Origin of the sequence: Actinomadura kijaniata NBRC 14229, assembly GCF_001552175.1 — a bacterium.
Classification (GTDB): Bacteria; Actinomycetota; Actinomycetes; order Streptosporangiales; family Streptosporangiaceae; genus Spirillospora; species Spirillospora kijaniata.
This window is the reverse complement of record NZ_BCQR01000052.1, coordinates 1-49,405: the sequence shown is the minus strand read 5'-3', so window position 1 is coordinate 49,405 and position 49,405 is coordinate 1. Positions and strand designations below refer to the sequence as shown.

Genomic DNA, 49,405 nt, shown 5'->3' with positions numbered 1-49,405 from the left:
TCCGAGTACGGCGGATACCCGTAAATCGCCTGGATGCCGACGATGTCATCGGCAGTGAGGCTTCGGCGCATTCCGCCGTAGTACGCGTACATGACCGAGGACACGTCGTCGGAGTGGTCGAGCCCCAGACCGTGACCGATTTCGTGGAGCGCCACCGAGAGAAGATCGATTCCCGTGGGCGGAGTGTTCACCGTCCAGGTCTCGTCCTCATCGAAATGCAGGTCTCCGGCAAGGAGGCTGTCCGGTGGTGGAGGGAAGAAGCAGTGCGCGAGAACGTTCGAGGCGCCATCGAACGCCCAGCCGTCTCCGTGGTTGCCGGAATACCAGCCGATCTGCATGTCGCTCGCGCCAGGCGCCTCACCGAAGTGCAGGGGCGAGACCGCCGCCCAACGGTCGAACGCCTGCTGCACCGCCGCACGCGCATCGTTGACAGGCAGATCGGCCCCCGTGTTGTCGAAGTGGTAGGAGAGATTGTTCTTGCTCCAGCGGCGCCCGGACATGACGAAGCTGCGCGGTCCTTCTTCCGTCACGCCGTCGGGCCGGTCGGGAACCCCACAACGGGGCGTGTTCAGCAGAGCCAACGTCTTCGGGCCGACGAACCCATCCGACTTCAGGCCGTTCTGCTGTTGGAACGCGAGGACGGCCCTCTCCATGGTCTCGTCGAACCGCTCCACGTCATCCGGTTCGGCGTCCACCACCGGACGCCATCCCTCGAACTCGTAGAGTCTCTCGTTGGGGAAGTACCCGAAGTGCTTCAGGTAGTTGAAGAGTTTCCGCACCTCCGTGCCCGTGCTTCCGAGCCTCATGGTCCGTGACGGCACTCGATCCGACGTTGACATTTCTCCTCCTGTGATCCTGGTTCGGTTGCCATGCGAGGAACATGGCGGGCCGTTGAAGTCCGCAACGGCACGGAGAGCGGTAACGTGACCCCAAGACACTCGCTGTCGGGACACGGCGTCGAGTGGCGGGGACGGTTCCCTGAGGGACCGGGCCGGGCGGCTGGCACCGCAGGTGCGGTGGGCGCTGTCGCCGGGGCCGGGGGGCGGACGGTCGCCGCGTCGGGGGCGGGCGGCCGGTCACCGGTATGTATTTTCGGGTGACACGCTTTGCGCGTTTTGGTGCTTATCTCAGGTATAAGCCCAGGTCACTTGGGATACCAGAGCGCCAATTTCACATAGCGACAAATGATCTACCCTCCGTAGCAGGGTTCTCGGTGATGCCGTGGCACCCCGGGCCCGCCGTTCCTCGTGGCAGGGCCTGCACCGACCGCCACCGGTGACCCCGGCGGCACGCCACTGCTCACGCGGGTTCCGTGCTCTGGCTCTGTCCGTAAATCGGGGCCACGACACCGTCCGCAAGGCTGACAACAGCCTGGAGACCGCCCGCCGCGAACGTGAGGTACCCGTCCGCGCCATCACCGCCAGAGGCAGGATCCCAACCGGCGTCGTGCACCGAACCCCGCCCCAGACCTACGCGGAAGCCCAATGGCAGAGCCATGGCCGCGGCGGTCGCCGAGGGCGCCCTGTTGGGACCGGCCAGGAACGACCGCTCGGCGATGGCCCTGTCGTGCTTCGCGGTGATGTCGGGGACGGAGCCGGATCGGGCGCGATAGGACGCCGTCAAGGGCCCCTTCCGCATCGACCGGCCCAGCCTCTCGGTGGAGGTGGTGCGGGCGCCGCTCGACATCGACACCGACCCCGGCCGACCGGCAGCCTCGGGCGGACGCTGCCGCTGATGACGGTCGGCGCGCCGGAGTTCTCGCGGTGCACCACGCGCAAGGACCTGCTCGGGGGTCACAGGCATGTCCGCCCTGCACGTCTTGGCGGGCGGCTGCGAGGAGACGCTGCGACTGACGCTCGGTCGCGTCGGTGATCCCGGTCCGTCCGAGTTCAGGATCGTCAGCGATGCGCCGCTCGGCATTGCCCTGGAGCAGGAACGCGACGAGATCGCCGAAGTGCTCGCACGGGCCGGGTCGACCTGACCCGGCCCGTGCGAGCACTTCGGCCGAACGGGCGCCCTTCACCGGCCTTGAGGCGGTGAAGGGCGCCCCGTCATCATGTCCCGTGACCCGCGACGGCCTTGCTCGGGTCGTGAGGGAGTCTGCGGGCTCCGTGGTGATCGACCGTCCACCGGTTCTTCCGCGACGGTCGATCACCACTTCGAGCCGGCGGTGGCGGTGCGGCGGCAGCGTCCGCGCCACCGCCCACCGCACAGGACGAACGGGGTCAGCCCCGAGGTCCGTGCAGAGCCCTCACGCTCCGGCGTTTGCTGACTTGACCTCAACGAGGACCACGTTCACTTCCCCCGCCAGCAACTCCCAGGCGTGGTCGAAGGCGTCCTCCTGCCAGACGACCGCGCCGGGGTTCAGGTCCACGATCTGCGTCGTCCCGTCCGCCCAGGTCACCTTCTGTCGCCCGGAGCCGAGGTTGACCACGAGCATCGGCGGGTGCGAGTGCATCGCGCTCTCCCAACCGTGAGAGGCGCGCGCGTGGACCACCCGAACGTGCTCGTTCTCGAACAAGATCTGGTGCGCGTCGGGATCCACGACCGTTGCGTGCTGGGGCTTCTGAGTCGAGTTCTGGGTCTGTCTCGAAAGCGAACTACTCACCGCGGGCTCCTGTCCGCCGGGCTGCTGCGCGGCCTAACCTCGCTGGTCCACCCGGCTGCGTCGCTAAACCATAACCATGGTCAGTTGTTAAAAACAACCTCTATGAGCGGCAAGTTAGGATCAGGCTGGATACAGGAGGGAAGTGGTCATGCCGACCAGCCGTAGTTACCGGGATTCGTGTGGGATGGCTCGGGCCCTCGACGTCGTCGGGGAGCGGTGGGCGCTGCTGGTCGTCCGCGAGCTGCTCCTGGTGCCCCAACGCTTCTCCGAGCTGCGGCACGCCCTGCCCAACGCCAGCTCGAACCTGCTTGCCGACCGACTTCGGGAGCTCGAACATCACGGTGTGATCCGTCGCCGCAAACTGGCGTCGGCGGGCTCGCACGTCTACGAGCTGACCGAGTGGGGCCGGAAGCTGGAACCGATCGTCCTGGCTCTGAGCGAGTGGGGAATCGACGCCCCGAGCCCCCCGGAGCCCACCTCGCTCAGCGCCACCTCGGTGCTGATCTTCCTGCGGATCGGCCTTCGTCCCGACCCGGCGGCACCGCCGATCGTCTGCCGCCTCGATCTCGACGGCTCGGTCTGGACGGTCCGCGTCTCCTCCGGAGAGGTTCAGGTGCAGGGCGGCGAACCGGCCACGGCCGACATCTCGCTTCGCACGGACCCCAAGACGCTCGGCAGCCTGCTGGACAACCCGGCCTCGCTCGACTCCGCGCTCGCCGAAGGGAGCGTGGCGCTTGTGGGCGACCTGCTGACCCTCAAACAGCTGCTGTACGGAGCCCCCGACCCGCAACGGTCGTGATCGCCGCCCTCTACAGCGAGTGTGAGGTCATGGCGGTGAAAAGCGGTGGCTTGACGGGTGTCACGCATACGGCCCCCTCCCTGTTCGGGGCGGGGGCCGTTCGCGTGTTCGGGCGGTTGGCGCGGTGGGTGCCACCGCGCCGGTCATCACCGTGCCAGACGGTCACGAGACTTCACCGGTCGGGCACTTCTCACACGTCGTCCCAGGCCGCGGCGCACATCTTCCAGCCGGTCGCGGTCCGGATGAACTGGGTGGTCTGACGGCCCGCCCCCTCGAACCACTCGCCGTTGAGGTAGCCGGACTTGCCGTACTCGCTGAACCGGTGCGCGATCGACCCGAAGATCTCGGTGCGTTCGGAGACCTCCCACTCGGAGAACTCGGTGAGCGTCCCGTCGGTGAGCATCTTCTCCCGGGGCGCGATGAACGTGTCGAGGTCGTAGATCTCGGTCTTCCCCCCGACGTTCTTGATGATCAGTCCCTCCGGGATGAACACCTCACGGATGACGTCGAGGTTCGGCCGGCTGCCGCCGGTGTTGCCGAACGCACCGAACAGGGTGCGCATCATCTGGTCGAGCTCGGCCTTGACGTCGGCGGACATGGAACCTCCGATTCACATAACAAGTGTTTTGTGAACATATCCTGTCCGCATGCCACGCCACAAGGGAGACCATGACGCCCGACGCCGCGACGTGTCCGGGGCGGTGTGGCGGGTGCTGGCCGCGCACGGGTTCGGCGGCCTGACGCTGCGGGCGGTCGCCACCGAGATGGGCGCGACGACCGGCCTGCTCACGCACTACTTTCCGAACAAGAAGGCGCTGGTCGCGCATGCGCTGACGCTGCTGGACGAACGCCGGGCCGCGCGGCCCGGACACGCCGAGCCCGACGGGCTCGGCGCCCTGCGCGCGATAGTGCTGGACATCCTGCCGTGCACACCGCAGGCGGCCGCGGACAACCGGATCTGGGTCAGCTCGTGGGACGCGGCGCTGGCCGACCCGGATCTCGCCGCCGGGCACGCGGCCCGCTACGCGCGTTCGCGCGAGCGGATCCGGCACCAGGTGCGAACGGCGCAACGCCTGGGAGAGCTGCCGCCCGCGGATCCGGACGACATCGCGGCGACGATCCAGGCCTTCACGCTCGGCCTCATCGTGCAGGTTCTGTTCAGCCCGGAGGAGTTCCCACCCGAGCGGCAGACCCGCCTCCTGGACGACTTCTTGGCCGCCCTCGCAGTCGAAGGCCGGTAGCCCGGCGGATCAGGGGGCCGGTGGAGTCAGCTGCCGGAGCGGCTGGTTGCCCGTCGGGCGTCTTCCCGCGTTCGGGGTCCTTCGTCACACGGGCATCAGGGTCTCGGCCGGCGCGGGTCCGTGCGGCTCGGATCGCCGGATCGGTGCTCGCGACGCCGCCGGTCGTCGAGCGACACCTCGGCGCCTGGCCGAACGACCCGAGCCGGTCAAGGGCCTGCCGCGGGTCGCATTCGCTTTGGCGGCGGAAGTCAGGGCATCACTCCCGCCATGTAGGCCCCGACGACCACCAGGAGGCCGAGGAATCCGAGTGGGCCCGCCGTCCAGGAGGCCGCGAGCGCCTGCCCTGCCGTGGCACCGGCGTCCTCCAGGTCCTCACGTGTCCGCCTGACCGGCAGCATGCTCATGGCCACGGGCGTGTACAGCACCGCGGCGAGCACGGTGACGCAGGAGCCGACCCAGTCCAGGTCCATCTCGTAGCCGAGTTCCGCCCCCGTCTTGCAGAGTGCGAGGAAGGCCGCCGCGCAGAGCAGCTGCGCGCCTACGGCGCGCGCCAGGGCGCCCGGAACACCGCCCGCCCGGCGGGCGATCCAGCCGTGCAGCAGGTCGTCCACCACCACGGAGGAGACGGTCACCCCCCAGAAGAACAGCGCCACCAGTCCGAGCCAGCCCAGCGTTTCGAACATCGACCGATCCCACCCCGTCCCCGTCGTACGGACGAGCCGCACCGTGTGCGGTCCCCGCCACGGTGCCGACCCCGCTGACAACGAGACGTACCGGCGGACGGATCGGTGCCGCCGTTCTCGGCGGCCGGCATTCCGGCAGCGGCTTTCGCGGCGTTGGCGATCGTCACTGTCCGCGACGGTTTCCGCGCTCACAGTGGCCGGATTTTGATCTTGAAGGTAGGATGGGCGGTTCAGGCGGTGACCGTATGGCCGGGAGGCTGGGGAACGGTCACCGCCTGAGCCGTCCTCGCCCGGTCGGTCCAGGGCGCGGCCGTCAGAGGGACGGCGCCCGGTGGGTGAGGCGGGCGTTCACCACGGTGAGGAGGACGGGCAGCTCGGCGAGGTCCTCGTCCGGGACGGTGAGCGGGTTGTCGGCGAAGACCGTCAGGTCGGCCCGGTGGCCCGGGGCGAGCCGTCCCGCGCGGTCCTCTTCGGCGGCGACCCAGGCCGGGCTGAGGGTGTAGCCCTGGAGTGCCTGGAGCGGGGTCAGTGCCTGCTCCGGCCCGTGCGGCGGCCGCGTCAGGTCGCGGCTCGGGCGGCGGTGCCGGGCCCCCGCCATGACGGCGAGGGGCTGGTAGGGGGCGATGGGCCAGTCCGAGCCGAGGACGACCGTCGCGCCGGCGTCCCACAGGTCGCGGCAGCGGAACGCGCGGGCGGCGCGTTCCTCGCCGAGGCGGCGCGACCAGTTGTCGGTGTGGTCGGCGCGGGTGAACTCGCAGCAGTGGGTCGGCTGCATGGACGCCGCGACGCCGAGGCGGGCGAAGCGGCGCACGGTGTCGTCCGGGACGGTCTCGATGTGCTCGATGCGGTGCCGGGGGGAGCCCGCCTTCTCCCCCGTCCCGGCCTGCGCCTTCTCGATGGAGTCGAGCGCGTGCCGGACGGCGGCGTCGCCGATGGCGTGGGTGGCGGTGGGCACGCCCTCGCGGTGGAGTTCCGCGACGGCCCGGGTGTAGGCGTCCGGGTCGGGCCAGAAGGCGTGCGTGGACTCGCCGTGGCAGTCGGGCCGTTCGAGCCAGGCGGTGCCGTTGTCGATGGTTCCGTCCATGAACAGCTTCACGCCGGCGACCCGCCACAGGTCGCCGCCCGCCCCCTGGGTCCGGACGAGTCCGGCGATCGCGTCGGCGTCCGCGCCGGGCTGGCACCAGGGGGCGACGCGGACGCGCAGCGCGAGGTCGCCCGCCTCTTCCAGCGCGGCGTAGAGGGAGAGGCTGTCGCCGTTGGCGTCCATGGCGTGGCCCCCGGTCAGGCCCGCGGCGGCCATGCCGCGCAGGACGGCGGCGGCCCGCGCCCGGATCTCGGCGGCGGTGGGACGCGGCATGACGGCCTCGACGAGTTCGCACGCCGCGTCCTCCAGCAGCAGGCCGGTGGGCCGCCCCTCGTCGTCGCACACGATCTGGGACGACTGCGCGAAGTCGCGCGGGCCGTCGATGCCGGCGAGTTCCAGGGCGCGGGGGCTCGCCAGCATGGAGTGCGCGTCGAACAGGTCGATCGCGGCGGGGACGTCGGCGAGGACGGGGCCGAGCGCGGCGGCGGTGACGGGCCGGTCGCCGAAGACGTTCGGGTCGAGGCCCCAGCCGCGCAGCCACGCGCCGGGGGCGAGGGCGCGGGCCTCGCGGGCCAGGGCCTCGCGGACGGCGGCGAGGTCGGCGCAGCCGGACAGGTCGACGCCCATCGTCCGCTCGGCGCCGGACAGCGGGTGCGTGTGCCCGTCCACGAGGCCCGGGGTGACGACCGCCCCCCGCACGTCGATGACCGTCGTCGCCGACCCGGCGAGCGCGCGGATCTCCCGGTCGTCGCCGAGGGCGGTGATCCGGCCGCCGCCCGCGGCGAGCGCGGTGTGCGGGAGCGGGCCGCCGGTCAGCGGGTCGAGCAGCCGGGCGGACAGCAGGACGAGATCGGGGTGCAAGGGGACGGCTCCAAAGGGTGTCGGTGCGGGGTCAGTGCGGTGCGGCCGGACGCCCGGCCAGGCGGCCGTCCGCGAGTCCGAGGTCGCGTTCGGCGATGGTGACGGCCATGTTCGTGATGACCTCGGGGTGGTCGTCGCGGCCGGTGTTGGCGTGGGAGGCGAGCCCGTCCAGGACGACGAGGATCCGCATGGCGGTCAGCTCGGGGTCGGCGGCCCGGAACTCGCCCCCGGCGGCGCCGTCCCGGATCAGGCCCGCCAGGCGGTCGCGCCACAGCGCCTCCTGGTGGTGGACGCGTTCGCGCAGGGTGGCGCGGTAGCGGCTGAGGTGCCGGGCGTTCAGCCAGAGCCGGCTCATCTCGTCGTACCGCTCCCCCGAGGTCAGCGCGAAGAAGCGCGCGAGGTGCCCGGTGGCGTCGCCGTCCGGCCGGACGGCCGGGATCAGCTCCTCCAGTTCCGAGGACGCGGCGGCGCCGAACGCCTCGGCGACCAGATCCTCGGCGGCCGGGAAGTAGTGGCTGATCAGCCCGGGCCGGACGGCCAGCTCGTCGGCGACCCGCCGCAGCGTCACGCATTCCAGGCCTTCGGCCAGGGCGATCGCCGAGGCGGCCGCGACGATCTCGGCGCGGCGCGTCTCCGGCGTCTTGCGAACGCGTTTCGGCTGTGCTCTTGACAACACGCCTCCCAAGTTATTGGTTATGCGACCAATAGAGCAAGTCCGGAGGACCTGCATGGCATCCACGATTCCAGACCCCCTGGACGGCCCCGCCCCCGTCAGCCCGCTCCCCGCCGGGACCGACCGCGCCGCGACCGACCGCGCGGGCCGCGTCGAGGCGCGCGGCATCGACTTCATCCCGGACGGCGAGCGGCACGGCCGGGCGCGGGAGCTGTTCGCCGTGTGGGCCGCGCCGAACGTCAGCTACCTGTCGCTCGTCGTCGGCGGCGCGCTGGTCCTGATGGGCCTGAACCTCTGGCAGTCGCTCACCCTGATCGTCGTGGGCAACCTGTTCTGGCTGCTGGTCGGCCTGATCGCCACGAGCGGCCCGGCCGCGGGCGCCCCCAGCGAAGTGATCATGCGGGCGATGTACGGGATCCGGGGCAACCGGGTGGTCATCGCGATCACCGGCTGGTTCGTCTCCGTCAACTACCTCGCGCTGAACTGGGCGGCGGCCTCGCTGGCCGCGTTCGGGCTGCTGGGCGGCCTCGGCGTGCCCGTCGGCACACCGGTCAAGATCGTGACCATCGTGGCGATCGCGGCCGCGACCCTCGCCATCAGCGTGTACGGGCACGCCACCATCGTGAAGCTGTACCCGCTGCTGACATGGGCGCTCACCGCCGCGTTCGCCGTCCTCGCGGTGTACGTCCTGAGGCACGCGCACTGGGACCACCAGCCCGCCGAGCCCCTGCGCGGCGCGGCGCTGTGGGCCGCGCTCACCGCCGCCCTCGCCCTCGTCGCCTCGGCGCCGCTGTCGTACAACAACAGCGCCGACTTCTCCCGGTACCTGCCGCGCGCCACCTCGCCGAAGGCCGTCGCGGGCTGGACGGCGCTGGGCGCGTTCCTCCCGTCCGTGCTGTTCACGGCGCTCGGAACGCTCGCCGGGACCGCCGTCGACATGACGGACCCGCAGACCGCGCTCGCCACGATCCTGCCGGACTGGTTCGAACCGGTGTTCCTGCTGTCGGTCATCGTCGGCACCATCGCCAACAACGCCATGACCGCCTACAGCTCGGGCCTCGCGCTCCAGGCGGTCGGCCTGCGCCTCCGCAGGTCGCGCAGCGTGGCGCTGGACGGCGCCCTCGGCCTCGCGCTGACCCTGTACGCGCTGCTCGTCTCCGACTTCCTCGACACCGTCAGCAACCTGCTCCAGGTCATGGTCGTGCTGCTCGGCCCCAGCATGGCGGTCTACGCGACCGACGTCCTGTGGCGCCGCAACCGGTACGACGGCCGCGCGCTGGGCGACGAGACGCGCGGCGGCCCGTTCTGGTACACCGGCGGCGTCAACCCGGCCGGGGTGATCGCCCTGCTCACCGGCGCCGCCGTGGCCTCCCAGTGCGTGAACACGCCGATGTACACCGGCGCGATCGCGAAGGCGGCCGGCGGGGTGGATCTCTCCCTTCCCGCGGGCATGGTGATCTCCGCGGGCCTGTACGTCCTGCTGATGCGGTCGCGCCGCGCCGCCATCCGTTGACCTCGTCCTTTTCCGAACACCAGGAGATGACCATGACCCCGCCAGAGCGTTACGGCCCGCAGTTCGGCCCCGACATCACCTTCCTCGGGGTGCCGCGCTGCACGTGGTCGGACCCGTCCACCTACGCCGACGCGGACGTGGTGATCCTGGGCGCGCCGTTCGACGGCGGCACGTCCCACCGGCCCGGCACCCGGTTCGGCCCCCAGTACATCCGGCAGACCTGCTACCTGCCGCACGACGGGTCGCGTCCGTCCCTGGCGCTGCGCGTGGACGGGTTGCAGGGCGACCTGACCGTGTACGACGCCGGAGATGTCGAGATGTACTCGGGCGACGCCGAGCGCTCCGTCCGGGACCTGCAGGAGGCCGTCTACACCGTCACCGCGAACGGGGCGATCCCGCTGGTCCTGGGCGGCGACCACACCATCGCCTGGCCGGACGCCGCGGGCGTGGCGCAGCACCTGGGCCAGGGCCGCGTCTCGATGATCCATTTCGACGCGCACGCCGACACCGGGGACATCGAGTTCGGCTCGCTGATCGGGCACGGCCAGCCGATGCGGCGGCTGATCGAGTCCGGCGCCCTGCGCGGCGACCGGTTCCTGCAGATGGGCCTGCGCGGCTACTGGCCCGGCCCCGAGACGCTCGCGTGGATGGCCGAGCAGGGCATGCGCTCGTACGAGATGACGGAGATCGTCGCCCGCGGGCTGGACGAGTGCCTCACCGAGGCGTTCGCGATCGCCACCGACGAGTGCGACGGCGTGTTCCTGTCGGTCGACATCGACGTGTGCGACCCCGGGCACGCCCCCGGCACCGGCACGCCGGAACCCGGCGGCCTCACCGCCCGCCAGCTCCTGGATGCGGTCCGCCGCATCGCCTACGAGCTGCCCGTCGCCGGGATCGACGTCGTCGAGGTGTCGCCGCCCTACGACCACGCCGACATCACGTCCGCGCTGGCCAACCGCGTCGTCCTGGAGGCGCTGTCGGGCATCGCGCGCCGCCGCCGCGACACCCGCGACGGCACCGCGTGGGACCCGAGGCAGCCCCTCCTCGACGACCGCTGACCCGGCCCCAGGCCCGGCCGCCGTCGACGTCCGACGACGGCCGGACGGGCGCGGCCAGATCAGCACGGCCGTGAGAGGACCGCTTCCGGGTCCCCGACCAGGCGGACGCACCGCACCGACCTCAGCAGCAAGGGCGCCAGCCCCGCCGACACGATGACGCACGCGCACACCAGCAGGGTCCCCGCCGCCCCCGCCGCCGCCAGCAAGGGCCCGGTCAGCAGGTAGACCCCTGGAGCGGCGGCGACCTGCACCGTGTCGGTGTAGTTGGTCACCCGGCCTTGCAGGTCGGCCGGAACATGCTGCTGGACGGCGCTGCGCCAGGCGACCATCGCCATGGCCAGCCCGCCGGCCCCCGCCGCGGCCGCCGCCATCGCGCCGCTCAGCGGCGCCTGCACCGCGAACGCCACCGGCGGCAACGCCAGCAGGCTGCTCCCAACGCACGCGACCCACATCGCCCGCCGAGGCTCCGCCAGCAGACTCACCGCCGCACCCGCGGCCATCCCGGCGGCGAACGCCGCGGTGATCCAGCCCCATGCGGCCGCGCCCCCGTGATGAGCGGCGGCGTGCGCCGGGCCCAGGATGAAGAACGCCAGGTGCCAGAACGGCACCAGCACGGCCCCGGCGAGGGTGTAGGACCACAGCCAGGTCCTGGTGGTGATCGCCTGCCAGCCCTGCCGCATCTCGGCGGCGAACCCCGCGCGCGCCCGTCGCACGGGCGGGACCCGGACTCCCCGCAGCACCAGCACGGAGATCCCGGTGAGCACCGCGTTCACGCCCAACCCCGCCGCCGGGCCCGCTCCGGCGACCACCGCACCGCCGACCGGCGGCCCCACCATCCTGATCGCGTACATCGTCAGCTTCGTCAGCGCGTTGGCGGCGGGCAGCTGCCGGACGGGGACCAGATCGCGGGAGACGCCCGCGCCCGCACCGCCCGACAGCGCTCCGGCCCCGGCGGCCACCGCCGCGGTGACCGCCAGGTTCCACACGGCCGCGCGACCGGACGCGGCCAGCACCGCCTCGACGGCCAGCGTGACGGTCACGACGCCACCGGCGCAGGCCATGGCCGTGACCCTCGGCAGGCGGTCGGCGACCGTCCCCAGGACCGGGGTCAGCACGATCGTGGCGACCATCTGGGCCAGCATCACCGTGGCGATTCCCGGCGCGCCCGCTCCGCCGGCCAGCACCGTGAACGCCACCGCACCGGTCGCCATCGTCGAGCCGAACGTGTTGATGCGGCCCGCGACGAAGAACCGGAGATAGTGCGGGTTGCCGCGCAGCGGCGCCACCGCCCGGCGCAGCCGGGCCCGCATCACCACGCCTGCCGCGCGTGACCGGCCCTGGTCCCCGGCGGGACCGGCGAACTCGGCGGCGCAGCGGGATGCCGGGTCATGCGTCCCTCCCGAACGGCTGAGACCGGCGACCAGGACGGCGGGTGCTCACAGTGTGGCCGTCGCCTCGCCCTCGGAGCGAGGCCGGACACGCCCCGGCGCGGTGAGGTCTTGGTGGCGTCGAGGTGCGTTCGGTGGTCCGGCGGGACGGACCCGACGGGGAAGGCGCGGGAGGCCGGGTGGGCCCCGGGGTGGGGTCTGCCCGGCCTCCCGGTTCGGTCCGTGGTGGCTACCGGACCGAGAAACTTCCCTGCACGCGCACGTCGACCTCGCGGCTGGGGCCGGCGATGAGCTGCACGTTCTGGGTGTATCCGGTGGTGTTGTGCCAGATCTCGCCGCCCTGGCCCGGCGACAGGGGCTTCGTGCAGCCGTAGTCCCTGCCGCCGCCCGCGGGCTCGACGCAGAACGCGATCTGCTTCCCTCCCGAGGCGGCGAGATGGGCGTGCACCCTCTTGCCGTGCTCGACCAGGAAGGGGCGGCTGCACACGGCGAAGGCGAGCGCGAAGCCGGGGACGACGCAGTCCACGGCCGTGGCCACCTTCGCCGCCGGGGCGCCAGGGGTCTGTTCCGCGTTCGCCGTGCCCGCTCCGGTCCCCGCCATCACGGTCGCGGCCGCGAGAGCGAACGCCGCCCGGACGGTGTTTCGTCGTGCCATGTCATGCTTCCCTCCGTTGCCGTGCGAAGGGCGGTCGCCGTGGCGGCGGACCGCCCTTCCTTGTGGCAACAGAATGGCCCTGATTGACCACGGAAAGTAACCTTCGGTGGGATGAGCTGCTGTTCCTTCCGTCGGCGTAGTTTCGTTCCGCCCTGCGGAGGAGCCCGCGCCGACGGGCCGGGCGGTCAGCGGCGGTCCTGCTTCAGGACCTCGGGGTTGGCGCAGTGGGCCAGGGGCTCGCCGCGCAGGTGGCGGGCGACGTCCCCGGCGAGGATGCGGGCGGCGTTCATGGCCGTCTGCTTGCTCGCCCCGGCCAGGTGCGGGGTGACGGTGAGGTTGGGGGTGGTCAGCAGCCTCGACCCGGCGGGGATCGGCTCCTCGGGGAAGACGTCGCAGGCGGCCGCGTAGAGGTGGCCGCTGTCCAGGGCGTCGCAGAGGGCGTCGTAGTCCAGCAGCGCCCCGCGGGCGCAGTTGACGACGACCGCCCCGGCGGGGAGCGCGGCGAGCTCGGCCTTGCCGATCATGCCGGTGGTCTCGGGTGTGACGCGGGCGTGCAGGGAGAGGATCTGCGCGCGGGACAGCAGGTCGGCGAACGGCACCTGCTCGGCGACGCCGTCGAGGTCGGCGGCGTACGGGTCGTGGACGAGCACGCGGGCGCCGAGCGCGTTCAGCATGCGGGCGACCCGGCGGCCGACCGCGCCGTAGCCGACCAGGCCGACGGTGCTGCCCTCGATCTCGGGGCCGACCTGCTCGTAGCGGTAGTAGTCGCCGCGCCACACGCCCGTGTGCAGGTCGGAATGGGTCTGCGGGATGCGCCGCACCGCCGCCATGATCATGCCGAGGGTGTGCTCGGCGGTGGCGGCGGCGTTGCGGCCGGGGGCGAAGGCGACCGCGACGCCGTGCTCGGTGGCGGCCTCCAGGTTGGCGTTGACCGGGCCGCCCCGGCTGACGCCGAAGAAGGCCAGGTCGGGGCAGGCCTCCAGAACGCGGCGGGTCAGCGGGGCCATCTGGGTCAGGCAGACCCGGACGCCGCGCAGCGCCTCGATCATCTGCTCCTCGGTGCCCGACGCCTCGTCGACCTCGCCGACCCGGCCGAACGGCTCCACGGGCCAGGGCAGGGTGAGCTCGGTGAACTCCAGGTCGGCGGAGGTCTCGGCGCGGACGGCCTCGACGAGGAGCCGGTTGAGGACGAAGTGGTCGCCGGCGGCGAGGACACGGGTGGGCATGGGGACTCCTGGTTCGTGGCGGTCTAGTGCGCGTGGGTGGTCCGGGAGCGGTGGCCGCCGCCCGGCGCGCCGATCGCCCCGACCAGCGGGGTGTTGAACTCCAGCAGCGCGACGCGCCCGTCGGTCAGCTCGATCTCGGTGAGGGCGCAGTTGCGCACCGAGGGGAACACCCGCCGGTAGTCGCGCAGGGGCAGGGACAGGTAGCGGCACAGCACCAGGCGGATCGCCGTGGTGTGGGCGACGACCATGACGCGGCCGTCGGGATGCCGGGCGACGATGTCGTCGAGGCAGGCGGTGAAGCGTTCCGCCGCCGCCTGCGGGTCCTCCCCGCCGGGGAGGTGGCCGCTGACCGGGTCGTCGTGGAACGCCGCGAGCGCGTCGGGGAAGCGTTCGCGCATCTCGGCGCGGGTGAGCCCCTCGGCGCGGCCGAAGTCCAGCTCGCGCAGGCGCGGGTCGACCTGGAGCGGCAGCCCGGTGGCCTCGGCGCTGAACGCCGCGGTCAGCCGGGCCCGGGTCAGGTCCGACGACCAGAGCGCGGACAGGCCCGCCTGCTGCGCCCAGCCGGCCAGCAGGCCGGCCTGCTCCAGCCCGCGCGGGGTCAGCGCGACGTCGGTGACCCCGGCGTACCGGTTCTCGGCGTGCCATTCGGTCTCGCCGTGGCGGACCAGGACCAGGCGGGTCATGAGGACGTCCTTTCCCGTGCGTGGGCGGCGACCGGCGTGGGCAGCCAGCCGCGCCGTTCCAGCTCGTCGACCAGGCCGAGGTAGCCGTCGTCGAACCGGGCGAGGTGTGAGGGGCGGGGATCCAGGGTCGCGCGGACGGTGACCATCCCGGCGGCGACCTCGGGCATCGGCCGGTCGGCCGAGGCCGCCAGCACCGCGGCACCCAGGGCGGGCTCGGCGTGCTCGGGCAGGATCACCGGGCGGCCGAGGATGTCGGCGCGCAGCTGGCACCAGTAGGCGCTCCGGGTGGCCCCGCCGGTCAGCGTGAGGTCGCCGTCGACGGGCGCGCCGAGCAGGTCGAGGTAGTCGAAGCACAGTCGTTCGACGTAGCCGACGCCCTGCAGGATCGAGGCGAACCGGTCGGCCTCGTCGCGGGGGTCCCCGAGGACGAAGCCGTGCGCGCCGGGCGCGACGAAGGGGAACCGCTCCCCCGCCGAGACCAGCGGGTAGGTCACCGCGCCGGAGGGCTCGTACGCCCCGGCGGCGCGGTCGAGCTCGGCCGGGTCGCGGCCGGGGAAGTCGCGGGCGATGATGCCCGCGCCGGTGCTGGAGGCGCCGCCGGGCAGCCACCGGCCGTCGGGGGCGCGGTGGGAGTAGACGACGCCGTAGGGGTCCTGGACCAGGTCGTCGGTGACGCCCTTGAGCACGAGCGTGGTGCCGAGGACCGCGTTCCAGGAGCCGACGGTGAGGCGGCCGGTGCCGAGCTGGGCGGCGCAGCCGTCGGTGCATCCGGCGATGACCGGGATGCCGGCGGGCAGGCCGGTGGCGTCGGCGGCGGCCGCGCAGACGGTGCCGAGCGGTGTTCCGGAACGTTCCAGCGGTGGGAGCAGGCCGGCGGGGACGCCGAGTTCGTCCAGGACGTGCCGCGGCCAGTCCTCGGCGACCAGGTCGGCGCCGGTCTTCAGCGCGCTGCTCAGGTCGGTGGCGACCGGGTGTCCGGTGAGGCGGGCGTTGACGAAGTCGGTCTGGTGGGCCAGGCGCGCCCCGCCGCCCGGCAGGTCGCGGTGGTGCTCCAGCAGCCACAGCAGCTTGGGCAGCGCCCAGGCGGGCTGCATGCGCTGGTAGCCGAGCCGCCGCCAGACCTCGCCGCCCGCCCGGTCGACGCGTTCGACCTGGTCGGCGGCGCGCATGTCGTCGTACATCAGGCCGGGCGTCAGCGGGCGGCCCGCGCCGTCGGTCAGCAGGACGGTGCCGGAGGTGCCGTCCACCGCGACCGCCTGCACGGCCTCGGCGGGGACGTCGCGCAGCGCCTGGCGGCAGGCCGCGCCCACCGCCGTCCACCACTGCTCCGGGTCCTGTTCGTGCCGGGGGCCGTCGCGGCGGCCGGTCAGCGGGTGGCCGCCGGTGCCGCGCACCTCCCCTCCGGCCGTGACGGCGAGGGCCCGGACGCCCTGGGTGCCCAGGTCCACCCCGATCCATACCGCTTCGTCCCGGGCGCTTGGCCGGGTCACAGAGTCCCCCTGTCGCTTCGGTTGCGGTCCCGTGCGGACGCCAGGATCGGCCAGGTCGCCGCGGCGGCGTTCCGCACGTCGAGAAAGGTCCGGTGCATCCGCGCGTAGAACTCGGCGCGGTGCGGGTCGGGCTCGTGGGCGTCGCCGACGCGCACGTGGGCGGCGGCCGCCCGGCCGACGCCGTCGGCCCGGCCGGTGGCGACCGCCCCGACCAGGAACGCGCCGCGCGCCCCGGCCTCGGCGTCGGCGGTGCGGACGACCGGCACGCCGGTGACGTCGGCCATCATCCGCAGCCACGCCGCGCTGGCCGACCCGCCGCCGCTGACGCGCAGCTCGGTGGGCGGGGTCCCGGCGGCCTCCAGGCAGTCGCGGACGACCAGGGTCAGCCCTTCGAGCACGGCGCGGGCCATGTGCCGCCGCTCGTGGTCGACGGTCAGGCCGTGGAACGCGCCGCGCGCCTTCGGGTCCAGGAACGGCGCGCGCTCGCCCGCCGGGGACAGGTAGGGCAGGAACACCAGCCCCTCGGCCCCGGCGGGGGCGTCCCCGGCCAGGTCCAGCAGGGCCTTCGGGTCGCCGTCCAGCCCGAGCAGGCGGCAGGCCCAGTCGATGACCTGGCCCCCGGCCAGCGTCGGGAACGCCCGCAGGTAGCGGCCGCCCGCCAGGCCCAGCGCCACCGTCAGCCCGGACGGCTCGCCGTCCCGCCGCGGCTCGTCGATGATCGTCTCGGTGCACAGGGTGGTGCCGAGGATGACGCACGACTGGCCGGTGTCGGTGGCTCCCGCGCCGAACGCGGTCGCGGCGATGTCGTAGGGCGCGAGGACGACCGGGGTGTCGGCGGGCAGGCCCAGCTCGCGGGCGGCCGCGGCCGTCAGGCCCGCCACGCGCCGGTCGTCGGTCAGCACCTCGGGCAGCAGCGGCCGCGCCCACTCCATGTCGTACAGGCGCAGCAGCTCGCCCGAGTAGCGGCGCGCGGCGATGTCCAGGAACGGGACCGAGGCGTCGGACTCGTCCACCGCGATCACCCCGGTGAGCCGGGAGAAGATCCAGCCGCCGCAGGTCAGGGCCGTGGCCGACCGGGCCAGGCGCTCCGGGTCGTGGGCGCGCAGCCAGGTGAGGATCGCGGTGGGCACGCCGGCGAACGACAGCGACCCGTTGGTCCGGAACGCCTCGGCCAGCACGCCCGCCCCGATCCACCGCTCGACGGTCGCGGCGGCGCGGCCGTCGTTCCACAGGATCGCCGGGCCGGTCGGGCGGCCCGCCGCGTCCACCAGCCAGCAGCCGTCGCCCTGCGCGGTGATCGCCAGGTAGGACACCGGCGCGCCGCCGAGCCGCTCGCGCACCTCGCGCACGCCGTCCGCGACCGCCGCCCAGACCGCGTCCATGTCCTGCTCGGCGTGGCCGGGCGCGGGCCGCCGCACCTCGGTGGGACGCCGGACGACGACCTGCTCGCCGCCGTCGTCGCCGTAGCCGACCACCTTGATCATCGTGGTGCCCGCGTCGACGCACACGACCGCCATCGCTGCTCTCCCTTCCCGTTCAGGCCCGGCCGCGGGAGGCGCGCGAGCGGCGGGCGACCGAGTCCAGCGCCACCGCCAGCAGCAGCACCACGCCGGTGACCATGAACCGGTAGGAGGAGTCCAGGTTCAGCAGCGTCAGCCCGTTGGAGATGGACTGGATGACGAGCATGCCGAGCAGCGCCGCGAACGCGCCGCCGCGCCCGCCGAACAGGCTCGTCCCCCCGATGACGGCGGCGGCGATGGCGTTGAGGTTGACGTCCCCCGCCCCGGTGCTCTGGTTGGCCGCCGCCAGCCGGGCCGCGGCGAGCACGCCGCCGATCGCCGCCAGCGTGGTGCAGGCGACGAAGGCGGAGGTGTAGACCGCGCGCACGTTGATGCCCGCGCGGCGGGCCGCCTCGACGTTGCCTCCGACGGCGTACACGGCCTTGCCGTACCGGGTGCGCGTCAGCACGTAGTGCGCGGCCAGCACCAGGGCCAGGAAGAACACGAACATCCAGCCGACGCCCCGGTCCTGGTTGAGGTACCAGACCGCCAGGCCGAGCCCGGCCAGCACCGCGACGCTGCGCAGGATCAGGAAGCGTTCGCCGGTGGCCGACAGGCCCGCGCGGCGGCGGGCCGACGCGCGGGCGTGCCCGGCGGCGTACAGCGCGACGGCGGCGACGACGACCAGCGCGTACGCCAGCCACGCCGGGACGAAGTCCAGCTGCGCGAAGGTGACCAGCCGCGAGTCGAACGGCAGGTTGATCGCGCCCTTGGGGCCCAGGATGTGCAGTTGCAGGCCGAGGAAGCCCAGCAGCCCGGCCAGCGTGATGACGAAGCTGGGCACGCCGAAGCGGTTGAAGACCACCGCGTACACCCCGCCGATCGCGCAGCCCAGCGCGACGGCGGCCAGCACCGACAGCCACGGGTTGAGGCCCTGGTCGACGAAGAGCACGGCGGTCACCGCCGCCGCGACGCCGCTGAGCGAGCCGACCGACAGGTCGATCTGCCCGACCAGCAGCATGAACACCACGCCGAGCGCGATCACCCCGATCGGCACCATCTCCATGAGGAGGTTGGACAGGTTGGTGCTGGACAGGAAGACCGGGTTGAGGATCTGCATGACCGTCCAGATGACGATCAGCCCGGCGACCACGGGCGCCACGCCCAGGTCGCCGCCGCGCATCCGGTCGGTGAGGGCGGCGAGCGCGCCGCGCGGCCCGGTCGGCCCGCCCGGGTCGGCCGAGGCGGCCCGCGGGGGCCGGACGTCCAGGTCACTCATCGTCGGCACCTTCCTTCTCGGCCCGGTCGGCGGTCTTCGTCGCCGCGCGGCGCGCCCGGCGCGTCACCTCGTTGTCGGTGGCGCCGGTGATGGCCGCGACGATCTCCTCGGCGGAGGTGGACGCCGCGTCGAACACCCCGTTGTTGCGGCCGAGGCGCAGCACCGCGACGGTGTCGGCGACCGCCTTCACGTCGGCCATGTTGTGGCTGATCATGATGACCCCGTGGCCGCGCTCGCGGAGCCGCTCGATCAGGTTGAGCACCTCGGCGGTCTGCGCCACGCCGAGCGCGGCGGTGGGCTCGTCCAGAATGATGATCTTCGGGTCGCCCAGCAGCGACCGGGCGATCGCCACCGTCTGGCGCTGCCCGCCCGACAGCCCGGCGACCGGCACCCGCACCGACGGGATCTTGGCCGAGAGCTGCTGGAGCAGCTCGCGCGAGCGCACCTCCATCGTCACCTCGTCCAGCCGGAGCCCGCGCAGCTCGCGGCCCAGGAACAGGTTCTCGATGACGTTGAGGTTCTCGCACAGCGCGAGGTCCTGGAACACCGTCGCGATGCCGAGCTGCTGGGCCGCGGCCGGGGTGGGGACGCTCACCGTCCGCGACTCGAAGGTGATGGTCCCCGAGTCCGGCGGGTGCACGCCCGACAACGTCTTGACCAGGGTGGACTTGCCGGCGCCGTTGTCGCCCACCAGGGCGACGACCTCGCCCGCGGACACGTCGAGGTCGACGTCGGTGAGCGCGGCGACCGCGCCGAAGGACTTGCTGATGCCGCGCAGCGACAGCAGCGGGGCGGGCTTGCCGCCGGTCCCGGCGTCCGCCGGGGCGGACCGGGGCGGCGAGGAGGGCGATGAGGACATGACCGAACCTTCGTGGGGCGGATGGCGCCTCCCCGCCCGGACCGGGCGGGGAGGTCGCCACCGGGGATCGCTACTTGATGCCGAGCTTGGCGCAGGCCGCGGCGTACACGCCGGTGCAGACCTGGGACGGTTCCAGCGCGCCGCCGGGCTTGACCAGGTCCTTGACGTTCTGCTGGGTCACCACGGTGGGGGTGAACAGCTCCGACGGGGTGCCGAACAGGGTGGTGTTGCCCTGGGGCCTCTTGCCCTGGATGAAGCCGTGGGCGGCGACGGCCGCGGCCTCGGCCACGATCTTGATGGGCTTGGAGATGGTGTTGTACTGGTCGCCGGCCACGACCCGCTGGACCGCGGCCAGCTCGGCGTCGTTGCCGGTCACCGGCGGCACCTTCTTGCCGGCCGCCTTGAACGCGGCGACCGACGCCCCGCCGGTGCCGTCGTTGGCGGCGACCACGCCGGCGATCTGGCCGTCGAACTTGCTGATCTGGCTGCTCACCCAGCCCTGCGCCTTGGCCGGCTCCCAGCCCGGGGTGTCGAACTCGGCCAGCAGCTTGAAGCCGCTGGGGTCGACCGCGCTGTGGATGCCCTTCTTGATCAGGCCCGCGGCCGCGTCGGTGGGCGAGCCGTTCACCTGGAGCAGCCCGCCCTCGGCCTTGGTCTCCTTCAGATGGTCGACCAGCGACTTGCCGATCATGGCGCCGAGCTTCTCGTTGTCGAAGGACACGTAGTAGTCGGCCTTGGCCGCCGGGATCGGCCGGTCGTAGGCGATGACCGGGACCTTGCGCGACTGCGCCATCCGCACGGTCGAGGCCGCGGCGGCCGAGTCGACCGGGTCGATGACGATCGCCTTGACGCCCTGGGCGAGCGCCGAGGTGGCCTGCTGCTGCTGCTTGGCGGCGTCGGCGTTGGCGTTCTGGTAGAGGACCTCGCAGCCGCCGCACAGTTCCTTGATCTTGGCCTTGAACAGCGGCGCGTCGTACTGCTCGTAGCGGGTCGAGGCGATGTCGGGCATCAGGAACGCGATCTTGGCGTTCTCCGCGCCGCCCGATCCCGATCCCGAGCCCCCGGAGGAGCAGGCCGCGGCCGGGATGAGCACGGCCAGCGCCGCGGCGGCCGAGGCGGCCGCCCGGAAGGAAAGCTTCTTCACTGCGTTCTCCTCGATGTCCCGCCCGTGAAGAGGGGCGGCTGGGGTGGTGCAGCGGCCGCGCACCGCACCGCTGCGGTTGTGAACACAACACCCGTTCGCCCATGAGTGTCAACATCCCGCGTGAAATTCACATCGAACTCTGTGACTTGGCGCGCTCCTGACGTGAGCTTCGTAACTTGCCTCCGGTCCATCGGGGGAACTTTCAGCCGCCAGCGCTGGACTCTTCAGCCCACTCCCCGGCGTTCCAGGCACGGAAGCCCGTTGTGCGTAGTATGTTATTTCAAACATTAACGTCACAGCCATGTCCCGCCGCCCCCGCGGCGGAGGGCCCGAGAAGGGGAACCCGGTGACCCACGACACGCCCCCGAGCACGACCGATCCGGACGCCGACGGCGGGAACGCCCGCCGTCGCCGGGAGGCCATCCGCCAGCGGGTGATCGACGACAGGTTCGTGCGCATCAAGGACCTGGCCGCGGCCCACGGCGTCAGCACCATGACCATCCACCGCGACCTGGACGAGCTGCAGACCACCGGCTGGCTGCGCAAGGTGCGGGGCGGGGCGACCGCCGAGCCGTCGGCCAGCTACCACGGCGACGTCCGGCACCGCCGCCAGGCGATGGCCGACGAGAAGCGCGCGCTGGCCGAGGCCGCGGCGCACCTGGTCGGCGTGGGCGCCACCGTGATGATCGACGAGAGCACCACCGCGCTGGAGCTGGCCCGGCTGCTGCCCGCCCGCGGCCCGGTCACGGTGATCACCAACTTCCTCGCCGCGGTGAACGCGCTGACCGGCGAGTCCGGCGTCGACCTCATCGCGCTCGGCGGCGCCTACTACCCCGCCTACGACGCCTTCCTCGGGCTGCGCACCACCGAGGCGATCCGGTCGCTGCGCGCCGACATGCTCTTCATGTCCACCACCGCGATCACCAACGGCCAGTGCTACCACCAGTCGCAGGAGACCGTCGCGGTCAAGCGCGCGCTGATGGAGTCGGCCGACCGGCGGGTGCTGCTGGCCGACCACAGCAAGTTCACCAAGAACGGCCTGTTCCAGCTCGCCCCGCTGACCGACTTCGACCTGGTCGTCGTGGATGCCGCCACCCCCGAGGCCGAGGTCGCCGCCCAGCGCTCCCGGGGCGTGCGGCTGCACGTCGCCGGAACCGACGGCATGCCGTCCTGGCCGCCGTCGGCAGAGCGCTGAGCTGGGCGTTCGTTAACCAGAACGACCGCGGACGTTACCCGGCGGGCCATCGCGGCCCCGTGGTCCGGGGCTTGACAACCGGGATACGGTTCCGGGCCAGGCGATGATCTTCCAACGAGGGAGCGCCTTCGGGATCATCGCGGACAAGGAGCCCCCATGGTCTCTGGCAGCGTGAGGTGGCGCACGAGGACCGCCGTCCTGGCGGCGTCCGCGGCGCTGTTGCCCCTGCTGGTCGCCGCGGGCCCGGCCGGGGCCGCCCCGCCGGCCGCCGACCGCCCCGGCCGCGCGGACCGGTCGGCCCCCGCACCGCTGGTCATCGGCCACCGCGGCGCGGCGGGCTACCGTCCCGAGCACACCGCGGCCTCCTACGAGCTGGCCGCGCGGATGGGCGCGGACTACATCGAGCCGGACCTCGTCCCGACCAGGGACGGCCAGCTGGTGTCAAGGCACGAGAACGAGATCGGCGGCACCACCGACGTGGCGAGCCGTCCGGAGTTCGCGGGCCGCAGGACCACCAAGACCATCGACGGACGCCAGGTCACCGGCTGGTTCACCGAGGACTTCACCCTCGCCGAGCTGAAGACGCTGCGCGCCGTGGAACGGCTGCCCGCCGTCCGCCAGCGCAACACCGTTTACAACGGCCGGTACCAGATCCTGACCCTCCAGGAGATCATCGATCTGGCCGCGCGGCTCGGCCGCGAGCAGCACCGGCGGATCGGCGTCTTCCCCGAGACCAAGCACCCGACCTACTTCCGCTCGATCGGCCTGCCGCTGGAGCCCCGGCTCGTCGCGACCCTGCGGCGCAACGGTTTGGACCGTTCCGACGGCCGGGTCATCGTCCAGTCGTTCGAACCGTCCAGCCTCCGGCTGCTCGACCGGTCGCTGCGCGTCCCCGTGTGGCAGGCGATCGGCACCACCGGCGCGCCGTACGACACGGTCGCGCCGGGCCGGGGCCCGACGTACGCGCAGATGACCACCCCCGCCGGGCTCAAGGAGATCTCCACCTACGCCGACTGGATCGGCCCGGACAAGTCCCTGGTCATCCGGCCCGCCGCCGACGGCACCCTGGGCGCGCCGACGGCGCTGGTGAAGGACGCCCACGCCGCCGGGCTGAGGGTCGGCGCCTACACGTTCCGGAACGAGAACCAGTTCCTGCCGGCGGCCCTGCGCACCGGTGCGAACCCGAACGACTACGGCCAGGCGCTCGCGGAGTACGACGCCTTCCTGAAGGCGGGCGTGGACGCCCTGGTCACCGACAACCCCGACACCGCCCTCGCCGCGCGGGCCGAGCGCCCCGCCCGCTGACCTCCCCTCCCCGACGACAGAAAGCCCCCTCATGCGCACTCTGCTCCTGAGCTCCGTCCTGGGCGCGGCCGTCGCCGCCGCCACCCCCGGCGTCGCCACCGCCGCCGTCACCGCTCCGGCCCGTCCCGCCCCTCCCCCGAAGGAGGTCTACGGCGGTGCCTGGAAGTCCGGGCACGTGCAGGGCATCGCGGTGGACCGGCGCGCGGGCCACATGTACTTCTCGTTCACCAACCTGCTGGTGAAGACCGACATGGCGGGCAAGCCGATCGGCTCGGTCACCGGGTTCACCGGCCACCTGGGCGACCTGGCGTTCAACGCCGATGACGGCCGGGTCTACGGCTCGCTGGAGTACAAGGCGGCCAAGTCGTTCTACATCGCCGTCTTCGACGTCAAGAAGATCGACCGGATGGACATGAGCGCCGAGGACTCCGGCGTGGTCTCGACGGTCTACCTCAAGGAGGTGGTGGAGGACTACACCGCCGACATGAACGGTGACGGTGTCTTCGACGGCAACACCGGCGCCACCCCCGACCACCGGTACGGTTGCAGCGGCATCGACGGCGTCGCGTTCGGTCCGGCGTTCGGCAAGCGCGGCGGGCGGCAACGCCTGACGGTCGCCTACGGCGTCTACTCCAACACCAGCCGGGCGGACAACGACCACCAGGTGCTGTTGCAGTACGACGTGCGCCGTTGGAAGCGCTACGAGAAGCCGCTCACCCAGGAGGCCCCGCACACCAGCGGTCCCGCCGCCACCAACGGCAAGTACTTCGTCTACACCGGCAACACCACCTACGGCGTGCAGAACCTCGAGTACGACCCGAGCGCCCGCACCTGGCTGATGGCGGCTTACAAGGGCGTCAAGCCCGCGTTCCCCAACTACTCCCTGTTCGCCGTCGACGGCACGGCGCGGCCGAGGGTCCGGCCGTTGCGGGGGCAGCCCGGCGGCGAGACCGGCAAGGTCCTGCCGCTCGCGCCGCGCGGCGAGCGGCACGCCGCCACCGGCGTCCGCGGCTGGTCGGGCTCGTCCGGTCAGTACGGGCTGGTCGCCCTCGGGCGCGGCCTGTACTACGTCGTCCAGGACGGCAAGGTCACCGAGGACGGCGTGACCAAGCAGACCGCCCGCGCCCAGCTCCACCGCTGGACGGGCGCGGCCCCGAACCCGTTCACCCGGCTCGGCTGATCGGCCCCGCCGGGCACGGCACGCCGCCGTGCCCGGCGGTCCCGGTCAGGGAAGAGGGTCGACCCGGGTGTTCTGGAACGACTCCTGCAACCACCGGCCGTCCCGCTGCCGCGTCATCACGTTGGTGTTGACCGACAGCGAGCCGTCGCGGCAGTCGCTCTGCCCGGCGTCGACCAGGCAGGTCGTCCGCACGATGACCGCGAGCCCCGGCGCGGGGAACCGCACGCGCTCGCCCAGGTAGCGGATCGTGCTGTCGGGGATGTACTTGTCGAAGTAGTACTGCATGCCGACCGCGATCCCCCGCCGCGTGCGGAGGTGGTCGCCGTTGAACGTGACCATGTCGCCGTCGTGGGTGAAGGTGGCGGCGAACGCCGCTCCGTCCTGGCGCGCCCAGGCGTCGGCCTGCCGCTGCCGCAGGCGTTCGAACTCTCCGCGCGGACCGGCTGGCGCCTGGTCCGCGGTCCGGCTCATCGCGGGTGAGGCGGCCGGGAGCACGACGACGCCGAGCGTCGCGAGCGTGGCGCCCGCGGCGACGGCGAGCTTCGTCCACTGGGATGGCATCCGCTTTCCCCTTGTCGGGTTGGAAGGAACCGTCACCGGCGAAGCTACGTTCGCGGGGAGGGCGAATCATCGGCCGCGGGTTGTCGGCCGGTCCGGGCCGTACACCGGCGGGCGTACTCCCCGTGGAGGCGGGACCGCCGGTTCACCCGGAGGAGGGCCAGTTCCGGAGGAGGGCGTCGAGGGCGTCCAGGCCCCTGCTCCACGACTCCTCCAGCCCGCGGGCGTGGGCGAACCCGTCGGCCTCCAGGCTCACGAACCCGTAGATCGTGCTGTGCAGCAGCCGCAGCGCGTGCGTCTGCTCGGATTCGGGCAGGTCGTAGGCGCGCAGGATCGCCCGCGTCAGCTCCGGGTGCCGGGCGGCCGCCGCGGCGGCGGCCTCCGACTCGGGGTCCAGCCTCGTCCGCGTGGCGGAGTACCGGCCGGGGTGCGCCCTGGCGTAGTCCCGGTAGGCGTTGGCGAACGCCACCAGCGCGTCCTTGCCCGCCCGGCCGAGCATCGCGGCCGCGACGCCGTCGGCGAGCTCGGTGAGGGCGAGGGTCGCCACCCGTGTCCGTAGGTCCTGCACGTTCCTGATGTGCGAGTACAGGCTCGGTTCGCGGACGCCGAACCGGCGCGCGAGCGCCGACACGGTCACCTTCTCGAAGCCGATCTCGTCCGCCAGCTCCGCCGCCGCCCGCGTCAGGCGTTCGGCCGTCAGCCCCGCTCCCGCCATGCGCACCGCTCCCTTAAATAATTTAACCATTTGCCTAATACATTTAGGGAGTATACCTTCGCTGCCATGAGACCGCTCACCGAACGCGACATCCGCCTGTCGTTCGTCAACTGCTCCAAGGGCGAGGCCAAGCGCCTCCACCTGCCCAAGGACCATGCCGACCTGCCCTGGGACGACCTGGACTTCCTCGGCTGGCGAGATCCGGGGGCGCCGGAACGCGCCTATCTGGTCGCCGAACGCGACGGCCGCCTCGTCGGCGTCTCGCTGCGCGTGGCCCCGTCCGGGGCGCGCGGGTTCACCTCGCGCAGCATGTGCTCGCTGTGCCTGACCACGCGCACCGGCGGCGGCGTGGCGCTGATGACCGCGCGCCGGACCGGCGAGGCGGGCCGCCAGGGCAACTCGGTCGGGCAGTACCTGTGCACCGACCTGGCCTGTTCCCTGTACGTGCGCGGGAAGAAGGAGAGCGTGGCCAACGGCTCCCTCGACGAGTCCCTGCCGCAGGAGGAGAGGATCGCCCGCGCCCGGGCCAACCTGGACGCCTTCCTGGACAAGGTGACCGCGACAAGGTGACCGCGTAGGCGGGCCGGGAGGCTCAGGCGCCGCCGCGCGAGTCGGAGCGCCAGACGGTCCCGCGCCGTTCGTACTCCAGGACCTTCTCGGCGAACAGCGCCGTCCCGGCCCCGTAGAACCGCTCGACGAGCCACAGCGCCAGGTCGATGCCGGAGGTGACGCCGCCGGAGGTGACCAGGTCACCGTCGTCGACCACGCGGCCGTCGACGACCCGGCCGCCCCTTGCCCGCAGGTCCTCCTTGGCGGCGTGGTGGGTCGTGCAGGGACGGCCGTTGGTGATCCCGGCGGCGGCCAGCAGCAGCGTTCCGCTGCACACCCCCGCCAGGATCAGGCCGGGCCGCCGCGCGGCGGCCAGCGCCCGGGGCAGGACGCCGCGGCCGATCTGCCTCTCCACCGCCGATCCCTCGCCGAGCCCGCCGCCGGGCACCACGATCACGTCGGCCGAACGCGGGGACCACGGGGACCGCACCCTGATCTCCATGCCGGAGAACGTGGTCACCGTGCGCGGGCCGTCGGCGGTGACGAAGCTCTGCGTCACCCCGTGCTGGTCGGCGATGATGCCGAGCACCTCGACGGGTCCGGCGAAGTCCTGCTCCTCCACCCCGTCGTAGAGCACCGTGTGCACGCGCAGCGGCCGGCGGGGCGGCCGGGGCGCGGCGTTCGCCGGGGCCGCCGGGAGCGTGCCGAGGCCGAGGCCGGTCGTGGCGGCCGCGCCCGCGAGCAGGAGGTCGCGTCGGTTCATGCCAGGTCTCCTTGGTGGTGTCGGCGAGTGACCTTCAGGATGCCTGAAGCTTATGGCCTGCTTCAGGCATCCTGAAGGTGGGGTGCGGTCAAGGCCGTGCGTCTCGCTCAGTACCAGGTCAGGAGGGGGAAGGGTTCGAGAAGGCGGCCCGTACGGCCGCCCCGATCCGCCGCTGGATCGGATCGGCGTCGGCACCGAACAGCCGCTCGTCGGCCTCCGCCACGACCCGCCGCGCCCTCCGCAGCAGGAGGGCCCCCTCCTCGGTGACCTCCAGCGTCGAGGCCGACCCGGCGCGGGCGTTGCGGTCGCGCACCAGCCCCGCGGCGACCAGCGCCTTCACCGCCCCGTGCACGCTCTGGACGGTGATCCCCGACATGCGCGCCAGCTCACTGAAGGAGGCGCCGGGCACGCCGGCGATATGACCGAGCAGTCCGAGCCGGGCGGCGGTGAGCCCCAACGGCGCGAGCGCGGCGTTGAGCTCGGTCTCGACCCGGCGCGCCAGCGACAGCACCACGACGGAGGTGCTCGTCACGGGCGGGACCGGGCGGCCGTCATCGGTGGTCACCGCCCCAGTGTCCCGCAGAAGGCCCTTCACCTCGACCGCTGACGCGATGACGCCTTACGGAAATTTTCAGGGCGGACTTCTTCGGAGAACGACCTGATCACAGGTGGCGGGTCTGGTGGTTGACTCTGCTAGCAGCGTCGATGTGGGGCTGACTGGGTCTTGCAAGGGGCTGAAAGTCTTTGTAACTTCCCGGCTGCCCGCTTCTTTTCGGGAGGCTCGCGTGGTGGACGGCCCGTCGCCCGTCGCTGGCCGTCCGTTGCCAAGGGTCTCCCCCGCGGGCGCGCTTTCGCCTACAAAGCGTTCATCAGCACCATCCGGCTCCATCCCCTGTCGAGCCCCCTGCCCGGAAGGTCGTGCCATGGCCAGGAAAGCCACCGGTGCCGCGCTCGCCGCCGCCGCGATCACGCTGCCCCTGCTGTCCCCCGCCCCGCCCGTCGCCGCCGCGGGGCGGGCCGCGTCCGGCCGCGTCGTCCAGCCGGACGACCGGGCGCTGGCCCGTACCGCCGTGCGGCCCGGCCTCAGCCGTGAACGGTTCTACTTCCTCATGACCGACCGGTTCGCCAACGGCGACCGCCGCAACGACCGTGGCGGCCTGTCCGGCGACCGGCTCGCCACCGGGTACGACCCCACCGACACCGGCTTCTACCAGGGCGGCGACCTGGCCGGGCTCATCCGGCGGCTCGACTACGTCAAGGGGCTCGGCACCACCGCGGTGTGGCTGACCCCGACGTTCCAGAACCGTCCCGTCCAGGGCAGCCCGCCGCACGTCTCGGCCGGGTACCACGGCTACTGGATCACCGACTTCACGCGCATCGATCCGCACCTGGGCACCAACGCGCAGATGAAGCAGCTGGTCAAGGAGGCCCACAAGCGCGGGATGAAGGTCTTCTTCGACATCATCACCAACCACACCGCCGACGGGATCTCCTACGCCGAGAACCAGTACTCCTACCGGCCCAAGAGCACCCATCCCTACCGTGACGCCGGTGGACGCGTGTTCGACGACCGCGCGTACCCCCGGCCGTTCCCGAAGGTCGACGAGCGGTCGTTCCCCTACACGCCCGTGCGCACGCCCGGTGTGACCAAGAAGCCCGCCTGGCTGAACGACGTCACGATGTACCACAACCGGGGCGACTCGACCTGGGAGGGCGAGAGCGTCGAGTACGGCGACTTCGTCGGGCTGGACGACCTGTGGACCGAGCGGCCCGAGGTCGTCAAGGGCATGATCGACATCTACCGGACCTGGGTGCGGGAGGCGGGCGTCGACGGTTTCCGCATCGACACCGTCAAGCACGTGGACATGGAGTTCTGGAAGAGGTTCGCGCCCGAGGTCAAGGGCTACGCCAGGCGGGTCGGCACCAAGGACTTCTTCGCGTTCGGCGAGGTCTACAGCGAGGATCCGGCGTTCGTCTCCCGGTACTCCACCGAGGGGCGCATCGACGCCGTCCTGGACTTCCCCTTCCAGTCCGCGGCCCGCCGCTTCGTCTCCCAGAACGGCGACGCCCGCGCGCTGGCCGACCTGTTCCGCGCCGACGACCACTACACCGACGCCGACTCCAACGCCTACTCGCTGCCCACCTTCCTCGGCAACCACGACATGGGCCGCATCGGCCACTTCCTCAGGCAGGACAACCCCGGCGCGTCCGACGCCGAGCTGCTCCGGCGCGACCTGCTGGCCCACGAGCTGATGTACCTGACGCGCGGCCAGCCGGTCGTCTACTACGGCGACGAGCAGGGCTTCACCGGCCAGGGGGGCGACCGGGCCGCCCGCGCGTCGATGTTCGCCTCCCGGACGCCGCAGTACCTCTCGGACGGCCTGATCGGCACCGGCGCCACCCACGCGCGGGACAACTACGACACCCGTCACCCCCTCTACCGGGGCATCCGCAGGCTGGCGGGCCTCACCGACCGGCATCCGGCGCTGCGGGACGGGGCGCAGATCGAGCGGCTGGCCCAGGGCAACGTCTACGCGGTCTCCCGCGTCGACGCCCGCGACCGGGTCGAGTACGTGGTCGCGTTCAACAACGCCGCCGCGCCCCAGCGGGTCAAGGTCCCGACCTTCACCCCCGGCATGCGGTTCACGCGGGTCCACCCGGCGTCCGGCAGCGCGGCCGCCGGTGCCGACGCGGGGCTGACGGTCACGGTGCCCGCGCGGTCGGCCGTCGTCTGGCGGGCCGCCTCCCGCCTGCCCCGGCCCGCGAACGGCCCCGCGGTCTCCCTGGCCCTTCCCGCCTCCGTCAAGGGCCGGGCCGAGATCGGTGCGACCGTTCCCGGCGGCGGGTTCGACCAGGTGACGTTCGCGGCGCGGGTCGGCGACGGCCCCTGGCGCGTCCTGGGCACCGACGACGCGCGGCCGTTCCGGGTGTTCCACGACGTCGGCGGGGTTCCGGCGGGCACGCGGATCACCTACCGGGCCGTGGTGCGCGACTCGGCGGGCCGGATCGCCGCCGCGCGGGGCTCCGCGACGGTCAGCGGCTGAGCAACGCCGACAGGCCGTGCTCGAAACGCTCGTCGAAGGAGTCCGCGTCCAGGTGGGCGAGCACCCGGTGGAGCGCCGGGTGGCCCGTCGATGAGACCGCCCGGGCGAGGCGTCCTTCCGGTGTCGCGGGCGCGGCCTGTTCCTCCTGGGTCAGCCCGAGGGTGAAGTAGGTGACCGCCCAGGCGGTCCAGGCCGCCTCGCGGTCGTCCAGGCCGCCGTCGAGGAGGGCCGCGACGAGCGCGTCGGCGAAGCGCAGGGTGTGCGGCTCGGCGGCGTAGGTCCCGGTGACCAGCGCCGCGCCGTCGCGGTGGGCGAGCAGGGCCCGGCGGTAGCGGCGGGTGAGTTCCCGGGCCCGCTCGTCCCAGGCGTCCGGCAGCCCGTCGAGCCGGACCTCGCCCACGATGGCGTCGGCCATCAGCTCCAGCAGCCGGGTCTTGGTCTTGACGTGCCACAGGACGGTGTTCATCCGCACGCCGAGCCGGTCGGCGACGGCCCGGGTGGACAGGGCGTCCAGGCCCTTGTCGTCGAGGAGGCCGACGGCCGCGCGCACGACGGCGGCCGGTTCGAGCCGGGCGGGGCGCGCCGCATCCGCTTGCTTCTTGGTCACTGACCTAGTTTACTGCGTCTCATGCATTGGTCACTGACCAAGGAGGAGATGTGGAGCAGGTCGTCGTCGCCGGAGGCGGGCCCGTCGGGCTCTGGCTGGCCGCGGAACTACGGCTCGGCGGGGCACCGGTCACCGTCGTCGAGGAGCGTCCCGAACGCGACCCGCGGTCCAAGGCGCTCACCGTTCACCCGCGCACCATCGAGGTGCTGGCCTCGCGCGGCGTCCACGGGCCGCTGCTGGCCGAGGGCGTGCCGCTGCCGGGCGGGCACTTCGGCCTGCTCGACGAGCGGCTGGACTTCCGCGGGCTGGACACGCCCTTCCCCTACACCCTGGCCCTCCCCCAGGCCCGCACCGAGGAGCTGCTCGAACGGCACGCGCTCTCGCTCGGCGCCGACGTCCGGCGCGGGCACCGCGTCACCGGGTTCGCCGAGGACCCGGCGGGCGTGACCGTCCGGGTGGAGGGACCGGAGGGGCCGTACGAGCTGCGGGCGGCCTACCTCGTCGGCTGCGACGGCACGCGCAGCACCGTGCGCGCGGCGGCGGGCATCGGGTTCCCCGGAACGCCCGCCTCCGTCGTGGGCTGGCTCGGCGACGTCACCCTCGACGATCCCCCGCCGCCCGGGTTCGCCGCGTTCACGCGGGCCGGGGCGCTGATGGTCGCGCCGCTGCCCGGCGGCACGTTCCGGCTGGTCGGCGTCACACCCGAGGACCTGCGCACCGACTGGCCCGGCGACCTGGCCTTCGAGGAGCTGCGGGCCAGGGTCACCGCCGTCGCGGGCCGGGACTTCGGCATGCGCGACCCGGTGTGGCTGTCGCGCTTCGGCAACGCCACCCGCCTGGCCGAGCGCTACCGCCGGGGACGCGTCCTGCTCGCCGGGGACGCCGCCCACCAGCACTTCCCCGCGGGCGGCGTCGGCATGAACGTCGGCGTCCAGGACGCGCACAACCTCGGCTGGAAGCTCGCCGCCGTGCTGCGCGGCCACGCTCCCGACGACCTGCTGGACACCTACCACGCCGAACGCCACCCCGTCGGCGCCGACCTGGTGGAGGCCAGCCGCGCCCAGGTCGCGCTGATGACGGGCTTCTCCCCGGAGGGGATCAGCCTGCGCACGCTGCTCGGGCGGCTGATCGCCACCGACCCGTCCGTGAACCGCGCCCTGGCCGAACGCCTCACGGGCCTCGCCGTCCGCTACCCGACGCACGACCCGACGGACCATCCGCTGACCGGCACCCGCGCGCCGGACCTGGCCTTCACCGGCGGAGAGAGCCTGTTCTCCCTGCTGCGCGCGGGCTCGTGCGTCCTGCTCGACCTCACCGGCGCGCCCGGCGGACCGTTCGAACGGTGGGCACGACCGGGGCTCGTCGTGCGTTCGCGGTCGCTCGCCGAGCCCCCGCCCGGGTGGTCGGAGGTCCGCGCGGTGCTGCTGCGGCCCGACGGCCACGTGGCCTGGGCCGGGACCGCCGCCGACGGGACCACGCCGGAACGGGCCCTCAGTCGCATCCTTCGAACTGGGGAACGTCGACGGTCGACAGGTTGAGGCCGGTCCCGTCGAACCACTTGCGCATCAGGCGGGCCGCCGTGCCGTCCTGGTACATCCGCGTGATCGCCTTGTTGACCGCCTCGCAGCCGGCCAGGTCGGTCCGGCGCAGGCCGATGGCGATGTCCCGCTCGCCGAAACCGGCGTTGAGCAGCCGCACCCAGCCGCCCTCGCGCGCCCGGATCCCGGCGAGGATCACGTCGTTGGTGCTGACCGCGTCGACGCGGCGGTCCCTCAGCATCCGGACGCACTCGTCGTAGGTTCCGGCGGGCACCGCGACGGCCGGGACGCGGCGTTCCTCGATGACCTGCTCGGCGGCCCCGGCCGCGGTGACCGCGCACAGTCGGCGGCCCCGCAGGTCCTGGACCCGCCGGATCCGGGTCTCGTCGGCGCGGACCAGGATGTCCAGGGACGTGCGCAGGTAGGGGCCCGCGAACATCAGCCGCAGCTTGCGGTCCGGCAGCGCCCAGTAGGTCGGCGCGAGGTCGATGCGGTCCGCCGCCAGCAGGCGTTCGCGCTCGTCCGACCGCACCGGCACGATCCGCACGCGCTTGCCCAGCCGCCGGGCCACCTCGCGGGAGACGTCCACGTCGAGTCCCGCCAGGGTGCCGTCGGGCTGCCTGCTCCCGATGTTCGGCAGGTCCGTGCGGACCCCCACCCGCAGCGTGTCCCGGTCCAGGAACGAGTCCGGCCCTCCGTCACCGCACGCGGTCAGCGTCCCGCACGCCGCCAGCAGCAAGGCGACGATCCCCTGTCGCTTCATAGGCCGACACTAAGGAATTGTTCAACAATCCACCAGTTCACTTGTTGACCACATGCGGTCGCCGTGATCCGCGCCCGGCAGGTTTGCCGGGCACGGACCAGGGGGTCGGTCCGCCAGGGCCGCCCGGACGCGGCGGGCGGCGGTGACGAGGTTGCGCAACGCCGCCTCGACCTCGGGACAGGCGCGGGTCTTCAGCCCGCAGTCGGGGTTGGCCCACAGCCGGTCGGGGGCCACCGCCTGCGACGCCCGGCGCAGGTCGTCCTCCATCTCCTCGGCCGAGGGCACGCGCGGCGAGTGGATGTCGTGGACGCCGGGGCCGATCCCGCCCCCGTGCCCGGCGGCGCGCAGGTCGGCGACCAGCTCCATGCGGGATCGGGCGGCCTCGACGCCGACGACGTCGGCGTCCAGCGCGTCGATCGTCCCGATGATCTCACCGAACTCCGCGTAGCACATATGGGTGTGGATCTGCGTGGTGTCGGCCGCGCCGCCGGTGGCCAGGCGGAACGCGCCGACCGCCCAGTCCAGGTAGGCCGCGTGGCCGGCGCGCCGCGGCGGCAGCAGCTCGCGCAGCGCGGGCTCGTCCACCTGCACCACGCGGATCCCGGCCCGCTCCAGGTCGCGGATCTCGTCGCGCAGCGCCGGCGCGACCTGCCGGGCCGTGTCGGCGAGCGGCTGGTCGTCGCGGACGAACGACCAGGCCAGCATGGTCACCGGACCGGTCAGCATCCCCTTGACGGGCCGGTCGGGCAGCGGCTGGGCGTAGCGGGTCCACTCCACGGTCATCGGGCGGGGCCGGGACACGTCGCCGTGCAGGATCGGCGGCCGCACGCAACGCGTCCCGTAGGACTGGACCCAGCCGCGCCGGGCGGCGCGCGGGCGGAGGCAGGTCTTCGGACCCACGGGCACCGCTTCTCGTCGAAGCGCCCTACTGGCCGTCGCTTTCCGGACCCTCGGGTCCAGTGCGGGTGACGGCGGTCGTTCCCGTTCACCGCTGCGGGGCAGTCCCGGATTCGCACCGGGTTCCCTCTTGCGACGCCCGTGTCCGTGGACACGGGCGAACCTTCCGCGCGAGCAGTCCACTTCGGTCTTCCGGGCCGTCCGGCGAACGGGCCGGGACGCTCGTCCCGCGTGTTCAGTGCTGGTCGGTGACCTGGGTCAGGCGGCGTCGCAGGAGTGTCCGTTCGGCGTCGGTTCCGGCCAGGTCGAGGGCCTGCCGGTAGGCGTCGGCGGCCTCGGCGTGGCGGCCCAGCCGGTGCAGCAGGTCCGCCCGCGCCATGGGATAGGGATGGTGGCCGCGCAGGCGCGGCTCGTCGGCCAGCTCGTCCAGCAGCGCCAGACCCGCCCGCGGGCCGTCGCGCATCGCCACCGCGACGGCCCGGTTCAGCGCCACGACCGGGGAGGCGGTGAGGGCCAGCAGCACGTCGTAGAGCGCGACGATCTGCGGCCAGTCGGTGGACGCGGCGTCGGCGGCCTCGTCGTGCAGGGCGGCGATGGCGGCCTGCACCCCGTAGGGGCCGGGCGGCCCGCCGGTCAACGCGACCGGCACCAGCCCCAGCCCCTCCTCCACCATCGGGCGGTCCCAGCGGGACCGGTCCTGCTCGTCCAGCAGCACCGGGGACCCGTCGGGGGCGGTGCGGGCGTCGCGGCGCGCGTGGACCAGCAGCATCAGCGCCAGCAGCCCGGTGACCTCGCGTTCGGCGGGCAGCAGGCGGTGCAGGATGCGCGCCAGCCGGATCGCCTCCTCCGCCACGTCGGGGCGTTGCAGGTCCGGGCCCGAGCTGGCGGCGTAGCCCTCGGTGAAGACCGAGTACAGGACGCCGAGCACGCCGGGCAGCCGTTCGGGCAGCTCGTCGGCGCCGGGGACGCGGAACGGAATGCGCGCCTGCCGGATCTTCTTCTTGGCCCGTACGATCCGCTGCGCCATCGTCGCGGTCGGGACCAGGAACGCCCGCGCGACCTCCGGCGTCGTCAGCCCGGCCAGGCACCGCAGCGTCAGGGCGGCGCGGTCCTCGGCGGGCAGCGCCGGGTGGGCGCAGGTGAAGAACAGCCGCAGCCGCTCGTCGGGCAGGTCGTCGCCGGCCTCGGGCGGCGGGGCGGGCACGGCGCGGTCCGCCTCCACCTGCATGACCGCCAGGCGCGCGGCGTAGGCGCGGTCCCGGCGCAGCCGGTCCACCGCCTTGCGCCGCGCGGTGGTCAGCAGCCACGCGCCGGGCCGGTCGGGGACCCCGTCGACCGGCCAGTGCACCAGCGCCGCCTCGACCGCCTCCGAGGCGACCTCCTCGGCCAGGTCCAGGTCGCCGAACCGGTGGACGAGGGAGGCGAGCAGCCGCCCGTACTCCTCGCGGAACATCGCCTCGACCGAGGCCCGAGCGGCCGCGCGCTCCCCCATCGCCGGACCTTCCTCAGTACTCGTCGCTGACCGGGCGGACCACGACCGAGCCGTCGCGCGCGCCGGGGCAGCGGGCCGCCCAGTCGAGCGCGGCGTCCAGGTCGGGGACGTCGATGACGTAGTACCCGCCCAGGTACTCGCGGGTCTCGGCGAACGGGCCGTCGGTGGTGATGTGGCGTTCCCCGGCGGCGTCCACGCGGACGGTGGTGGCGGTGGTCAGGTCCGCCAGCGAGTGCGAGTCGACCAGGATCCCGGCGTCCCGGACCGACTTGTCGTAGGTGATCCAGTCCTCGACGGTGCACTGGGATTCGATGGTGGTCGGGTCGGAGGTGGGCGGAGTCTGGATGAGCAGCATGTACTTCACGGTTCGTCTCCTGTCTTCGGGTGCGGCGGGGTGCCGCACATGATGACGACGAGCGGCCATCCGGGAAATCGACACCCCCGCGAAGATTTTTTCTCAGAAGTTTCCCGGAACGACCGCCCGACGCGGACCGTGGGCGGGAGGACGATCGCGGCCGTCCGCCGTCTTGGGGGCGCGTGTCGGCGCTGATGGCATCGAGCGACCACCGAACGAGCCACCGTCCCGGGCTCCTCGGCCTCCCCAGAAGAACCTCCTTGCGAACCTGCGACAGACGTCGCGCGTCATAGGACCATGCGCGTGAAGCGTTCGAGGCAAGGCCCCACGGCTGGTTCACGGAGTCGCCGGTCCGATGACGGAAGTCCCGGAACCGGGGCTGTGAGGCCGTCGACCTGGCACGTCGTGGCCGCGTTCGCCGTCGTCGCGCTGGGCTCTCTGACGCTGTGGGCGTCCCTGGAACAGGGGGCGCGAGCCGACCGCGAACGGGCGCGGATGCGAAGCGAGGGCGTGCCGACCGTTGTGCGCGTGAGCAGCGTGACGGGCGGGAAGGTCAGGGCCTCGTACCGCTTCGCCGGCCGGTCGTGGACGATGGACCTCCCGCACCGCTGCGAGCTGCGGGGCGGCGGTGGCTGTCCCGCGATCGGCACGCCCTTCACGGTCCGGGTCGATCCACGGGCTCCGGGGCACACGATGACGGAGGACGGCCGGCTCGATGATCTCGACGGTACGGCCAAGGGCGCCCGGCCCGTCGTCTACGTGGCGGCGTGCGTTCTGCTGACCGGTGCGGGAGTGGTCCTGGCGCTCGGGGTGCCGGCCTGGGCCCGGGGGCGTCCGCGCCCGTGGCCGCCCGAGGGCATGTCCCCGCAGGAGGAGGCGAGCCTGCGGGCGGTCCTGGCGGACGATCAGCCGGTGGACTTCACCGTCCGGTCGCGAGGCTACGACCGTGACCAGGTCGACGGGTACTTCCTGCGGTTCGCGGGGCTTCTCGACGATCAGGACCGTCCCCCGCTGGCGCGTCCTGTCTTCGCCACGGCGCTGCGTGGTTACGACCGGGCCGAGGTGGACGCCTGCCTCGACTCGCTCTTCGCCACCGACCAGGCTGGCGGGACGAGGCGCTGACCCGCTCTGGGCGACGGCGTTCGGTCTGTTCCCGACACGTTCACCGCGTCGATTCGCCGTCGTCGCGCGCCGGGATTTCGTCGGTGGCGCCGTGCAGCATTCAGAGCGCCGCCACCGACGAGCGAGGGAGTTCCATGCCACTCATGAACCAGCAGGCAGCCGGCCACGCGTTCCTCAAGGGGATGTACGAGGACGGCTACTACCCCGACCACGTCGTGGACAAGGGCAAGGCGATCCTCCTGCGCCTCTGCGCGCGTATCGAGGCCGAACGTCCCGCCGACCTCGCGGCCCTGTACGCGCTCACCCATGCCGCGACGGAGGAGTTCAACGAGCTGGAAGCCGACTTCCACGCCGCAGGAAGCGAGATCGAGACCGTCGCCCGGGACCTGATCGGCGAGGACTTCGGGTTCATCGCGACCGCGTACGGCTTCCCCGATGCCGACCATGAGGAGCTGATCGCCACTCGCGACTGGTGACGTCGGTCGCGTCGACGGCGGACGCCGGTCCCGGTGCGAGATGCCGGCTGTCGCGGGGGTCCCGCGCGGGCGCGTTCCCGTGCCGTGGCCGACCCCGCAAAGATCAAGGAGGAACCGCACAACCCTCGGTCAAGTGGGACGCGTGACGAACGCCCGGTTCGCCACGATGCAGTGGGAACCCGGTGTACTCCGGCACCGGGACCATGTGAACACGGGGGTGACCATCGTGGCCGAGACGATCGGCGACAGGGTACTCGACCAGAGGGGCCGCGGGCCGTCGCGGACGGCGGTGGGCGGGACATGAACGCGTCCACCGAGGGCACGCGTCCGGATCCGGCGGCCGAGTTCCGGCTGCCGGGCCTGTCGCTGCCGTTCCCCACACCGACGCCGCGCGCGGACGCCGCCCGGCTGCGCGCCGCGACCTGCGACTGGGCACTGGAACACGGGCTGATCGGTCCGCGCGGCCGGGAGCGGCTGCTGACCTCGCGACTGCTGGACCTCGGCATCGGGCTGACCGGGACCGCCCCACCGGACCGCGCGGCGGTGCTGATGGGCTGGTTCCTGTGGGTCCTGCTGCTGGACGACCGGATCGACGACGGGCCCTGGGCCGGGGACGGCGTGCTGGAGGAGTTCGCCGGGGCGGCGGTCTCGGTGGTGTGCGCGCAGGACGGGCCCTCCGCGCCGGACGCCGACCCGATGCTGCGGGCGCTGGCGCGCGACCTGTGGCCGCGCACCGCGCGGCTGGCCGGGCCCGAGTGGTGCGGGCGGTTCGCCGAGCACTTCGCGCGCCACCTGTGGGCGCAGTGCGTGGCGGTCCGCCACCGCGCCGACGGCGACGGGCCCGACCTGGCGGGGTACGTGCCGCTGCGCCGCGACCTGTTCGGCGCGGAGCTGTTCTTCGACCTGATCGCGCTCGTGGACGGGCTCGGGGTGGTCGGGTCGGACGGGCTGCGCGAGAGCGCCGCCGACGTGATCGCCTGGACCAACGACATCTTCTCCGTGGAGAAGGACCTCGCGTTTTGGGAACGTTCCAACCTGGTGCTGCTGCTGCACGACAAGCACGGCGGCTCCTGGCAGCGGGCCATGGACGCCGCCCGCGACATGGTGGAGGACCGGGTACTGGACTTCCTGGCGGCGGGGGCGAGGGAGGAGCATCCGCAGTTCGCGGCGCGGCTGGGACAGGTGGCGCGGGCCTCGCTGGACTGGCACCGTTCGGTGTCGCGCTACCACTGGCAGGGCGGCGAGCGCGTGGACGTCCGGCGCACGCCGCCGAGCCTGCTGTGGCCGGGCTTCGAACGCGACCCGTACCCGCTGTACCGCAGGCTGCGCGAGGAGTTCCCGGTGGTGCGGGACGAGCCGCTGGACGCCTGGCTGGTCAGCCGGTACGCGGACGTGCGGGTGGCGTTGTCCGACGCGCGTTTCACCCCGCGCAACTACGGCTGGCAGCTGGAGCCGATGTTCGGCCGGACGGTCCTGCAGATGGAGGGCCGTGAGCACGCGGCGCACCGCGCGTTCCTGACGCCCGCGTTCCGGGGACGTGCCATGGACCATCTGACCGCCGCCGCCATGCGCACCGCCGCCCGGCTGGCCGACCGGCTGCGCGACCGGCCCGTGGTGGACCTGGCCGCCGACTTCTGCCGCCTGCTGCCCGTCCACGTGGTGGTCGCCGCGCTCGGGCTGCCGAGCCTGGACGTGCCGCGTTTCCAGGGCTGGTACCAGGCGGGCTTCTCCTACCTGGGCAACTACCGGCAGGATCCGGCGACGCTGGAGAGGGGCCTGGTCGCGCGCGACGAGCTGTACGCCTACCTGGAGCCGCACGTGGCCGAGCGCCGGGCGCGGCCGACCGGCGACCTGCTGTCGGTGCTGTGCACGGTGGAGGTGGACGGCGCGCCGCTGCCCGACGACATGATCAAGGGGTTCTGCGGGACGCTGCTGGGCGCGGGCGGCGAGACCACCGGCAAGGCGCTGGCGTCGCTGCTGGCGAACCTGCTGGACCACCCGGAGGTCCTGGCGCGGGTGCGCGCCGACCCCGGGCTGATCCCGGCGGTGTGGGCCGAGTCGCTGCGCCGCAACCCGCCGGTCCACGTGGTGCTGCGGGAGACCTCCGCCGAGGTGGAGCTGCCGTCGGGAACGGTCCCGGCGGGGGCGACGGTGGCGTGCCTGGTCGGGTCGGCCAACCGGGATCCCGCGCGGTTCGCCGACCCGGACCGCTTCGACCCCGGCCGCGCCGACGGCCGGGTGGAGCGGGAGTTCACCGGGGCGGCGACGCAGCTGACGTTCGGGGCGGGGCGGCACTTCTGCCTGGGGTCGCAGGTGGCGCGGATGGAGGCCGAGATCGGCCTGCGGGTGCTGCTGGCGGCGCTGCCGTCACCGCGCTGGGCCGACGGGTTCTCCCCCGTCGAGACGGGCCTGCTCACCCGCGCTCCCGAACGGCTGCTGGTCGCGACCGCCTGAGGGGGAGCCAGGGGCTCGGCGCGGTGAGCGCCACCAGGCCGACCGCGCCGCCGACCTGCTCGGTGGTGTTCGGCGTTCCCGAGGCCGCGCCCGCGTCGGCCTCGGGAACGCCGGAGATGACCGGCGCGGCCGCGCGCCGACCACGCCGACCTGCACGATCGGATCGCCGCGCCGCTCGCCCGTCACGAACGGGTGGCCGCCGATTCGCGCCCGGTCGCGGCGCTGCTGGCGCTCGCCTGCTCCACGCTGTTCGAGGTCAGCGCTCCTGGGGACGCGTGCCCACCACGAGCGAGCAGGTCTACGGCAGGACGTAGACGCCCGCCCGCGCGGCGGCGAGGGCGGCGTCGGCGGCGCGGTCGGCGGCGGCCTCGTCCACCGGCTCGCCGCTGACGAACAGGCGGTAGTAGACCGGGGCGACGGCGGCGCGGACCACCTCGGCGGCGTCGGTCCCGGCGGGGATCTCGCCGCGTTCCACCGCGCGGGCGACGATGACGGCGGACTGCTCGTGGCGGCTGGTGAAGAACGCGGCCAGGGAGCGGGCGGCGTCGGCGTTCTGCAGGGCGGCGGCGATGAACGCCGTCGCGACCGGCCCCTGTTCGGGATCGGCGAAGCCGGTGCGGACCAGCCGGGCGAGGGCGCGCAGGTCGCCGCGCGCCGAGCCGGTGTCGGGGATCGGCCAGGGCTCGGTGGCGGCCAGCTCCAGGGCGTCGGCGACCAGGCCCTCGGCGCTGCCCCAGCGGCGGTAGACGGTGGTCTTGTGGACGCCCGAGCGGGCGGCGACGTTCTCGACCGTCAGCCCGGCGAAGCCGCGTTCGGCCAGCTCGGCGAGGGTGGCGGCGCGCACGGCGGCGCGGGTGCGGGCGGTGCGGCCGCCGGGGCGCACCGTGCCCGGACCCGTCGGGGATGCGGAGGAGGTCATCGGGAATCTCCACTTGCGGGATCGCCTCGAGGTTCGGCATACTCATCTTAACGCAACAAGAGTTGCATTACTAACGACCTAGAGGAGAGCAGCCGACATGGAGCAAGCACCGAACACCGCGACCACCCGTCACCGCCGCGATTCGGAGGCTGCCCTTGTCCGCCCAGCTCACCGTCAGGAACCTCGTCAAGTCGTTCGGGACGCGCACCGTCCTTGACGGGCTGTCGTTCACCGTCGCCCCGGGCGAGCGCGCCGGGATCGTCGGGGAGAACGGCTCCGGCAAGTCCACCCTGCTCAACCTGATCACCGGGCGGGAGACGCCCGACTCCGGCGAGATCACCGTCACCGCCGACGGCGGAATCGGTCACCTCGGCCAGACCCTCGGGCTGCCCGCCGACCACACCGTCCGGCAGGCGGTCGACGCCGCGCTGGCCGACCTGCGCGCCATGGAGGCGCGCATGCGCGAGCTGGAGGCCGACCTCACCGAGGACCGCCTCGCCGAGTACGGCGACCTGCTCGGCGCCTACGAGGCGCGCGGCGGCTACGAGGCCGACGCCCGCGTCGACAAGTCCCTGCACGGCCTCGGCCTGGCGCATGTCGGGCGCGACCGGCGGCTGGGCTCGCTGTCGGGCGGCGAGCAGGCCCGGCTCGGGCTGGCCTGCCTGCTGGCGGCGGCGCCGGAGGTCATGCTGCTGGACGAGCCCACCAACCACCTGGACGAGCCGTCCCTGGAGTGGCTGGAGGACCGGCTGCGCGAGCACCGGGGCATCCTGGCGGTGGTCTCCCACGACCGGGTGTTCCTGGACCGCGTCGCCACCGTGGTCCTGGAGGTCGAGGGCGGTGCGGTCACCCGGTTCGGCGGTGGCTACAGCGGGTTCCTGGCCGAGAAGGCCGCCGCGCGGCAGCGCTGGCGGCAGGCCCACGAGGACTGGCGCGAGGAGGTCGGACGGCTGGAGGCGTTCGCCGCCACCACCGCGCGCCGCGTCGCGCAGGGCCGGGAGATGCGGGACAACAACAAGATGGCCTACGACCGCAACGCCGGGCGCGTGCAGTCGTCGGTCGCCGGCCGGGTCCGCAACGCCCAGGAGCGGCTGCGCCGCCTGAGGGCGGACCCGGTCCCGCCGCCGCCCGAGCCGCTGCGGTTCCGGGGCGCGTTCGCCGGACGGGCCACCGGCACCCTCGCCGAACTGCACGACGTGCGGGTGGGCGAGCGGCTGCGGGTGGAGGAGCTCACGGTGCGGGCCGGGGACCGGATCCTGGTCCACGGCGGCAACGGCGCGGGCAAGACCACGCTGCTGACGGTGCTGGCCGGGCGGGAGCCCGACGCCGGGACCGTGCGGCGGCGCGGACGCGTGGGCTACCTGCCGCAGGAGGTGGAGTTCGACGACCCGCGGCGGACGGCGCTGGCGGCGTTCGCCGCGGGGCGGCCCGGCTACGCCGAGGAGCACCGGGCGCGGCTGCTGTCGTTCGGGCTGCTGCGGCCCGAGACGCTGGAGGTCCCGGTCGGCGCGCTGTCGGTCGGGCAGCGCCGCCGCCTGGCGCTGGCGCGGCTGCTGACCGGCGAGCACGACCTGCTGCTGCTCGACGAGCCCACCAACCACCTGTCGCTGACCCTGGTCGAGGACCTGGAACGGGCACTGGACCACTACCGCGGCGCGCTCGTGGTCGTCTCCCACGACCGCGCCCTGCGCGACCGGTTCACCGGCACGCGCCTGGAAATGGAGAACGGCCGCATCACCGGCCGCGGAAAGGAAGCCGCTTGACCATCACCCAGCACGAGCACAAGGTCGCCGCTCCCGGCGCGGGCCCCTACGGGATCACCGCCGGGCCCGACGGGGCGCTGTGGTTCACGCTCGTCCACGAGGGCGGCGTCGGCCGGTTCACGCCCGGCGGCGAGCTGACCGTCCACGCGGTGGGCGGCGACCCCATGAACATCGCCGCCGGGCCCGACGGAGCGCTGTGGTTCACCGAGTTCCGGCACCACCGCGTCGGGCGGATCACCGTCGACGGCGAGGTGACGCGGTTCTCCCCGCCCTCGCCGGACGCGGGGCCGGTCGGGATCTGCGCCGGGCCGGACGGGGCGCTGTGGTTCACCGAGATGTACACCGACCGGGTCGGCAGGCTGACCGTGGACGGCGCGTTCACCGAGTTCGCGCTGCCGGTCTCCGGGGCGTACCCCTCGATGATCTGCGCGGGGCCCGACGGCGCGCTGTGGTTCACCCTCAACCAGGCCCACGCCGTCGGCCGGATCACCGTCGGGGGCGAGGTCACGGTGCACCCGCTGCCCACCGGGACCGCCGCGCCGGTCGGGATCTGCGCCGGACCGGACGCGGCGGTGTGGTTCGTGGAGATCGGCGCCGGGCAGGTCGGGCGGATCACCCCCGGCGGCGAGGTCACCGAGTACCCGCTGCCCGACCGCGCCGCCCGGCCGCACGCGATCTGCGCCGGGCCCGACGGCGCCCTGTGGTTCACCGAGTGGGGGACCTCGCGGGTCGGGCGGATCGACACCGGCGGCAGGATCGAGGTGCACGCCCTGCCGACCGCGGGCGCCGAGCCGCACGCGATCTGCGCCGGGCCGGACGGCGCGCTGTGGACGGCGCTGGAGGTCGGCGCGCTGGCGCGGATCGCCGTCCGGCCCTGACGGCTCCCCGCTACTTGGCCATCTCCGCGACCGGCTCGTCCGGGGCGGTCGCGGAGGTGCCGTGCCCGCGCGGGATGACCACCGCGGCCGCCAGGCTGATGGTGGCGACGACGGCCAGGTAGGCGGTGATGGACGCCGAGGTGCCGGTGGAGGCGAACAGCGACGCCGCCACCAGCGGGGTGATGCCGCCGCCCAGCAGCGACGCCAGCTGGTAGGCCACCGAGGTGCCCGAGTAGCGCACGGCCACCGGGAAGAACGACGCGGTCAGCGTGCCCTGCGGGGCGTGTGTCGCCGCCAGAACCGCGCCCATCACGACCATGAACACCGCGATCACGGCGCGGTTGCCGGTGTCCACGACCGGGAGGATCGCGACCGCGCCGACCAGCAGCACCACCGAGCCCCAGGTGAACAGCGCCCGCAGGCCGTGCCGGTCGCCCAGGTGCGCCCACAGCGGCGCGGTGACCAGCCACACCGCCGCGCCGCCGATCACGCAGGTCAGCAGGAAGGTGCGCGACAGGTGCGCCTGGTCCTGGCCGTAGCCGAGGATGTAGACCATGAAGATGTAGGCGAGCGCGCTGTTGCCGACGATGACGGCGATGGTGTGCAGCACCTGGCGCCAGTGGTCGCGCAGCACGATCACCACGGGCAGCCGCGCGGGCTTGCGGCGTTCCACCAGGCCCTCGTAGTCGGGGCTCTCCTCGATGCGCAGCCGCAGGTACATGCCCACGCCCACCAGCGCGATGCTGAGCAGGAACGGCACCCGCCAGCCCCAGGACAGGAACGCCTGCTCGCTCAGCAGCGAGGAGGTGCCGAGGAACACCAGGTTCGCGCACAGCATCCCGGCGGGCGTGCCCATCATCGGGAACGCCCCGAACAGCCCGCGCCGCCCCTCGGGCGCGTGCTCCATGGTGAGCACCACGGCCCCGCCCAGCTCGCCGCCCAGCCCGATGCCCTGGGCGACGCGCAGCAGCACCAGCAGGACCGCGGCCCAGATCCCGATGCTGGAGTAGGTCGGCAGGACGCCGATGAGGGCGGTCCCGACGCCCATGATGAGCAGCGACGCCACCAGCGTGTTGCGCCGTCCGATCCGGTCGCCGAAATGCCCGAAGACGATCCCGCCCAGCGGCCGGGCGAGGAATCCGACGGTCATCGTTCCGAAGGAGGCGATGGAACCCGCGACCGGGTCCATGGACGGGAAGAACTGCTTGTTGAAGACGAGGGCGGCGGCCGTCCCGTACAGGAAGAAGTCGTACCACTCGATGGTGGTCCCGATGAAGGCCGCCCACGACACGCGGCGGGCCGCGCGGCTACGGTCTGCGTCCATCACACTTGTGCCCTCCGATTCTGGATTGCCGCCAATCATGCACTCGGCAGGTATTCAGGACGAATACTTAAAATCGGGGCAGTTATCAGCGGATGAACATATGACGCACCGGATATAGCGGCGTCGGGAAACGCTATACGGGCGCCGGGCGGGCGGAAAACGGGTTGGCGCGGGCGGGGCGGGTTCGCTAGAACGGTCGGCATGCTCCGCAAATACCCCCGTACCCCCCACATCCAGGGCTCCCGGTTGCAGCCCGGCGACCAGGACCTGGCCGCCGCGCCGTTCCGGGAGATCGCCGGGCGGTACCTGGTGGTGGAGGAGAAGCTGGACGGCGCCAACGCCGGGATCAGCTTCTCCCCCGACGGGCGGCTCCGTTTGCAGAGCCGGGGGCACTACCTGACCGGCGGGCCCCGCGAGAGGCAGTTCGGCCCGCTCAAGGCGTGGGCGTCGGCACTCCAGCACGTGCTGTGGGACCGGCTCGGCGACCGGTACGTGCTGTACGGGGAGTGGCTGTACGCCAAGCACACCGTCTTCTACGACGCGCTCCCCCACTACTTCTGCGAGTTCGACGTCCTCGATCTGGGCGACGGGACGTTCCTGTCCACCGCGCGGCGGCGTGAGCTGCTGGAGGGCACGCCGGTGGTGTCGGTGCCGGTGCTGCACGAGGGGCCGGTGCAGGACCTGGCGACGCTCACCTCGTTCGTCGGGCCGTCGACCTGCCGCACCGCCGGCTGGCGCGAGGCGCTGCGCGAGGCGGCCGTGGCGGGCGGCGCCGACCCCGACCGCGCCGCCGCCGAGACCGACTCCTCCGACGACATGGAGGGGCTGTACATCAAGGTCGAGGAGGACGGCAGGACGGTGGGCCGGTACAAGTGGGTGCGGCCCGACTTCCTCACCGCGATCCTCGACTCGGGGACCCACTGGCAGGACCGGCCGATCATCGCCAACGGCCTGGCCGACCCGGAGGTGATGTACGCCCATGGCTGAGACCGCCGTGTCCGTGTTCGAACGGCTCTGCCCGGCCCCGCCCGACTGGCGGGTGCCGTGGTCGGAGATCGAGGCGATGTTCTCCTGGGTGCGGCGGCTGGAGGGCGTCGGGCAGGACGCGGTCCACCACGCCGAGGGTGACGTCCTCACCCACACCCGCATGGCGTGCGAGGCGCTGGCCGGGCTGCCCGAGTGGCGGGCGCGGCCCGCCGACGAACGGGTGCGGCTGTTCGCCACCGTGCTGATGCACGACATCGCCAAGCCCGACTGCACCCAGGTCGACGCCGACGGCCGGGTCACCGCGCACGGCCACTCGCGGCGCGGCGACCTGATGGTGCGGCGCGTGCTGTGGGAGATGGGCGCGCCGACCGCCTGGCGGGAGCACGTCGCGGCGCTGGTGCGGCACCACCAGGTGCCGTTCTGGGCGCTGGAGCGGCCCGACCTGCAACGCATCGCGTTCCGGGTGAGCCTGCTGGCCCGCAACGACGACCTGGTCACCCTCGCCAAGGCCGACGTCCTCGGCCGGATCTGCGGCGACCTCGACGAGGTGCTGGAGAACATCGAGCTGTACCGGGAGTACTGCGCCGAGCAGGACTGCCTGGACGCGCCGCGCCGGTTCCCCTCCGACCACGCGCGGTTCTGGTACTTCCGCAAGCCCGGCCGCGACCCCGACTACGCCGCCTACGACGACACGCGCCTGACGGTGACGGTGCTGTCGGGTCTGCCGGGGGTCGGCAAGGACCACTGGATCGCCGCCCACCGCCCGGACCTGCCGGTGGTGAGCCTGGACCGGCTGCGCGCGGAGATGGGGGTCTCGCCGGGCGGCGACCAGCGGCCGGTGGCGGCGGCCGCCTACGAGCGGGCGCGCGAGCTGCTGCGGGCGCGCGAGTCGTTCGTGTGGAACGCCACCAACGTGTCGCGGCAGCTGCGCGAGCAGTGCACCGGGCTGGTCGCCGACTACCACGGCCGGGTCGAGATCGTCGCGCTGGAGGCCCCGCCGCCGGTGCTGCACGCCCGCAACCGGGCCCGGCCCTCCCCCGTCCCCGAGGCGGTGATCGACCGGCTGGTCGGCCGCTGGGAGCAGCCCGACCCGACCGAGGGGCACCGCGTCGACTGGATCACGACGGGCTGACCCGGCCGCCGGTCACGGGCGCCGGTCACGGGCGGCGCTGGAAGCCGCGCACCGCCACCGCCGCGGCGGTGATCCCGACGGCGGCGCTGACGGCCAGGGCGATCGCCACGCCGCCGGGCGTGGCGACGCCGAGCACCAGGTCGCGGGCCGCCTCGATCCCGTAGGTGGCGGGGTTGACCCGCACGACCGCGCGCAGCCAGCCGGGCAGGCCGCCGACCGGGACGAAGGCGTTCGAAGCGAAGATCATCGGGAAGGTCAGCAGCCCCGCGACGCTCTGCACGAGCTCGGCGTTGCGGATCCAGCAGGCGAGGGCGACGAAGATCCAGCCGAGGCAGCAGCCGACGGCCAGCGCCAGCGCGCCGGCGGCCAGGGCGCCGGCCGGGCCGCCCGGCGGGCGGAACCCGAAGACCAGGGCCGCCAGCACCAGGATCAGCAGCAGCTGGAGGCCGCCGCGGACGAGGTCGGCGAGGCTGCGCGCCAGCAGCACCGATCCGGGCCACAGGGGCATGGCGCGCAGCCGGGCGACGATGCCGTCGCGCATCTCCAGGGTGAGCCCGACGGCGGAGCCGAACGCCTGCTGCATCGCCGACGTGATCAGCAGCGCCGGGACCAGGAAGTCGACGTAGCGCACCCCGGCGGGGAAGCCGGGTGCCCGGGCGAGGCTCCCGAGCATCTGGCTGAACATCGTCAGCATCAGCAGCGGCCCCAGCATGTTCGCCACCAGCAGGCGCGGGTCGAGCAGGTAGGCGCGCAGCACCCGTGCCGTGAGCACCCACAGCTGCGTCCCGAGGCCCGCGCCGTGCCAGCGCGCCGGACCGGCCGGCGCGCCGACCGCCGTCATCGGACGGCCGCCCGGGGCGGCGCGGCCGGCTGCTGGGTCAGCGACAGGTACACGTCGTCGAGGGTCGGGGACGTCACCGACAGCTCGTAGGCGTCCGCCACGTGGACGTCCAGGACGCGCGCGACGTTCGCGAGGTCGCGGGGCCCGGCGACGGGAACGGCGAGCACGCCGCGTCCGGGGTCGTACTCGGGGCCGAGGCCCTGCTCCAGCAACGCGCGCATGACGGCAGTGACGGCGGCGGCGGAGGGCAGCCTCGCGGTGGCCACCCGCCCTCCCACGCGGGCCTTGAGCTCGGCCGGGGGGCCGGTGGCGACGATCCGGCCGGAGGCCAGCACGCAGATGGTGTCGGCGAGCCGGTCGGCCTCCTCCAGGTACTGGGTGCTGAGCACGACGGTGGTCCCTTCGCGTGCGAGGTGCTCGACGATCCGCCAGGTGGTGATCCGCGCCGCCGGGTCCAGGCCGGTGGTGGGCTCGTCGAGGAACAGGACCTCGGGGTCGCCGAGGGTGCTGGCCGCCAGGTCGAGGCGGCGCCGCATCCCGCCCGAGTAGGTGCGCACGACCCGGTCGGCGGCGGCGGTCAGGTCGAACATCTCCAGGCGTTCGGCGGCGTGCCGCCGGGCGGCGCGGGGGCCGGCGCCCAGCAGCCGGGCCACCAGCAGCAGGTTGTCCCGCCCGGAGATGCGCTCGTCCAGGGCCGCGAACTGGCCGGTCAGCGCGATCCGGCGGCGCACCTGCCGGCCCTGGCGGACGGTGTCGAACCCGGCGACGCGGGCGGTGCCGGAGGTGGGCGGGCACAGCGTCGCCAGGATGTTGACGAGGGTGGACTTGCCCGCGCCGTTGTGGCCGAGCAGGCCGAGGACCGTGCCGCGCGGCACGCTGAGCGTGACGTCCCGCAGGGCGTGCACGGCGCCGAAGCGCCTGCCGACCCCCGCGGTCTCGATGGCGAGGTCTCCCACGGCGGTCACCCCGCGTCGCGGGCCGGGGCGAGCAGCCGCTTCATGATCGCCGAGACGAGGCGGTCGTACCAGCGGGTGAACCCCCACGCGCCGAGGGCCCCGGCGGCCAGGGCGAGCGCCACCGGGACCGGGCCGCCCGGGGGCACCGGCGCGCCGAGGACGACGCCCGGCGCGGCGATGCCGAGCAGCAGCAGGTTCCGGACGAGCATCGCCTGTCCCATCACCGACCCCCTGGACCCGAAGCAGCGGCACTCGGCGAACACGCCGGTGCGGACGGCGCGCACGACGACCGCGACGAACAGGACGAGCAGGGCGGACGCCAGCGCGAACCCGACGCGGGAGGTGCCGGGCGCCAGCAGCAGCACCGCCGCCAGGCCCTCCCCGGCGACGACCGCCGCGGCCACGGGGGTGGCGGCGCGTTCGGGCAGGACCGCCAGCTGGCGGACGGAGGAGACGAAGCCGCGGAACCGGGCCCCGGCGCGGACCTTGCCGACGAACGCGACCGCGAACACGCCCAGGATCAGCGCGCGGCAGACCAGCAGGAGGTGCTCGGTCATCGGCGCTTCCGGGCGTGCGCGCGGGCGGGGACGGTCATCGTCTTGACGAACGCGCGGATCTCGTCGTGCTCGCCGACCGGTTCCCCGTCGACCTCGACCCAGGCGTGCGCGCGGAACGGCTCCATGCGCACGCCCGTGCACCAGTCCGGCCATCCGCCGCCGGCCCGGCACAGCAGCACGGTCGCCAGGGAGCGTTGCAGGCAGCCCTGCCCGGCGCACTGCACGCTCACCGTCACCACCGCCTGCCGGGCGGCCAGCGCCCGCGCGGCGGTGGCGGGGCGCGACCCCCGCC

47 protein-coding genes, 1 pseudogene and 1 riboswitch are annotated in these 49,405 nt (G+C 73.4%); of the genes and pseudogenes, 18 read left to right on the top strand and 30 right to left on the bottom strand.

Translation table 11 applies throughout. The annotated features are described in order from the left end of the window. A partial coding sequence (locus AKI01S_RS17890; protein WP_169813974.1) for a M10 family metallopeptidase domain-containing protein occupies positions 1 to 779 on the bottom strand: 779 nt, incomplete at its 3' end. Positions 780 to 1,801: 1,022 nt separating this feature from the next. On the opposite strand from AKI01S_RS17890, the gene AKI01S_RS17880 reads away from it, so the two are divergent. Beyond that, positions 1,802 to 1,981, top strand: coding sequence for a hypothetical protein (locus AKI01S_RS17880; RefSeq protein WP_067818600.1), 180 nt, complete (start codon positions 1,802 to 1,804; stop codon positions 1,979 to 1,981). Positions 1,982 to 2,251: 270 nt separating this feature from the next. On the opposite strand, the gene AKI01S_RS17875 is transcribed toward AKI01S_RS17880, so the two are convergent. Continuing rightward, a complete protein-coding gene (locus AKI01S_RS17875) occupies positions 2,252 to 2,545 on the bottom strand; it encodes a hypothetical protein (RefSeq protein WP_157419912.1) in 294 nt (97 codons plus the stop codon). Between the two features lie 247 nt (positions 2,546 to 2,792). Here AKI01S_RS17875 and AKI01S_RS17870 point away from each other — a divergent pair, with 247 nt between their 5' ends. Then, the gene (locus tag AKI01S_RS17870; protein ID WP_218009713.1) at positions 2,793 to 3,407 is read left to right on the top strand and encodes a winged helix-turn-helix transcriptional regulator; all 615 of its coding nucleotides are present in this window, start codon (positions 2,793 to 2,795) and stop codon (positions 3,405 to 3,407) included. A gap of 190 nt (positions 3,408 to 3,597) precedes the next feature. Here the strand turns inward: AKI01S_RS17870 and AKI01S_RS17865 are convergent, their stop codons facing one another. Then, on the bottom strand, positions 3,598 to 4,005 hold the full coding sequence (locus AKI01S_RS17865) for a DUF4440 domain-containing protein (protein WP_067818594.1): 408 nt from the start codon (positions 4,003 to 4,005) through the stop codon (positions 3,598 to 3,600). A gap of 49 nt (positions 4,006 to 4,054) precedes the next feature. On the opposite strand from AKI01S_RS17865, the gene AKI01S_RS17860 reads away from it, so the two are divergent. Then, complete coding sequence (locus AKI01S_RS17860; protein WP_083999765.1) at positions 4,055 to 4,648, top strand: TetR/AcrR family transcriptional regulator; 594 nt, start codon at positions 4,055 to 4,057, stop codon at positions 4,646 to 4,648. A 248-nt stretch (positions 4,649 to 4,896) separates the two neighbouring features. Here the strand turns inward: AKI01S_RS17860 and AKI01S_RS17855 are convergent, their stop codons facing one another. The 3 genes from AKI01S_RS17855 to AKI01S_RS17845 form a co-directional block, all read right to left on the bottom strand. Continuing rightward, positions 4,897 to 5,331, bottom strand: coding sequence for a hypothetical protein (locus AKI01S_RS17855; RefSeq protein WP_067818591.1), 435 nt, complete (start codon positions 5,329 to 5,331; stop codon positions 4,897 to 4,899). A 313-nt stretch (positions 5,332 to 5,644) separates the two neighbouring features. After that, complete coding sequence (locus AKI01S_RS17850) at positions 5,645 to 7,276, bottom strand: amidohydrolase (protein WP_067818589.1); 1,632 nt, start codon at positions 7,274 to 7,276, stop codon at positions 5,645 to 5,647. Positions 7,277 to 7,307: 31 nt separating this feature from the next. Next, a complete protein-coding gene (locus AKI01S_RS17845) occupies positions 7,308 to 7,952 on the bottom strand; it encodes a TetR/AcrR family transcriptional regulator (RefSeq protein WP_067818587.1) in 645 nt (214 codons plus the stop codon). Positions 7,953 to 8,004: 52 nt separating this feature from the next. Here AKI01S_RS17845 and AKI01S_RS17840 point away from each other — a divergent pair, with 52 nt between their 5' ends. Next, positions 8,005 to 9,462: a purine-cytosine permease family protein gene (locus tag AKI01S_RS17840; RefSeq protein ID WP_067818584.1), complete on the top strand. Its 1,458-nt coding sequence runs from the start codon at positions 8,005 to 8,007 to the stop codon at positions 9,460 to 9,462. A gap of 32 nt (positions 9,463 to 9,494) precedes the next feature. Continuing rightward, positions 9,495 to 10,520: an agmatinase gene (gene speB, locus AKI01S_RS17835; protein WP_067818581.1), complete on the top strand. Its 1,026-nt coding sequence runs from the start codon at positions 9,495 to 9,497 to the stop codon at positions 10,518 to 10,520. Positions 10,521 to 10,579: 59 nt separating this feature from the next. On the opposite strand, the gene AKI01S_RS17830 is transcribed toward speB, so the two are convergent. The 9 genes from AKI01S_RS17830 to AKI01S_RS17790 form a co-directional block, all read right to left on the bottom strand. After that, positions 10,580 to 11,830 (bottom strand): MFS transporter, encoded by a 1,251-nt coding sequence (locus AKI01S_RS17830; protein WP_157419911.1) that lies wholly within the window; start codon positions 11,828 to 11,830, stop codon positions 10,580 to 10,582. 307 nt (positions 11,831 to 12,137) lie between these two features. Beyond that, the gene (locus AKI01S_RS17825; RefSeq protein WP_067818574.1) at positions 12,138 to 12,563 is read right to left on the bottom strand and encodes a hypothetical protein; all 426 of its coding nucleotides are present in this window, start codon (positions 12,561 to 12,563) and stop codon (positions 12,138 to 12,140) included. 185 nt (positions 12,564 to 12,748) lie between these two features. Then, a complete protein-coding gene (locus AKI01S_RS17820; RefSeq protein WP_067818569.1) occupies positions 12,749 to 13,789 on the bottom strand; it encodes a 2-hydroxyacid dehydrogenase in 1,041 nt (346 codons plus the stop codon). 23 nt (positions 13,790 to 13,812) lie between these two features. Next, a complete protein-coding gene (locus AKI01S_RS17815; protein WP_067818566.1) occupies positions 13,813 to 14,472 on the bottom strand; it encodes a histidine phosphatase family protein in 660 nt (219 codons plus the stop codon). Then, positions 14,469 to 15,920: an FGGY-family carbohydrate kinase gene (locus AKI01S_RS17810; RefSeq protein WP_245681675.1), complete on the bottom strand. Its 1,452-nt coding sequence runs from the start codon at positions 15,918 to 15,920 to the stop codon at positions 14,469 to 14,471. The genes AKI01S_RS17815 and AKI01S_RS17810 overlap by 4 nt, the downstream gene beginning before the upstream one ends. 38 nt (positions 15,921 to 15,958) lie before the next feature. Then, complete coding sequence (locus AKI01S_RS17805) at positions 15,959 to 17,479, bottom strand: FGGY-family carbohydrate kinase (protein WP_067818560.1); 1,521 nt, start codon at positions 17,477 to 17,479, stop codon at positions 15,959 to 15,961. A gap of 19 nt (positions 17,480 to 17,498) precedes the next feature. Next, positions 17,499 to 18,740 (bottom strand): sugar ABC transporter permease, encoded by a 1,242-nt coding sequence (locus AKI01S_RS17800; RefSeq protein ID WP_067818557.1) that lies wholly within the window; start codon positions 18,738 to 18,740, stop codon positions 17,499 to 17,501. Then, positions 18,733 to 19,599, bottom strand: coding sequence for an ATP-binding cassette domain-containing protein (locus AKI01S_RS17795; protein ID WP_174567394.1), 867 nt, complete (start codon positions 19,597 to 19,599; stop codon positions 18,733 to 18,735). The genes AKI01S_RS17800 and AKI01S_RS17795 overlap by 8 nt, the downstream gene beginning before the upstream one ends. A gap of 70 nt (positions 19,600 to 19,669) precedes the next feature. Further along, positions 19,670 to 20,743: a substrate-binding domain-containing protein gene (locus AKI01S_RS17790; protein WP_067818554.1), complete on the bottom strand. Its 1,074-nt coding sequence runs from the start codon at positions 20,741 to 20,743 to the stop codon at positions 19,670 to 19,672. Between the two features lie 346 nt (positions 20,744 to 21,089). Here AKI01S_RS17790 and AKI01S_RS17785 point away from each other — a divergent pair, with 346 nt between their 5' ends. The 3 genes from AKI01S_RS17785 (at position 21,090) to AKI01S_RS17775 (ending at position 24,423) form a co-directional block, all read left to right on the top strand. Then, positions 21,090 to 21,938: a DeoR/GlpR family DNA-binding transcription regulator gene (locus AKI01S_RS17785; RefSeq protein ID WP_245681674.1), complete on the top strand. Its 849-nt coding sequence runs from the start codon at positions 21,090 to 21,092 to the stop codon at positions 21,936 to 21,938. Between the two features lie 156 nt (positions 21,939 to 22,094). After that, on the top strand, positions 22,095 to 23,243 hold the full coding sequence (locus tag AKI01S_RS17780; RefSeq protein ID WP_067818551.1) for a glycerophosphodiester phosphodiesterase: 1,149 nt from the start codon (positions 22,095 to 22,097) through the stop codon (positions 23,241 to 23,243). A gap of 31 nt (positions 23,244 to 23,274) precedes the next feature. Further along, complete coding sequence (locus tag AKI01S_RS17775) at positions 23,275 to 24,423, top strand: hypothetical protein (protein WP_067818548.1); 1,149 nt, start codon at positions 23,275 to 23,277, stop codon at positions 24,421 to 24,423. Between the two features lie 45 nt (positions 24,424 to 24,468). Here AKI01S_RS17775 and AKI01S_RS17770 read toward each other — a convergent pair whose 3' ends face one another. Continuing rightward, a complete protein-coding gene (locus tag AKI01S_RS17770) occupies positions 24,469 to 24,984 on the bottom strand; it encodes an SgcJ/EcaC family oxidoreductase (RefSeq protein ID WP_083999760.1) in 516 nt (171 codons plus the stop codon). A gap of 142 nt (positions 24,985 to 25,126) precedes the next feature. Then, on the bottom strand, positions 25,127 to 25,696 hold the full coding sequence (locus AKI01S_RS17765; protein WP_067818545.1) for a TetR/AcrR family transcriptional regulator: 570 nt from the start codon (positions 25,694 to 25,696) through the stop codon (positions 25,127 to 25,129). A 66-nt stretch (positions 25,697 to 25,762) separates the two neighbouring features. Here AKI01S_RS17765 and AKI01S_RS17760 point away from each other — a divergent pair, with 66 nt between their 5' ends. Then, the gene (locus AKI01S_RS17760) at positions 25,763 to 26,266 is read left to right on the top strand and encodes an FBP domain-containing protein (RefSeq protein WP_067818542.1); all 504 of its coding nucleotides are present in this window, start codon (positions 25,763 to 25,765) and stop codon (positions 26,264 to 26,266) included. Positions 26,267 to 26,288: 22 nt separating this feature from the next. Here AKI01S_RS17760 and AKI01S_RS17755 read toward each other — a convergent pair whose 3' ends face one another. Next, the gene (locus AKI01S_RS17755; RefSeq protein WP_067818539.1) at positions 26,289 to 27,008 is read right to left on the bottom strand and encodes a DJ-1/PfpI family protein; all 720 of its coding nucleotides are present in this window, start codon (positions 27,006 to 27,008) and stop codon (positions 26,289 to 26,291) included. A gap of 118 nt (positions 27,009 to 27,126) precedes the next feature. After that, positions 27,127 to 27,573, bottom strand: coding sequence for a MarR family winged helix-turn-helix transcriptional regulator (locus AKI01S_RS17750; RefSeq protein WP_067818536.1), 447 nt, complete (start codon positions 27,571 to 27,573; stop codon positions 27,127 to 27,129). A 358-nt stretch (positions 27,574 to 27,931) separates the two neighbouring features. Here AKI01S_RS17750 and AKI01S_RS17745 point away from each other — a divergent pair, with 358 nt between their 5' ends. Further along, positions 27,932 to 30,052, top strand: coding sequence for an alpha-amylase family glycosyl hydrolase (locus AKI01S_RS17745; protein ID WP_067818533.1), 2,121 nt, complete (start codon positions 27,932 to 27,934; stop codon positions 30,050 to 30,052). Here the strand turns inward: AKI01S_RS17745 and AKI01S_RS17740 are convergent. Further along, positions 30,042 to 30,659 (bottom strand): TetR/AcrR family transcriptional regulator C-terminal domain-containing protein, encoded by a 618-nt coding sequence (locus AKI01S_RS17740; RefSeq protein ID WP_067818531.1) that lies wholly within the window; start codon positions 30,657 to 30,659, stop codon positions 30,042 to 30,044. The two genes, AKI01S_RS17745 and AKI01S_RS17740, sit on opposite strands and share 11 nt — an antisense overlap. Before the next feature lie 50 nt (positions 30,660 to 30,709). Between AKI01S_RS17740 and AKI01S_RS17735 the strand changes: the two genes are divergently transcribed. Continuing rightward, positions 30,710 to 32,197: an FAD-dependent monooxygenase gene (locus AKI01S_RS17735; RefSeq protein WP_067818528.1), complete on the top strand. Its 1,488-nt coding sequence runs from the start codon at positions 30,710 to 30,712 to the stop codon at positions 32,195 to 32,197. Here the strand turns inward: AKI01S_RS17735 and AKI01S_RS17730 are convergent. The 4 genes and pseudogenes from AKI01S_RS17730 to AKI01S_RS17715 form a co-directional block, all read right to left on the bottom strand. Further along, positions 32,151 to 32,960, bottom strand: a complete 810-nt coding sequence (locus AKI01S_RS17730; protein ID WP_067818525.1) for a transporter substrate-binding domain-containing protein — start codon at positions 32,958 to 32,960, stop codon at positions 32,151 to 32,153. The two genes, AKI01S_RS17735 and AKI01S_RS17730, sit on opposite strands and share 47 nt — an antisense overlap. Positions 32,961 to 33,074: 114 nt before the next feature. Then, positions 33,075 to 33,821, bottom strand: a pseudogene (locus AKI01S_RS17725) (5-methyltetrahydropteroyltriglutamate--homocysteine S-methyltransferase); the annotation flags it as partial. A gap of 3 nt (positions 33,822 to 33,824) precedes the next feature. Then, a riboswitch (cobalamin riboswitch) is annotated at positions 33,825 to 34,040 on the bottom strand. Between the two features lie 52 nt (positions 34,041 to 34,092). Next, positions 34,093 to 35,349: an RNA polymerase sigma factor gene (locus AKI01S_RS17720; protein ID WP_067818519.1), complete on the bottom strand. Its 1,257-nt coding sequence runs from the start codon at positions 35,347 to 35,349 to the stop codon at positions 34,093 to 34,095. A 13-nt stretch (positions 35,350 to 35,362) separates the two neighbouring features. Then, the gene (locus tag AKI01S_RS17715; RefSeq protein ID WP_157419914.1) at positions 35,363 to 35,704 is read right to left on the bottom strand and encodes a YciI family protein; all 342 of its coding nucleotides are present in this window, start codon (positions 35,702 to 35,704) and stop codon (positions 35,363 to 35,365) included. A 381-nt stretch (positions 35,705 to 36,085) separates the two neighbouring features. On the opposite strand from AKI01S_RS17715, the gene AKI01S_RS17710 reads away from it, so the two are divergent. The 3 genes from AKI01S_RS17710 to AKI01S_RS49255 all read left to right on the top strand — a co-directional run bounded on the left by AKI01S_RS17710 (position 36,086) and on the right by AKI01S_RS49255 (position 39,756). Then, entirely contained in the window at positions 36,086 to 36,826 is a 741-nt protein-coding gene (locus tag AKI01S_RS17710) for a DivIVA domain-containing protein (protein ID WP_067818513.1), read from the top strand. A gap of 134 nt (positions 36,827 to 36,960) precedes the next feature. Then, positions 36,961 to 37,302: a DUF5713 family protein gene (locus AKI01S_RS17705; RefSeq protein WP_067818506.1), complete on the top strand. Its 342-nt coding sequence runs from the start codon at positions 36,961 to 36,963 to the stop codon at positions 37,300 to 37,302. A gap of 300 nt (positions 37,303 to 37,602) precedes the next feature. Further along, positions 37,603 to 39,756, top strand: a complete 2,154-nt coding sequence (locus AKI01S_RS49255) for a cytochrome P450 (RefSeq protein ID WP_083999758.1) — start codon at positions 37,603 to 37,605, stop codon at positions 39,754 to 39,756. Positions 39,757 to 40,054: 298 nt separating this feature from the next. On the opposite strand, the gene AKI01S_RS17695 is transcribed toward AKI01S_RS49255, so the two are convergent. Further along, a complete protein-coding gene (locus AKI01S_RS17695) occupies positions 40,055 to 40,675 on the bottom strand; it encodes a TetR/AcrR family transcriptional regulator (RefSeq protein WP_067818502.1) in 621 nt (206 codons plus the stop codon). 155 nt (positions 40,676 to 40,830) lie between these two features. Here AKI01S_RS17695 and abc-f point away from each other — a divergent pair, with 155 nt between their 5' ends. Next, the gene (gene abc-f / locus AKI01S_RS17690; RefSeq protein ID WP_067818499.1) at positions 40,831 to 42,438 is read left to right on the top strand and encodes a ribosomal protection-like ABC-F family protein; all 1,608 of its coding nucleotides are present in this window, start codon (positions 40,831 to 40,833) and stop codon (positions 42,436 to 42,438) included. Beyond that, positions 42,435 to 43,316, top strand: a complete 882-nt coding sequence (locus tag AKI01S_RS17685; protein WP_067818496.1) for a Vgb family protein — start codon at positions 42,435 to 42,437, stop codon at positions 43,314 to 43,316. The genes abc-f and AKI01S_RS17685 overlap by 4 nt, the downstream gene beginning before the upstream one ends. A gap of 10 nt (positions 43,317 to 43,326) precedes the next feature. On the opposite strand, the gene AKI01S_RS17680 is transcribed toward AKI01S_RS17685, so the two are convergent. Continuing rightward, a complete protein-coding gene (locus AKI01S_RS17680) occupies positions 43,327 to 44,640 on the bottom strand; it encodes an MFS transporter (protein WP_067818492.1) in 1,314 nt (437 codons plus the stop codon). Between the two features lie 201 nt (positions 44,641 to 44,841). On the opposite strand from AKI01S_RS17680, the gene AKI01S_RS17675 reads away from it, so the two are divergent. Then, positions 44,842 to 45,627, top strand: coding sequence for an RNA ligase family protein (locus AKI01S_RS17675; RefSeq protein WP_067818488.1), 786 nt, complete (start codon positions 44,842 to 44,844; stop codon positions 45,625 to 45,627). Then, positions 45,620 to 46,759, top strand: a complete 1,140-nt coding sequence (locus AKI01S_RS17670) for an AAA family ATPase (protein WP_067818485.1) — start codon at positions 45,620 to 45,622, stop codon at positions 46,757 to 46,759. Before AKI01S_RS17675 ends, AKI01S_RS17670 begins: the two co-directional genes overlap by 8 nt. Positions 46,760 to 46,784: 25 nt before the next feature. Here the strand turns inward: AKI01S_RS17670 and AKI01S_RS17665 are convergent, their stop codons facing one another. From AKI01S_RS17665 to AKI01S_RS17650, 4 genes are all read right to left on the bottom strand, one after another. Beyond that, positions 46,785 to 47,600, bottom strand: a complete 816-nt coding sequence (locus AKI01S_RS17665) for an ABC transporter permease (RefSeq protein WP_067818482.1) — start codon at positions 47,598 to 47,600, stop codon at positions 46,785 to 46,787. Continuing rightward, positions 47,597 to 48,556 carry an ABC transporter ATP-binding protein gene (locus AKI01S_RS17660; protein WP_067818608.1) on the bottom strand — a complete coding sequence of 320 codons (960 nt, stop codon included), beginning with the start codon at positions 48,554 to 48,556 and terminating at the stop codon, positions 47,597 to 47,599. The genes AKI01S_RS17665 and AKI01S_RS17660 overlap by 4 nt, the downstream gene beginning before the upstream one ends. A 5-nt stretch (positions 48,557 to 48,561) precedes the next feature. After that, positions 48,562 to 49,113 (bottom strand): MauE/DoxX family redox-associated membrane protein, encoded by a 552-nt coding sequence (locus AKI01S_RS17655; RefSeq protein ID WP_067818479.1) that lies wholly within the window; start codon positions 49,111 to 49,113, stop codon positions 48,562 to 48,564. Next, the coding region (locus AKI01S_RS17650; protein WP_157419909.1) for a lasso peptide biosynthesis B2 protein at positions 49,110 to 49,405 on the bottom strand (296 nt) is incomplete at its 5' end. The genes AKI01S_RS17655 and AKI01S_RS17650, both read right to left, overlap by 4 nt.

Coding starts and splice junctions, on each gene's coding strand:
- AKI01S_RS17840 (WP_067818584.1), top strand. CDS start 8,005: ATGGCATCCACGATTCCAGACCCCCTGGACGGCCCCGCCCCCGTCAGC.
- AKI01S_RS17820 (WP_067818569.1), bottom strand. CDS start 13,789: ATGCCCACCCGTGTCCTCGCCGCCGGCGACCACTTCGTCCTCAACCGG.
- AKI01S_RS17760 (WP_067818542.1), top strand. CDS start 25,763: ATGAGACCGCTCACCGAACGCGACATCCGCCTGTCGTTCGTCAACTGC.
- AKI01S_RS17695 (WP_067818502.1), bottom strand. CDS start 40,675: ATGACCTCCTCCGCATCCCCGACGGGTCCGGGCACGGTGCGCCCCGGC.
- AKI01S_RS17855 (WP_067818591.1), bottom strand. CDS start 5,331: ATGTTCGAAACGCTGGGCTGGCTCGGACTGGTGGCGCTGTTCTTCTGG.
- AKI01S_RS17825 (WP_067818574.1), bottom strand. CDS start 12,563: ATGGCACGACGAAACACCGTCCGGGCGGCGTTCGCTCTCGCGGCCGCG.
- AKI01S_RS17880 (WP_067818600.1), top strand. CDS start 1,802: ATGTCCGCCCTGCACGTCTTGGCGGGCGGCTGCGAGGAGACGCTGCGA.
- AKI01S_RS49255 (WP_083999758.1), top strand. CDS start 37,603: ATGAACGCGTCCACCGAGGGCACGCGTCCGGATCCGGCGGCCGAGTTC.
- AKI01S_RS17705 (WP_067818506.1), top strand. CDS start 36,961: ATGCCACTCATGAACCAGCAGGCAGCCGGCCACGCGTTCCTCAAGGGG.
- AKI01S_RS17670 (WP_067818485.1), top strand. CDS start 45,620: ATGGCTGAGACCGCCGTGTCCGTGTTCGAACGGCTCTGCCCGGCCCCG.
- AKI01S_RS17745 (WP_067818533.1), top strand. CDS start 27,932: ATGGCCAGGAAAGCCACCGGTGCCGCGCTCGCCGCCGCCGCGATCACG.
- AKI01S_RS17830 (WP_157419911.1), bottom strand. CDS start 11,830: ATGCGGGCCCGGCTGCGCCGGGCGGTGGCGCCGCTGCGCGGCAACCCG.
- AKI01S_RS17770 (WP_083999760.1), bottom strand. CDS start 24,984: ATGCCATCCCAGTGGACGAAGCTCGCCGTCGCCGCGGGCGCCACGCTC.
- AKI01S_RS17665 (WP_067818482.1), bottom strand. CDS start 47,600: ATGACGGCGGTCGGCGCGCCGGCCGGTCCGGCGCGCTGGCACGGCGCG.
- AKI01S_RS17860 (WP_083999765.1), top strand. CDS start 4,055: ATGCCACGCCACAAGGGAGACCATGACGCCCGACGCCGCGACGTGTCC.
- AKI01S_RS17870 (WP_218009713.1), top strand. CDS start 2,793: ATGGCTCGGGCCCTCGACGTCGTCGGGGAGCGGTGGGCGCTGCTGGTC.
- speB (WP_067818581.1), top strand. CDS start 9,495: ATGACCCCGCCAGAGCGTTACGGCCCGCAGTTCGGCCCCGACATCACC.
- AKI01S_RS17720 (WP_067818519.1), bottom strand. CDS start 35,349: ATGGGGGAGCGCGCGGCCGCTCGGGCCTCGGTCGAGGCGATGTTCCGC.
- AKI01S_RS17865 (WP_067818594.1), bottom strand. CDS start 4,005: ATGTCCGCCGACGTCAAGGCCGAGCTCGACCAGATGATGCGCACCCTG.
- AKI01S_RS17795 (WP_174567394.1), bottom strand. CDS start 19,599: ATGTCCTCATCGCCCTCCTCGCCGCCCCGGTCCGCCCCGGCGGACGCC.
- AKI01S_RS17765 (WP_067818545.1), bottom strand. CDS start 25,696: ATGGCGGGAGCGGGGCTGACGGCCGAACGCCTGACGCGGGCGGCGGCG.
- AKI01S_RS17815 (WP_067818566.1), bottom strand. CDS start 14,472: ATGACCCGCCTGGTCCTGGTCCGCCACGGCGAGACCGAATGGCACGCC.
- AKI01S_RS17680 (WP_067818492.1), bottom strand. CDS start 44,640: ATGGACGCAGACCGTAGCCGCGCGGCCCGCCGCGTGTCGTGGGCGGCC.
- AKI01S_RS17655 (WP_067818479.1), bottom strand. CDS start 49,113: ATGACCGAGCACCTCCTGCTGGTCTGCCGCGCGCTGATCCTGGGCGTG.
- AKI01S_RS17715 (WP_157419914.1), bottom strand. CDS start 35,704: ATGCTGCTCATCCAGACTCCGCCCACCTCCGACCCGACCACCATCGAA.
- AKI01S_RS17805 (WP_067818560.1), bottom strand. CDS start 17,479: ATGGCGGTCGTGTGCGTCGACGCGGGCACCACGATGATCAAGGTGGTC.
- AKI01S_RS17730 (WP_067818525.1), bottom strand. CDS start 32,960: ATGAAGCGACAGGGGATCGTCGCCTTGCTGCTGGCGGCGTGCGGGACG.
- AKI01S_RS17675 (WP_067818488.1), top strand. CDS start 44,842: ATGCTCCGCAAATACCCCCGTACCCCCCACATCCAGGGCTCCCGGTTG.
- AKI01S_RS17780 (WP_067818551.1), top strand. CDS start 22,095: ATGGTCTCTGGCAGCGTGAGGTGGCGCACGAGGACCGCCGTCCTGGCG.
- AKI01S_RS17775 (WP_067818548.1), top strand. CDS start 23,275: ATGCGCACTCTGCTCCTGAGCTCCGTCCTGGGCGCGGCCGTCGCCGCC.
- AKI01S_RS17755 (WP_067818539.1), bottom strand. CDS start 27,008: ATGAACCGACGCGACCTCCTGCTCGCGGGCGCGGCCGCCACGACCGGC.
- AKI01S_RS17800 (WP_067818557.1), bottom strand. CDS start 18,740: ATGAGTGACCTGGACGTCCGGCCCCCGCGGGCCGCCTCGGCCGACCCG.